Raw genomic sequence first — 45,715 nt, forward strand, 5'->3', positions numbered from 1 at the left:
TCCCATGTCGTGTCAGATCGTGCCCAGCTTCAGGATCGACACCAGCGCGATCAGCTGGATCGCACTCGCGCCCAGCGCCTTCGGCCACGGCAGGTCGTGGGACTTGCTCACCATTGATGTGAGCAGGCCCGCCGCGGCCAGCCAGGTGATCCAGCCGAGGATCTGGACCAGGGAGTTCTCGCCGCCCAGGAACAGTGCGAAGACCAGGCGGGGGGCGTCCGTGACCGACATGATCAGCATGGAGAGGCCCACCGTCGGCTGCCAGGCGCCGTCGCCGCCCAGCTGACGGGCGAGCGTGTGGGTGACCGCGCCCAGCACCAGGCCGCCGATCACGAAGCCGACGCCCGTGATGATCACGTACGGGATGGCGTTGCCGACCGGCGCGTGGATCGCGTCGTCGCGGGCCTGGTCGAAGCCGAACAGTGCCAGCAGGCCGTAGAGGAAGGTGACGATGAGCGCCGGGCCCCAGACGGGGTAGTCGCGCATCTGCCAGAACGTCGGTGCCGGGCGCGTCACGATGCCGCTCAGCAGCTGCTTCCAGTGCAGGCGCGGGCCCGCGGGCTGGACGGGGGCCTGGCCGGCGCGGTAGGTGTTCCCGTCGCCGTAGGGGTCCTCGTTGATGCTGAAGGCCTGTGTGTGGCCGGGGTTGTTGGCGTACGGGTCGCCCTGGTGCGGTTGCTGGGGGTGGTGCGGTTGCTGACCTTGCTGGGGGTGCGGGTACGGGTCGGCGAAGTACTCCGGCTCGTCGGCTCCGCCGTTGTAACCGCCGCCCGGTTGGTAGCCGCCGTTGTTGTAGCCGCCCCCGTTGTGCGGGGCGGTGTTCTGCGGGGCGCCGTTACCTCCTGCCGGCGGCCATGGCTGCTGTCCGTACGGCGGTGGTGCCTGATTGCCGTACGGCTGCTGCCGCGGTTGCTGCTGCGCTTGCTGCGGGGTGCGGTTGTCCCGGCCGCGTCCGATCCTGAATCCAGCCACTGATCGAACGTACCTGGTCCACCCGGGTCGGGTGGGAGGGGCGGGGGAACTGGGCCGCCTTTGCGGCCTACCTGTGACATCCCCTAAGGGAACCCCGGGGGGTTGTCCACAGGGTCCCGGGCGGGTCCCGGGCAGGTGTCGGCCGGCGCTCAGTCCGTCAGGAACAGCGCACTGGTGAACGTGATCAGCGGGCGGTCCGGCGCGGCCGCCGGGTACAGCGCGATCAGGTCCTCCGTCTCACCGCGGTGCGTACGGACCACCGTGTCCGGCTTCTTGTCGCCGTCGAAGTCCGCGTTGCGGATGAGCAGGGTCGTTTCCGTGGAGGTGGAGGTGGATGTGGATGTGGGCGTGGACGGGGACGGGGACGTGGATGTGGCCTCGGCTTTGGGGGGCGAGGTGGGCTGCCTGCGCAGGGGGGCCGCGGGGAGCGTGCCGGGCGGGGCCTTGAAGCGGTACGGGCCGCCGGGGCGTCCCGGTCCGTCCGGGCCGCCGAGCAGCAGCGTGCCCTTGGCCGCCGTGCCGGGCCCGTGCGGGCGGGCGGAGTACACCAGGTCGTCGTAGCCGTCGCCGTTCACGTCCGGCCGGGGCTCCGGGGCGGAGAGGGCGGGGCCCGCGCCCGGGATCGTGCCGCCGGCGGCGTGCGGGCGGCCGTCGCGGGTGAACGGGCCGCGCAGGAAGCTGAACCGGCCCGAGCTCGCCGTGACGGCCAGATCCGGTTTCCTGTCGCCGTCGAAGTCGCCGCAGACGGGGTGGTCGGGCCACTCGTTGCCGAAGCGGGCGCGGTCCGGGATGCGGAGCGCTACCGCCTTGCCGGTGAGGCCCGCGGGGGAGCCGAACAGGATCTGCAGCGGTACGGGCGGGCGGCCGATGCCGTTGTACGGGGGGTCGGTGGCCACGATCAGATCGGTGAAGCCGTCCTGGTCAAGGTCGCAGGAGGCCTCTGCGTCGAACGCCGAGGGGAGGGTGTCGCCGATCTTGGCGGCGTTCGCGTGCGCGCTGAGCAGCTGGCGCACCGACGGGTCCAGGCCCCGGGAGGCGGAGCCGTACACGATGCCGATGCCGGCGTCGTCGCCGTGGCTGTCGGCCGGGGGCTTCACCAGGTTGTTCAGGACGAGGTCGCGGTGGCCGTCGCCGTTGAAGTCGTCCGGGGTGTGGCTGCCGGTGCCGCGCGGGACGGGATGTCGCTCCGCGCCCGCCAGTCCGGAGAGCGCCGTGGGCGGGGCGTCGCCGTTCTTGGCGGAGTCCGATGAGCCGGAGGCGGGGGAGCCCGTGCAGGCCGTCAGCAGGAGTGCGCAGAGGCCCGTGACCGCCGCGGCGGTCACCGCCGCTCGGGCGGTGGTCCGCATCGGCGGCGCTGTTGCGGCCGAGGCCGTTGCCCGGGGCTCCGCACTGCGGGTTGCCCTTGCGATACGTATCCGCACAGGAGTACCTCGTCCGTCCATCGATGCGCACCCGTCACGGGGCCGCCCCACATGATGCGTCACCCGGGCGGGAAAGCAGAAGCGGCCGGTCCTGCCCCCGAGGCAGGTCCGGCCGCTCGTGCAACGCGGCTTCCGCGACGCGGCGACGCGTTACCGGTCTACTTCACCGGTTCCGGCTCCGGCGCGTCCGCCGTTTCCGGTTCGCCCGCCGGATCGGCGGGGGTCTTCACGGAGTCGAGCAGCAGCTGCGAGACGTCGACCACCTGGATCGACTCCTTCGCCTTGCCGTCGTTCTTCTTGCCGTTGACCGAGTCGGTCAGCATGACCAGGCAGAACGGGCAGGCCGTGGAGACGATGTCGGGGTTGAGGGAGAGGGCCTCGTCGACGCGCTCGTTGTTGACGCGCTTGCCGATCCGCTCCTCCATCCACATCCGGGCACCGCCGGCGCCGCAGCAGAAGCCACGCTCCTTGTGGCGGTGCATCTCCTCGTTGCGCAGACCCGGGACCTTGGCGATGATCTCGCGCGGAGGCGTGTAGATCTTGTTGTGCCGGCCCAGGTAGCAGGGGTCGTGGTACGTGATCAGACCCTCGACCGGCGTCACCGGGATCAGCTTGCCCTCGTCGACGAGGTGCTGGAGCAGCTGCGTGTGGTGGATGACCTCGTACTCGCCGCCGAGCTGCGGGTACTCGTTCGCGATGGTGTTGAAGCAGTGCGGGCAGGTCGCGACGATCTTCTTCGTCGCCTTCGCCTTCTTGGTCGAGTCGTCCTCGTCGTCCTCACCGAACGCCATGTTCAGCATCGCGACGTTCTCCTGGCCGAGCTGCTGGAACAGCGGCTCGTTGCCCAGGCGGCGGGCCGAGTCGCCCGTGCACTTCTCGTCGCCGCCCATGATCGCGAACTTGACGCCGGCGATGTGCAGCAGCTCCGCGAAGGCCTTCGTGGTCTTCTTGGCGCGGTCCTCCAGGGCTCCGGCGCAGCCGACCCAGTAGAGGTAGTCGACCTCCGTGAGGTCCTCGACGTCCTTGCCGACGATCGGGACCTCGAAGTCGACCTCCTTGGTCCACTCGACGCGCTGCTTCTTGGCGAGACCCCAGGGGTTGCCCTTCTTCTCCAGGTTCTTGAGCATCGTGCCCGCCTCGGACGGGAACGCGGACTCGATCATCACCTGGTAGCGGCGCATGTCGACGATGTGGTCGATGTGCTCGATGTCGACCGGGCACTGTTCCACGCAGGCACCGCAGGTGGTGCAGGACCAGAGGACGTCCGGGTCGATGACGCCGTTCTCCTCGACCGTGCCGATCAGCGGGCGCTCGGCCTCCGCGAGGGCGGCTGCCGGGACGTCCTTGAGCTGCTCCTCGGTGGCCTTCTCGTTGCCCTCCATGTCCTTGCCGCCGCCGGCCAGCAGGTACGGGGCCTTGGCGTGCGCGTGATCGCGCAGGGACATGATCAGGAGCTTCGGGGAGAGTGGCTTGCCCGTGTTCCAGGCGGGGCACTGCGACTGGCAGCGGCCGCACTCGGTGCAGGTGGAGAAGTCGAGGATGCCCTTCCAGGAGAACTGTTCGACCTGTGAGACACCGAAGGTGTCGTCCTCGCCCGGGTCCTCCCAGTCGATCTCCTTGCCACCGCTGGTCATCGGCTGGAGGGCGCCCAGCGCCGTCGAGCCGTCAGCGTTCCGCTTGAACCAGATGTTCGGGAAGCCGAGGAAGCGGTGCCAGGCGACACCCATGTTGGTGTTGAGCGAGACCGTGATCATCCAGATCAGCGAGGTGCCGATCTTGATCATCGCGACGAAGTAGATGAGGTTCTGCAGCGTGCCGAGCGCGAGGCCCTTGAAGGCGAGGACCAGCGGGTACGAGACGAAGTACGCGGCCTCGTAGCCCCCGACGTGGTGGATCGCGCCCTCGAGACCGCGCAGGGTCAGGATCGCCAGGCCGATGACGAGGATGACGTACTCGACGAAGTACGCCTGCCAGGCCTTGGAGCCCGCGAAGCGCGACTTGCGGCCGGCCCGGGAGGGCAGGTTCAGCAGCCGGATGGCGATCAGCACGAGGATGCCGACCGTCGTCATCAGGCCGATGAACTCGATGTACAGCTCGAACGGCAGCCATTCACCGATGATCGGGAGAACCCAGTCGGCCTTGAAGAGCTGCCCGTACGCCTGGAGCAGCGTCGGCGGCAGTGTCAGGAAGCCGATGGCGACGAACCAGTGCGCGAAGCCGACGATCCCCCACCGGTTCATCCGGGTGTGGCCGAGGAACTCCTTGACCAGGGTGATCGTGCGCTGCTTCGGGTTGTCGGTGCGACTGCCGGCCGGGACCGGCTGTCCGAGCGTGACGAACCGGTAGATCTGCGCGACGGCTCGGGCGATGAGCGCAACGCCGACCACGGTCAGCACCAGCGACACGATGATCGCGGCGAGTTGCATTTGGGGGCTCCTCGGGCCTGCGAGGGTGGGTTCCAGCGCTACTGAGGTTGAGCTACAGCGCTACTGGCGAGTACTCGGAATTACTAAGCAGTAACTTAATCAGTCTGTGCTGACACTATCCACTTATTCCGCGGCGCTGTAGCCGGGCAGGCGGTGATCTGTGTCGCTCAGGCAAGCCTGGCCCCGCCGCACTAGGCCGCGCACCGCACCGCGCAGCGGTGTGTACACGGCCTCCGCCAGGATCGTCAGGTCCAGGGCGATCCGGTGGTGCTCGGCGTAGTGCTGGTCCAGGAGCGCCGCCTCGTCCCACGGCATCGCGGAGCGGTGGCGTACCTGCGCCAGACCGGTGAGACCGGGCTTGAGTTCCTGCCGCCAGTGTCGCGCACCGGCGAGGCTGTTCCGTTCGTCGCCCGGCGCGAGCGGTGCGGGTCCGACCAGGGAGAGTTCGCCCCGTACGACGTGGGGGAGCCGGGAGATCACGTTCAGCCGCAGCCGTCGGGTGCGCAGCGACCGCAGTACGAAGGGCCTGCCCGCGAGTCCCGCGCGGGGGGAACGGGTCAGTACGCCGCCGGGGCGCCGCTGTACGGCGAGTGCGAGGGCCGCCGCCGCGAGGAGCGGGGCGGCGAGTAGCAGCAGCAGTGAGCCGAGGATCAGGTCCAGGACGCGCTTGGCGGTGGGGCGGGGCGGGGACGTGGGGGTCAGGGTCCTCAGGGCTTCGAGGGCGCGCGCCGTGAGGGGTGTCCTCGGGGGCTGCCACGGACGGCGCGCAGATCCGAATCCGGGTCCGAATCCCGGTCCGGGCCCCGGCCCGAACCCCGATCCGAACCCCGGTCCGAAGCCGGGTCCGGACCGCGGCCGGGGGCGCGATCCCTGCGCCCGTCTCTGCCACTGCGTCCGCCACCGCGCCCGCCGCTGTCGCTGCCTCTGTTTCTGTGTCTGCATCGTTCGCCCCTGCCTGGGTCGGCCGCCTGGAGTCACGGACCGAGTGCCGGTTTTGTGGCGGCTCACGGCATTTTGTGACAGAACGATCCCATGGCGCGATGATGGGGAGGGGTTGCGTGGCTAGTGGGGCGGGCAGGTGTCGCCGCGCAGCCGGTTCGGATCCGTCCCTGTGTGACCCGTATGCGGCAGATGTTCACCATCACGAAACGGACAATGCGCTGGTGGCGCGTGGTGTGTGCACGATAGTTGAGTCGCCTCGACTCAGGTCTGTTGACTCCGGGAGCGATGTCATGCATCCTTGAGCCAGATCCACTCAAGTAGTCAGTTGGAGGAATTGAAATGGCACGTGCGGTCGGCATCGACCTGGGCACGACTAACTCCGTCGTCAGCGTTCTCGAAGGCGGCGAGCCCACCGTCATCACCAACGCCGAAGGCGCCAGGACCACGCCGTCCGTCGTCGCCTTCGCGAAGAACGGCGAGGTACTGGTAGGCGAGGTCGCCAAGCGCCAGGCAGTGACGAACGTCGACAGGACGATCCGTTCGGTCAAGCGCCACATGGGCACTGACTGGAAGATCGAGATCGACGGCAAGGGCTTCAACCCGCAGCAGATGAGCGCCTTCATCCTGCAGAAGCTGAAGCGCGACGCGGAGTCCTACCTGGGCGAGAAGGTGGCCGACGCGGTCATCACCGTCCCGGCGTACTTCAACGACTCCGAGCGTCAGGCGACGAAGGAGGCCGGCGAGATCGCGGGCCTGAACGTCCTGCGTATCGTCAACGAGCCGACGGCCGCCGCACTGGCGTACGGGCTCGACAAGGACGACCAGACGATCCTCGTCTTCGACCTCGGTGGCGGCACCTTCGACGTGTCCCTCCTGGAGATCGGCGACGGCGTCGTCGAGGTGAAGGCCACCAACGGTGACAACCACCTCGGTGGTGACGACTGGGACCAGCGCGTCGTCGACTACCTGGTGAAGCAGTTCGCCAACGGGCACGGCGTGGACCTGTCCAAGGACAAGATGGCTCTCCAGCGTCTCCGCGAGGCCGCGGAGAAGGCGAAGATCGAGCTGTCGTCCTCGACGGAGACCTCGATCAACCTGCCGTACATCACGGCGTCGGCCGAGGGCCCGCTGCACCTGGACGAGAAGCTCACGCGCTCGCAGTTCCAGCAGCTCACCGCGGACCTCCTGGACCGCTGCAAGAACCCGTTCCACAACGTCATCAAGGACGCGGGCATCCAGCTCTCCGAGATCGACCACGTCGTTCTCGTCGGTGGCTCGACCCGTATGCCGGCCGTCGCCGAGCTCGTCAAGGAGCTCACGGGCGGCCAGGACGCCAACAAGGGTGTGAACCCGGACGAGGTCGTCGCCATCGGCGCCTCGCTCCAGGCCGGTGTCCTCAAGGGCGAGGTCAAGGACGTCCTGCTCCTCGACGTGACCCCGCTGTCCCTCGGTATCGAGACCAAGGGAGGGATCATGACGAAGCTCATCGAGCGCAACACCACGATCCCGACCAAGCGTTCCGAGATCTTCACGACGGCCGAGGACAACCAGCCGTCCGTGCAGATCCAGGTCTACCAGGGCGAGCGCGAGATCGCGGCGTACAACAAGAAGCTCGGAATGTTCGAGCTGACCGGTCTGCCGCCGGCCCCGCGCGGTGTGCCGCAGATCGAGGTCGCCTTCGACATCGACGCCAACGGCATCATGCACGTCGCTGCCAAGGACCTCGGCACCGGCAAGGAGCAGAAGATGACCGTCACCGGTGGCTCCTCGCTGCCGAAGGACGAGGTCAACCGGATGCGTGAAGAGGCCGAGCAGTACGCGGACGAGGACCACCGTCGCCGCGAGGCCGCCGAGTCGCGCAACCAGGGCGAGCAGCTCGTCTACCAGACGGAGAAGTTCCTCAAGGACAACGAGGACAAGGTCCCCGGTGACGTGAAGACGGAGGTGGAGACCGCGCTCACCGAGCTGAAGGAGAAGCTCAAGGGCGAGGACACCGCCGAGATCCGTACGGCCACCGAGAAGGTCGCGGCCGTCTCCCAGAAGCTGGGCCAGGCGATGTACGCCAACGCCCAGGCCGAGGGTGGCCCGCAGGCCGACGGCCAGCCGGGCGCCGAGGGTGCGGAGCAGGCCCAGGGCGATGGTCAGGACGATGTCGTCGACGCCGAGATCGTCGACGACGAGAAGGACACCAAGGGCGGTGCGGCGTGACCGAGGAGACTCCGGGCTTCGAGGAGAAGCCCGACGTCCCCTCCGGCGCCACCTCTGACGACGCCGGGACGGAGGCCGCTGCCACCCCCTCTGCCGAGGAGGAGGCGGCGGCCCCCGCCGGGGACGCGAACCAGACAGCAGGTCTGACGGCTCAGCTGGACCAGGTCCGTACCGCGCTCTCGGAGCGCACGGGCGACCTCCAGCGGCTCCAGGCCGAGTACCAGAACTACCGCCGCCGCGTGGAGCGCGACCGGGTCACGGTCAAGGAGATCGCGGTCGCGGGTCTTCTGTCCGAGCTCCTGCCCGTGCTCGACGACGTCGGCCGGGCCCGGGAGCACGGCGAGCTCGTGGGCGGGTTCAAGTCGGTGGCCGAATCGCTGGAGACGGTCGTCGCCAAGCTCGGCCTCCAGCAGTTCGGCAAGGAGGGCGAGCCCTTCGACCCGACGATCCACGAGGCCCTGATGCACTCGTACGCACCGGACGTCACCGAGACGACCTGCGTGGCGATCCTGCAGCCTGGGTACCGGATCGGTGAGCGCACCATCCGTCCCGCACGGGTGGCGGTGGCCGAACCCCAGCCGGGGGCGACCCCGGCGGCCGCGAAGGACGCTGACGAAGAGCAGGCAGGCGACGAGGAGAGCGGTGGCGGCGAGGAGGTCTGACATTCTGTCCGACCACTCGGTTGCACACCGCCCGGCCGACGGGGCCGATCGTCTGGATCATGCCGGACTCCATGAGTCCGGCATGATCCGATCGAGAGGCCCCGGGCCGGTCGTCCGGAAGGAGGGACGTCGATGAGTACGAAGGACTTCGTCGAGAAGGACTACTACAAGGTTCTCGGCGTCCCCAAGGACGCCACGGACGCCGAGATCAAGAAGGCGTACCGGAAGCTCGCGCGCGAGTTCCACCCGGACGCCAACAAGGGTGACAACAAGGCGGAGGAGCGCTTCAAGGAGGTCTCCGAGGCCAACGACATCCTCGGTGACACCAAGAAGCGCAAGGAGTACGACGAGGCCCGCGCCCTCTTCGGCAACGGCGGCTTCCGCCCCGGACCCGGCAGCGGCGGCGGCAACTTCAACTTCGACCTGGGGGACCTCTTCGGAGGGGCCCCGGGTGGCGGCCAGGGCGGCGGAGCCGGTGGCTTCGGCGGCGGTGGCGGTGGCGGCGGTCTGGGCGACGTGTTCGGCGGCCTCTTCAACCGCGGTGGCGGCGGCGCCGGCACCAGGGTGCAGCCGCGCCGCGGCCAGGACATCGAGTCCGAGGTGACGCTCAGCTTCACCGAGGCGGTCGACGGGGCCACGGTCCCGCTGCGGATGTCCAGCCAGGCGCCCTGCAAGGCGTGCTCGGGCACCGGCGACAAGAACGGCACCCCCAGGGTCTGCCCGACCTGCGTCGGCACCGGACAGGTCTCGCGCGGTACCGGCGGCGGCTTCTCGCTCACCGATCCCTGCGTGGACTGCAAGGGCCGGGGCCTCATCGCCCAGGACCCGTGCGACGTCTGCAAGGGCAGTGGCCGGGCGAAGTCCTCGCGGACCATGCAGGTGCGGATCCCGGCGGGCGTCTCCGACGGCCAGCGGATCCGGCTGCGCGGCAAGGGCAGTCCGGGCGAGCGCGGCGGACCGGCCGGCGACCTCTACGTCGTCGTCCACGTCGACGCCCACCCCGTCTTCGGCCGCAAGGGCGACAACCTCACGGTCACCGTGCCCGTCAGCTTCACGGAGGCGGCGCTCGGCGGCGAGGTGAAGGTGCCCACGCTCGGCGGGCCCCCGGTCACGCTGAAGCTTCCGGCCGGCACGCCCAACGGGCGCACGATGCGCGCCCGCGGCAAGGGCGCCGTGCGCAAGGACGGCAGCCGGGGCGACCTGCTCGTCACCGTGGAAGTGGCGGTCCCCAAGGACCTGGGCACGGACGCCCGGGACGCCCTGGAGGCCTATCGCAAGGCCACCGCGGACCAGGACCCGCGGGCGGAGCTGTTCCAGGCAGCGAAGGGAGCTTGAGATGGACGGCCGCCGCCGTAATCCGTACCAGCTGACCGACGAATCCCCGGTGTACGTGATCTCGATCGCGGCCCAGCTCTCGGGTCTGCATCCCCAGACGCTGCGCCAGTACGACCGCCTCGGCCTGGTCTCTCCCGACCGCTCGGCCGGGCGCGGACGGCGCTATTCGGCCCGCGACATCGAGCTGCTGCGTACCGTGCAGCAGCTGTCGCAGGACGAGGGCATCAACCTCGCCGGCATCAAGCGCATCATCGAGCTGGAGAACCAGGTCGCCGCGCTCCAGCAGCGGATCGCCGAGCTCTCGGCGGCCGTGGACGGGGCGGATGCGGCGCTGCAACAGCGCGAGGCGCAGGTGCACGCCTCGTACCGGCGCGATCTGGTGCCGTACCAGGACGTGCAGCAGACCAGCGCACTGGTCGTCTGGCGGCCCAAGCGGCCGAAGGACTGAGGGGGCCGAACCCCTGCGCAGGAGCCCGTCACCCCGGAACGCCGGGGGTGGCGGGCTCCTGCGGTGTCCCGGGCGGCACGGCAGGCTCGACGATGCCGGAGCGGACGAGGAGTGCGCCGAGGTGGGTGCGGCTGGTGGCGCCGAGGGTCTGCATGAGTTTGGAGATGTGGGCGCGGCAGGTGCGGACGCTGATGCCGAGCTTCTCGCCCACGGCCCGGTCGGCGTATCCCTCGACCAGGAGGCGCGCGATGCTGTGCTGGACGGCGGTGACGGGGGCGCCGGGGACGGCGGTCGGCAGGTTCTGGGTGAAGGGTGTCGCGCCGGCCCAGAGCGTTTCGTAGACCTGGACCAGGTAGCGGACCAGGGCGGGGTGGCGGATCTCCAGGGCCACGCTGCCGTCGGGGTCGGCGGGGATGTAGGCGATCTCGCGGTCGAAGATGAGGAGGCGTCCCACGGTCTGCTCCATCGTGCGGATCCGGAGAAGATCGGAGGGGATCTCCGTCAGGTACTCCTTGAGACGGGGGCTGTAGCGCGCCGGGTGTTGGTAGAGGTGCCTGAGCCGTCCCCCTGCCGCGATGACGAATCCGGCGTTCTCCAGTCCCTGCCGCATGTTGTGGGCCATGCGGTTGCCGCCGGGCTGGGCGGTCAGGACTTCCTCTCTGGCGGACTTCGACGCGTTCCGGATCGCCGCGCGGATCCGGTCGTTCCCTTCGAGCACGGTGATCGAGAGATTGGGGTCCGTACCGGCCGGCGCCGCCAGCGGCACCAGTGAGCTGGTCAGCGCGGTGACGAGCCGGACACGTTCGTCGATCTCCCGGCTGAGGGGCTGGAGCAGTTGGCCCAGGGCCGCGGGCGGGGGGACGGGACGCAGCCAGGTGTCGTCCTGCGGATCGGGGAGGAGCAGCGCGAGGTCGACGAGGCAGGGTGCGGGGCCGAGCGCGCTCCGGGCGATGCGTCCTGAGCGGAGGGCCTCCGTGTAGAGGGTGACGGCCGCTTCGCACAGTTGCCGCTCGCTGTGGGGGTGCACCGCCGGTCCGGTCATTTCTGGGTGCGTTCCGCGATGCCGGACTGGACGAGGAGTGCGCCGAGGTGGGTGCGGCTGGTGGCGCCGAGGGTCTGCATGAGTTTGGAGATGTGGGCGCGGCAGGTGCGGACGCTGATGCCGAGCTTGCGGGCCACGACCTGGTCGACGTGTCCCTCGGCCAGGAGGCGGGCGATGCTGAGTTGGGCCGGGGTGACCGAGGCGCTGGGCGGGGCCGGCTGGAGGGGTTCGGTGAGCGGGGTGGCCTGGGCCCACAGGACCTCGTACACCTGGATCAGATAGCGGACCAGCGCGGGGTGACGGATCTCCAGGGCGACATCCCGCTCGGCGTTGGCGGGGATGAAGGCCACGGTCCGGTCGAAGACGAACAGCCGCTCGACCGTCTGCTCTATGGTGCGGACCTGGATGTGGCCGGGCGGCACCTCGTCCAGATACGCCTTGATGGCGGGGCTGTATCGGGCCGGGTGCTGGTAGATGTGGCGGAGCGTGGCGCCCCGCTCCACCGTCGACAGGGCGCGGGACAGCGCCTTCTTGAGCTGCTCGACCGGACGGGTGCTGCCCGGTTGCAGGGTCAGGATCTCGTCCTGCGCGCTGTCCAGGGCGTTCTGGATGGTCCCCTCGATCAGCGGGATGCCTTCGAGGACGGTGATCGCGAGGTTGGGATCGGTACTGGCGACGGAGGCCAGGGGAGCCAGCGAGTCGGCCAGCGCGGCGGACAGCCTGATGCGTTCGTGGATCTCCCGGATGACGGGTTGCAGCAGGTGCGTCAGAGCGGCCGACGGCGGGACCGGACGGAGCCAGGCGCTGTCCTGCGGATCGGGGTGAACGAGCGCCAACTCCATGAGGCAGGGAGCGGCTTCGAGTGCGGTCCGCTCGATTCGCCCTGCGCTCAGTGCCTCCGTGTAGAGCCTGACGCCTGCTTCGCACAGTTCGCGCTCTCCGTGCGAGTGTGTCGTTATGTCCGCGTCTCTGCCCATTCATGCCCCCCCACTTTTGGCAGTGCAGCAAGATGACGGTGGTGGCAGCGTATCGGCCGAGGCAGTGTGGGGGTGTCGGGGGAGCCGGGAACTCTCCCGGCTTTCATCAGGGCGCGGCCACACCTCTCCCCCGTCGTGTGGTCAGGCCTTGGCCCGAGGGGTGGGGAATCCTGCGGGTGCCGCTCAGTCAGGAATCCTGATCCAGGATTCCTGACTGAGCGATCAGGTAACCGAGCTGGGCGCGGCTGGTGCTGCCGAGGGCGACGGCGAGCTTGGCGACGTGCGCCCGGCAGGTACGGACGTTCATGCCCAGTCGGCGGGCGATGGAGTCGTCGACATGGCCCTCGATGAGGAGCTGAGCGATGGAGCGCTGGACCCCGCTGATGCCCAAGGGGGACGGTTCGTACTTGAGGTCCTCACGCAACGGGGCGGCCCGGGTCCAGAGTTGCTCGAACACGTTGGCCAGGTACTCGACCAGACCGGGGTGGCGGAGTTCCAGGGCGACCTGGCGGTCGTCCTGAGCGGGAATGAAGGCCACGGTCCGGTCGAACACGATCAGACGCTCGATGAGCTCTTCGAGCGTCCGGATCTCCACGTTGCCGTCGGCCATGCGGTCCGCGTACGCGAGCGTGCTGGGGCTGTGGCGCACGGTGTGCTGGTAGAGCGTGCGGATGCTCACCCCGCGGTCGACCACGGACAGTCCGCGTTCGAGGGACTTGCTGAGGCGGTCCTCGATCCGGCCGCCGCCGGGCTGGACGGTGAGGACTTCGGTGCGGCACTCTGCGGTGGCCAGGTCGAGGGCGGCGTTGATCCTGTTGACCCCCTCCAGCACGGTGATCGCGTGGGTGCTCGGCGGACCCTGGGTGCTGATGTCCATGAATGGCTCGAACGACTCGGTGAGCTGGATCGAGTGCCGGCGGCGTTCCAGGATCTCGCGCTCCACGGGGTGCAGATGCTGCGCGAGCGCGGCCGACGGCGGAACGGGGCGGAGCCAGGCCGGGTCGTCCGGATCGGGATGGAGCAGGGCGAATTCGATGAGGCAGGGTGCGGGCTCGACTTCGGCGCGCGTGATGCGTCCCATGCGCAATGCGCTGGCGTAAAGACGGCCTCCCGCCTCGCATAGTTCGGTGATCCCATGAGGATGTGCCGGATTTATGTTTCTTGTGGCCATATCTTCACCCCCCAGGTTCCTGAACATACAGGAACATGATGCATCTCCTCAGTGGTGCTCGCGTGCTCAGATGGGACATCGTCTTAGGTGCGGGGGAGAAGAATCCACAAGTGAGGACGAAGCCGACTATGTATAAGCGAATGCTTCGCTCGGCGCTTGCCGCCTCGTTCGTTGCGGCCCTGGGTGTGGGGCTGTTGGGCGTCAGCGACATCGGCGGGAGCGAGGGGGCTGCCGCCGGCGGTGACATCGGCTGGACCGTCAAGGCCGCGGCTTCCGATGACATCGGCTGGACCGTCAAGGCCGCGGCTTCCGACGACATCGGCTGGACCGTTCGGGCTGCGGCTTCCGACGACATCGGCTGGACCACCCCGCCCGGCAACGCGGGCGACATCGGCTGGACCACCGCGCCCGCGGACAGCAATTCGTCCACTCCGGCCCACACAGTCGCATGACCACCCCGCCGGACGACCGGACCTTCAGGCGTGAGATGGCGACCGCCTACCGCTCAGGGTGGCATTTCATCGACCTCGTCACGGCACTGCCCCACCGTGGTGATTCGTTGATGGTCACTCTGTTCGGCGACCCGGTCGTCGTGGCGCGCGAGGACGACGGAGAGGTTCGCGCCTACCGTTGCCTGCGCAAACCACGCGGCGCCCCGCAGCCCGTCCGCTGCGCCGTCCGGTACGACATGATTTTTGTGAACCTCGCACAGCGTGACCACCAGCTGTTCGAACCCGAAGCCATCGCCGCCACCCCCCGCAGTGCCTGAGCGATCCCCCGTCGTTCCACGTCGCTCAGACACTCCCCCACACAACGGCGCCACCGTGACCTGAACACGGTGGCGCCGTTGTGCTGTCCGCTCGCGGCCGGCCGCGGTCAGCCCCTGCCGAGCGCCCGGTCCAGGGTGATCTCGATGACGACCCGGTCCGGGTTGGGTGACGGCGTGCGCCCGTAGCGCTCCGTGTGGCGGCGTACCGCCTCCTCGACCCTGCCCTGCTCCGTACGCACCCTGGCGACGCCCTCCAGGGTCGCCCAGCGGCGTCCGTGCACCTGGCAGGCCGCGACGCGGGCGCCTTCCGGGCCCGCGGCCAGGATGTTGGCGACCTTGCGGCTCTTCCGGTTGGTGATGATGCGGGCGAGGCCGGCCTCTGGGTCGTACGTCACGCACACCGGGACCACGTGCGGGGTGCCGTCGGGGCGGGGTGTCGTGAGGGTGCACAGGTGGTGCTCGCGCCAGAAGGAGAGGTACTCGGGGTCCGGGCTGTGTACGTCGACTGCCATGGGGCCAGCGTAGGAGTGCGGGGGGCGCCCTGCGGTGGCGGGCGGCCGGAGCGGCCGGTTCACTCGGAACATCGCAACCTTGGCGGAGGGCCCGGAAAGGGCGCCGTTTTTGCCTTGAGTGGAATAGACTCAACTTTGTGCACGTTGATCGTGTCAGAAGTGAGTACGGGCCAGTCATCGCAAGGAGGAGAGAGCGCACGTGGACGCCGAGCTGACCAACAGGAGCCGGGACGCCATCAACGCGGCCACCAGCAGGGCCGTGAAGGACGGGCACCCCGATCTGACCCCGGGGCATCTGCTGCTCGCGCTGCTTGCGGGGGAGGACAACGAGAATCTCGTCGACCTGCTGGCCGCCGTCGAGGCGGACCAGATCGTCGTGCGGACCGAGACGGAACAGCTGCTTGCCGCGCAGCCCAGCGTGACCGGCTCGACCGTCGCACCGCCCCAGCCCAACCGCGAGCTGCTCGCCGTCATCTCCGACGCGGCGAGGCGGGCCAAGGAGCTCGGCGACGACTACATCTCCACCGAGCACCTCCTGATCGGCATCGCGGCCGAGGGGGGCCGTGCCGGTGAGATCCTCGACGGGCAGGGAGCCAGTGCGAAGAGGCTGCTGGACGCATTCGAGAAGAGCAGGGGAGGGCGCCGGGTGACCACACCGGACCCGGAGGGCCAGTACAAGGCCCTGGAGAAATTCGGTACGGACTTCACCGCGGCGGCACGCGAGGGGAAGCTCGACCCGGTCATCGGCCGCGACCAGGAGATCCGTCGCGTCGTCCAGGTGCTCTCGCGCCGCACCAAGAACAACCCCGTGCTCATCGGTGAGCCCGGCGTCGGCAAGACGGCCGTCGTCGAGGGCCTCGCCCAGCGCATCGTCAAGGGGGACGTCCCCGAGTCCCTCAAGAACAAGCGGCTCGTCTCGCTGGACCTGGGCGCCATGGTCGCGGGCGCGAAGTACCGCGGCGAGTTCGAGGAGCGGCTGAAGACCGTCCTCTCCGAGATCAAGGAGAGCGACGGCCAGATCATCACGTTCATCGACGAGCTCCACACCGTCGTCGGAGCGGGCGCCGGAGGCGACTCCGCCATGGACGCGGGCAACATGCTCAAGCCCATGCTGGCCCGCGGCGAGCTGCGGATGGTCGGTGCCACCACGCTCGACGAGTACCGCGAGCGGATCGAGAAGGACCCGGCGCTGGAGCGCCGGTTCCAGCAGGTGCTGGTGGCGGAGCCGTCCGTCGAGGACACCATCGCGATCCTGCGCGGGCTCAAGGGCCGGTACGAGGCCCACCACAAGGTGCAGATCGCGGACTCATCGCTGGTCGCCGCCGCGACCCTGTCCGACCGCTACATCACCTCCCGCTTCCTTCCCGACAAGGCCATCGACCTCGTCGACGAGGCGGCCTCCCGGCTGCGCATGGAGATCGACTCCTCACCCGTCGAGATCGACGAACTCCAGCGCGCCGTCGACCGGTTGCACATGGAGGAGCTGGCACTCAAGAACGAGTCCGACCCCGCCTCCAAGCAGCGTCTGGAGAAGCTCCGCCGCGACCTCGCCGACAAGGAGGAGGAGCTGCGCGGCCTCAACGCCCGCTGGGAGAAGGAGAAGCAGGGACTCAACCGGGTCGGTGAGCTCAAGGAGCGCCTCGACGACCTGCGCGGACAGGCCGAACGCGCCCAGCGCGACGGCGACTTCGACAGCGCGTCCAAGCTGCTGTACGGGGAGATCCCCGGCCTTGAGCGGGAGCTGGCCGAGGCCGCCGAGGCCGAGGAGGAAGCCGCGAAGGAGCCGAAGGAGACCCTGGTCAAGGAGGAGGTCGGCCCGGACGACATCGCCGATGTCGTCGGTGCCTGGACCGGCATCCCGGCCGGACGGCTGCTGGAGGGCGAGACCCAGAAGCTGCTGCGCATGGAGGAGGAGCTGGGCAGGCGCCTGGTCGGGCAGACCGAGGCCGTGCAGGCCGTCTCGGACGCGGTACGCCGTACCCGGGCCGGTATCGCCGACCCCGACCGGCCCACCGGATCGTTCCTCTTCCTCGGCCCGACCGGCGTCGGCAAGACCGAACTGGCGAAGGCCCTGGCGGACTTCCTCTTCGACGACGAGCGGGCCATGGTCCGCATCGACATGAGCGAGTACAGCGAGAAGCACAGCGTGGCCCGGCTGGTCGGCGCCCCGCCCGGCTACGTCGGCTACGAGGAGGGCGGCCAGCTCACGGAGGCGGTCCGCCGCCGCCCGTACAGCGTCGTCCTGCTGGACGAGGTGGAGAAGGCCCACCCCGAGGTCTTCGACATCCTGCTCCAGGTCCTCGACGACGGCCGGCTCACCGACGGGCAGGGCCGGACGGTGGATTTCCGCAACACGATCCTGATCCTGACGTCCAACCTCGGCAGCCAGTACCTGACCGACCGGCTGACCAAGCCCGAGGAGAAGAAGCGCCTGGTCATGGATGTCGTACGGGCGTCCTTCAAGCCGGAGTTCCTCAACCGGCTGGACGACCTGGTGGTCTTCTCCGCACTGTCCGGCGACGAGCTCGCCCACATCGCGGGGCTCCAGATCGACCGGCTCGCCCAGCGGCTGGCGGAGCGCCGCCTCACCCTCGACGTCACCCCCGCCGCCCTGGCCTGGCTGGCCGAGGAGGGCAACGACCCGGCCTACGGGGCCCGGCCGCTGCGCCGCCTCATCCAGACGGCGATCGGCGACCGGCTCGCGAAGGAGATCCTCGCGGGCGAGATCACGGACGGCGACACGGTCCGGGTGGACCGGGTCGGCGACGGCCTGATCGTCGGCGCCGCGACATGAGCGGCGTCCACCCGGCGTAACCCGGACCGCCGCGGCCCCGGTCCCCACCGGCTGGATATCAGCTTGTGGCGGATCGGGGCCGTTCCGGCTTGCCATGCCCCGCCCGGCATGGGAGAGGATGGCAGCCAACCGCACGAAGGGAAATTACGGTGAGCATCGATCCGTCCTCGATTCCTAACTTCGGGGGCCAGCCCGAACCGCAGGCGGCAGGACCGGAGGGCCCCGTCGTCCCTGACCAGGACCTCGTCAAGCAGCTTCTGGAGCAGATGGAGCTGAAGTACGTCGTCGACGACGAGGGCGACCTCGCCGCGCCGTGGGAGGACTTCCGCACGTACTTCATGTTCCGTGGCGAGGGCGAGCAGCAGGTCTTCTCGGTCCGCACGTTCTACGACCGCCCGCACGACACGGACCAGCGCCCGGTCCTGCTCGACGCGATCGACGACTGGAACCGCCGCACCCTGTGGCCCAAGGTCTACACCCACACGCACGAGCCCGAGGAGGGCTCCGAGGACACCGCCACCTCGGTCCGGCTGATCGGTGAGGCGCAGATGCTCATCGGCACCGGCGTCAGCCTGGAGCACTTCGTCTCCTCGACGGTCAGCTGGGTGCGGGCCTCGATCGAGTTCGACAAGTGGCTGCTCGAGCGCCTCGGCCTGGCCCCGGCCGAGGCGGAGACGGACGGCGAGAAGCCGGCCGACGGCACGGAGCAGACCGCTCCGGACGCCTGAGCCCCGTTCGGCGCACGAAGGCGACGGGCGAGAGCCCGGCCCGCAGAAAGCCCGGTCCTCCGGCGGTCTCAACGACCGCCTCAGGACCGGGCTTTCTGCGAACCGGAACACGGCACTTCGTGCACCGGACACGGGTCAGGAACGACGGCCCCATACCTGACGTCGAGTCAACGCAGGTGTGCGGGGCTCGTCGGAGCAGGTAGCACCGCCATGGCGGTGCTACCTCGGGCGTTACTCCGGTGGCCACACGGAGATGCCGCCGCCGAAGCCGGCCGGGACCGCGACGGCCGCCGTCCAGCCGTCCGGCACCGGGGCGTCGTCCACGCGCCAGGTGGTCGGCCTGGAGAGGACGTCGGTGGTCATCTCGGCCGGGCCCCGCTCCCACGCACGGGTCTCCAGCCGGGACAGGTCGGTGACGATCCCGACCCCGGTGGCCTTGAGGACCGCTTCCTTGCGGGTCCAGCAGCGCAGGAACGCCCTGGAGCGGAGCAGTCCAGCCGGTGCGGCGAGGACGGATTCCCGCTCGCGGGGGGTCAGCACGTTGCGCGCGAGCTCGTCGACAGGGAGCTCCCTGATCGCCTCGGCGTCCACCCCGACGGGGAAGGGGGCGGCGGCAAGCATGCCGAGTCCGGACGAATGGGAAAGACTGATTTGAAAATTAGTTCTTGGATAAACAATCGAGGGGGGCCCGTGGTCCTTACTCCCGCACCCGGGGCATGGGTGGCGGCCAAATGAAATGTCTGCGGCTGACTCGTGAAAACGCCGGGCCAATATGCGCTTAGCGGCCGCACGGCAAGAGACGTATTCGGCTGCCGCGTCGGCCGACCGGAGCCGCTTAAGCCGGGTGCGCTCGGTGGTGTCGAGAAGGGCGCTGTCCGCCGGGTCGCATGTGCCCGGCGGTACCTTCCACCACCACACCTCAGCGTCGGCCCGGGGGCGGGCGGCCTTGACGGGAGGGGGGATTGATGCGCGGTGCGTGGTCACTCGGTGACCGTATGCATGAAATCAGGGGCGGGAAGACAGGGTGGCAGCAATGGGACATCGATCTCACGCTCGGTGAGGGGTTGGTTGTCGACCGTGGTCAAAACCGTGGATTCGGCCTCCGTCTCTGGTGCGCGTGGGCAACTTGTTGACAGGGAGGCCTGAGGGGCGCCCGATCAGGAACCGCGGCCGGGGGGTGGGGCTTCTTCTCCAGTCCGGCTCCGAGCCGACTGCCGCAAGGGGCCGTCAGGCACGGGAGCGGACGGTGCGGGGCGGTTGGCCGCACCCATGGCCCGAGTGTCTGTGAACGGCGTTGAGCTGGGAGAACCCCGGAGGTCGCGGCGTAGGCGCGGCGGCCGGTGCGGCAGTCCGCTCCGGCCGGAAAAGTCATCAGCCGTGGACTTGCGGAAGGGGGAGGAATTCATGGGAGGAGGGTCGTGGGGGGAGGCGTGACGGGCGTTCTGGGGTGGCCGATTCTTCTTGACTGATTCTTGGTGCGCGAACTAGTGTCCGCGATGGAAAACAGGCCTTTTTTAAATCATGTTCTTGGCGCGAAAGTGCCGAATTGGTCAGATGCTTCGAGCAGTCATCCACCGGCGACCCCGGGGGGACGGCGATGCTGAGAGTCGGCGCGGACGGGTGAAGAGAATCCTGAGTGGTCGAAGTGGGGTCAAGTGATGCATACGGTGACCGATCCGCCGGCGGAGAGAGCTGAGCGGACCGTGCCCGAGGAGTACGCGGCGCACCTTGAGCGGGCGCTGCTGCAGGCCCAGGCGTTGATCGAGTCCTCCATGTCGCTATGTCGCAGGCAGCCGGTCACGGCTCTCACGGCGGGGTCGGCTGACAAGGCCGTGCTCGACAGTGCGCTGTGTCATCTCGTCGGAGGGGTCCGCCATACCCTGAGCGTGGCGCTGACGCAGGCGGGCGACTTCACCAACATCGTCCTGCGGCTGCTTGCGGGAATCGACCCTTCAGTGATGGTAAGGGTGTTGAGCAGCGCGGAGTTGGCGGATGCCCCCCTTGCCGTTCTGCGCGGACTCCCCCATGCCCGGCTGGAGATCCGGGTCATCGAACGTGAGCTGCGCGAGATCGTGGTCGTCGACGGCGCGGGTGCCCTCGTGGGGGGCGCCCCGACCGAGCACGTCTCGCGGGCGACCGTGGTCAACGACATAGCGGTCATACGTGCGTTGGAGCTTCTGTTCGCCGGTGCGTGGTCCCGGGGGCGGAGGCTCACCGACCACCTCGACCTCGGACCGCGGCTGCGTACGACGCTCGCCCGAAGCATCCTGGAGCGGATGCGGTGCGGCCATACGGACGACGTCGCCGCGCGTGAGCTGAACGTGTCACTGCGTACCTACCGCCGTCATGTCGCGGAGATCATGCGGGAACTCGATGCCAACTCCCGCTTCCAGGCCGGCGCGCGCGCCGTGGAGTTGGGTCTGCTCGCGGTGTAGCGGCAGTACGGGCGAGTGAGTGGACGACGCGGCCCGTCAGGGGGCCGGCGTCGGCAGAACACCAACGGGGATGGTGGAACAGCAACATGTCCAGAGAACCAGGGGACGAGCTCGAACATGCCCTGCTGGAGGTCCGGGCGCTGATCGAGTCGACCGTGGCCCTCCATCGTGGGCGTAGTGCCCGCAAGCAGGGGATCGTCACCGTCGAAGGGGGCTACGGCAGCACTGTCGAGGAGCTCATCACGACGGCGACCGAGACGATCGACATCGTGCACGCCCGGGTGCCGGGCTGCGATGAGCAGAGCGTCCGGGCGAGGCGTACCGAGCAGGAACTGATCCACGAGGCAAGCGAAACGGTCGCCGTCCGGCAGCTGTCCAGCCCGCTCCTGCTCGACGAGTCCTTCGTCCGGGAGCAGATCGGCAGGGAACGGCCGGTGGAGATCAGGGTGGCGCGGGTGCCACCGCTACAGGCGCTGATCGTCGACGGCGCGGTCGGCCTCGTGGTGGCCGAGTCGGCGGCCGGGCTCCGGGCCTCGCTGATCAGGACGCCCGACGTGTTACACACACTCCATATCCTCTTCGAGAGCGTGTGGAGCAACGCGGTGCCCGCCGGTGAGCGCATCGTCTTCGGGGGCCGCGACCGTGCCACGCTCGCCCGGCAGATACTGAGCGCCCTGCGGGCCGGCGTCACCGACGAGGTCGCCGCTCGTGAGCTCACCGTCTCGGTCCGCACGTATCGGCGCTACGTCGCCGAGGTAATGGCGCTGCTCGGTGCGAGTTCCCGCTTTCAGGCCGGAGTCAGAGCCGCCGAGCTGGGACTGCTCCCCTCTGCGTCCGGTTCGGCTCTGGGAGGCCTGGGCCCGCGCAACTGACACGCAACGGAGCGGGAGCGAAGAGGCGGCGGCTGGACGGGCGGCGTTCGGGGAGAGTGGCCTCGACCGCGCCGGGCGCGCCCGTCCGTGACGCGGAAGCGCCTCTGGGGCCAACCCTGCCGGAGGCGCTTCGCCCGAACCGGGCATATGTGATCCGGTCTGCGGCTCCTGGCGCACGGAATTCTTCCGGAACGCCTTACTGGCAGCTTCCTGAAAGGAATGTTGCCGCTCCGGCCATCGGGCAGTTGTATAGCTCCGAGGCGCGGAGTCCCGACTCTGACAGGGAGCCGTGCCAGGCGGTCGTACAATCCCCCGTGTGCGTCGTCGCCGCGTGAGGGTCCGTGACAAAGCGGACCCTCATGCCGACCTCCGGTTGATACCGCACGGAAGGCCATTCATGGAGCAATTGCCGATCGGTCTTGTGTTTCCCGGCCAGGGAACCCAGAAACAAGAAATGGGTGTGTCCTGGCAGGAATGCCCGTCCTGGCAGCTGACTGCCGATATCTCGGAAGTCACCGGCGAGGACGTGCCGGAACTTCTGTTGCGAACCGGCGCCGAGAACCTCCGCCGTACCGACCTCGCGCAGATCGCGGTCTTCTCGGTCGCCGTCATCGCCCACGCGGAGGCCGTACGGCGCGGGGCGCTCGGCGGGCGGGTGGTCGCCTGCGCCGGCCACAGTCTCGGGGAGTACGCGGCCCTCACCGCGGCCGGGGCCCTGTCGGTCCGTGACGGCGCCGCACTGGTCGCCACCCGCGGGCGGGCCATGCGCGACGCCGCGGAGGGACGCGCGGGCACTATGGGTGTCGTCGTCGCCGCGCCTTCGTCCGAGGTCGAAGCCCTCGTGAGTGAGGTGCGCGCGTCCGGCCACGAGGTGTGGACGGCCAACTTCAACGGCCCCGGTCAGACCGTGGTGTCGGGTTCCGCCGAGGGTATCGACCAACTCGGCGAGCAGGCCCCGTCCATCGGGGCCAAGATGATCCGGCTCCAGGTCGGCGGCGCCTTTCACAGCCCGTACATGGCTCCTGCCGCCGACGCGCTGCGCCGGGCCTGGAAGGACACCGCCTGCGCCCCCTCCCACCTGCCAGTGGTCGCCAACGTCGATGCCGTGCCGTACACCGGCGACTGCGACTGGCCCGAGATCGGGACCCGCCAGCTCACGTCGCCCGTGCGGTGGGAAGAGAGCGTACGGACCCTCACCGGCCCGCTCGGCTGCCGTCGGCTGGTCGAGCTCGGACCGGGGCGGACCCTCGCCGGGCTGATCCGCCGTATCGACCCTGATGTCGAGGTCGTGTCCGTCGACACTCCCGACGCCCTCAACTGACGTATTCATGTGAGCGAGGAGACCGCCCCACCATGGCACTTGGCACCGACAGCAGCTGGCTGCGCAGAATCGCCCCCCGCGAGGATCCGCGGCTGCGGCTGGTCTGCCTGCCGCACGCCGGCGGCTCGGCCGGCTTCTTCCACAGCTGGGGGAGCGGCTTCGACGCCGACGTGGAGGTCATGGCCGTCCGCTATCCCGGCCGCCAGGAGCGCATCGCTGAGCGTCCCCTCACCGACATGGAGGCACTCGCCGACGCCGTCACGGAGGAGCTGCTGCCGTACACGAGTACCCCGCTGGCCCTCTTCGGGCACAGCATGGGAGCCTCGCTCGGCTACGAAGTAGCCCTGCGGCTCCAGCAGCGGCACGGCGTCGTCCCCGCGGTGCTGATGGTCTCCTGCCGCAAGGCCCCGCACCTGCTGACCCCTCGCACGGCCGCCCTCGGCAGCGACGACGAGCTCGTCGCGGAGGTGAAGCGGCTGGGCGGCACCGATACCGCGCTCCTGGACGACATGGATCTGCGCGAGCTGATCCTTCCCGCCATCCGGGCCGACTTCTCGATCGTCGCGCGGTACCGGGCCCGGCAGGGGACTCCGCTTGCCTGTCCCGTGGTCGGTTACGTGGGCGACAGCGACCAGGACGTCGATGTCGAAGGCCTCAAGGGGTGGGCCGATGTGGCACCCGCGGGCTTCAGCCTGAAGGTCCTGTCCGGTGGCCACTTCTACCTGGTGGAACGCCGCGACGAGCTCATCGAGGACATCCGGGCACGGCTCGCGCCCCGGTGGTGAGCCCGACGCCTCGGCCGTAGCCCGCGAGCGCGGGCGGGCGGCAGGCGCGTGCCGTGGTCGCGGGCGGACCGGACGACATCCGCGCCGACGGTGTCGCGCCCACCGGCTCACGTCCGCTCGCCGTGCACCCGCTGCCGCGCGCCAGCCGTTTCCGCTGTCGCGCCGGGTGCCGCATCGGCGTGCCCTCACGATTTCGTCCCGGCGGTCCGTCCGGACATGAAACGACTCCGCGATGGCAGCTTTTTGCAGACGCCGTTGTGACTGAAAGAGACCAACGCCAGTATTCGGTACGAGTCCCGCCGCGAGTTATGGAGCGGCATACCCACAAAGGAGTAGACGCGTGACCACTGCAACGCGCGACGAGCGTCTCGTCACCCTCAAGGAAATCGTCTGCGACATTCTTGAGATCGAAGAGGACGAGGTCTCGGAGGTCAGCCTTTTCAAGGAGGACCACAATGCTGACTCCCTGCGTGCCATCGAAATTCTGGCGGCGCTTGAGAAGGAGTTCAAGGTCGTCATCAACCAGAGCGAACTGCCGCGCATGGTGAACCTCAAGGGTGTCTACGAGGTCGTCTCCGAGTCTGCCGGCTGGTAGTCGGTCCGACGGCGTCGATTGGGAGGTTGGCATGACGGCTGTGCAAGGCACCGGCCAGGCCGGACCGGAACGGCACCGGGTCGTCCTCACGGGGCTCGGTGTGGTGTCCAGCATCGGGCTGGGTGCGAAGGAGTTCCTCCAGGGGCTCAGGGAAGGGCGCAGCGGGGCACGCCCCATATCGGTGTTCGACACCGAGGGCTTCGCCCACGCGAACGGGTGCGAGATCACCGATTTCGAACCACGCGACTGGATCAGCGCGCTCGACGTGGAACAGCTCGGCAGGGCCGCGCAGTTCTCGGCGGCGGCGGCCCGGATGGCTCTGGAGGACTCGGGACTGGACCTGACGGAGCTGCGCAGCCGTCGTGGACTGGTCTCCATCGGTACCACCGATGGGGAGAGCTACGATCTCGATCAGATGGTCGCTTCGGAACTGGCCGACGGGACGGGTGCGTTCGACCCCGTTGCCGCACGACGAGTTCCGGCCGGCCGGCTCTCGGTGGCCGTCGCCCAGGAGCTCGGCCTCACCGACGTGGAGGCGCTCACCATTCCGACGGCCTGCTCCGCGGGCAACTACGCCATCGGCTACGGCTTCGACGTGGTCAGTTCGGGAGAGGCCGAGTTCGCCTTCTGCGGCGGCGCGGACGCGATGTGCCGCAAGACCTTCACCGGCTTCTACCGGCTCGGCACCATAGCCCCGGACCGCTGCCAGCCCTTCGACGTGGACCGCAAGGGCATCCTCACCGGCGAGGGCGCCGGGATCCTCGTGCTGGAACGCCTCGACTCGGCGCTGGAACGCGGCGCCACCATCTATGCCGAGGTGCTGGGTTACGGCCTCAACTGCGACGCCCACCACCAGGTCGCGCCCGACCGGGACAGCGTCGCGGAACTGATGCGCCTCGCCCTGGAGAACGCCGGCGTCAAACCGCACGAGGTGGACCTCATCTCCGCGCACGGCACCGGTACCAAGGCCAACGACATCACGGAGGCCGGCGCCATTCGCCAGGTCTTCGGGGACTCACCACCGCGCACCGTCTCCATGAAGTCGATGCTCGGGCACTCCATGGGCGCCGCCAGCGCCCTGGGTGCCATCGGCTGTGCCCTGGCCATCCAGAACCGGTTCATACCGCCCACCATCAACCACGTCACCACCGATCCCGAGTGCGACGTCGACTGTGTCCCGAACGAGGCGGTCGAGGCCGACCTGAGGATCGTGCAGAACAACGGTCTCGCGTTCGGCGGCAACAACGCGGCGGTCCTCCTCGGCCGGTACGACGCAACCAGGGAGGCGTCATGACGATCCGCCCCATCGTCGGGATGGGCGTCGTGGCCGCTACCGGCTCCGGCGTCGACGAACTCTTCGAGAGCCTGTGCCAGGGCCGCACCGGCCGGGCCGAGCTCCGCGGGTTCGACCGCACCCGGTTTCGTGCGCAACACGCGTACGAGGTCGACAACAGACCCGTCCCCGGCCAGGACGTACCCCACAGAGCCGGCGAACTCCTGCTGGACGCCGTAGGCCAGGCCGCCGCGGACGCGGGGCTCGGTGAGGACCTCAGCGGCATCCCCGTGCTGATCGGGACCGGTCTGCGGGAGCTGCGCTCCCTCGAGCTCTGGTGGCGTGAGGGCACCCCGTTCGCCGACGCCGGTCTCCACTTCGGCACCGCTCTTCGCGAACGCTTCAACGCCGATGTCACCCACACCTTCTCCAACGCGTGTTCCGCCTCGCTGTACGCCCTGGCGCTCGCTTCGGACCTGCTGGACCAGGAGGGCGACGACGCGCCCGAGACCGTGATCGTCGCGGGCGTCGACGTGCTGACGGAGTCCATGTACGGGCTCCTGGAGCGCGTGCACCCGCAGCCACCGGAACGGGTGCGGCCCTTCGACCGCAACCGCACCGGCGTGCTGATGGGCGACGGTGCCGCGGCGATAGTGCTGCGCCGCGACGGGGCAGGCGCGCCCCGGGTGTACGGCGGGCTGCGTGGGGTCGCCGTCAACTGCGACGCCTACCACGTCACGGCTCCCTCCCCCGAGGGCATCGCCGAAGCCATGCGCGCCGCGCACCGGCTCGCCGGCACCAAGCCGTCCGACGTCGACCTGGTGATGCTGCATGGCACCGGCACTCTGCTCAACGACGAGGCGGAGGCCGCCGCGCTCGCCGACGTGCTGGGCGAATACGCCGCCGGGCCCCTGATGACCGCGGTGAAGTCCATGACCGGGCACACCTCGGGGGCGTCCGGTCTGATCAACCTGATCGTGGGCATCCGGGCACTCAACGAGGGACGGGTACCACCGACCGTCGGCCTGGAGGACCCGGTCGACGAGGCCGCACGCTTCCGCTTCGTCACCGGGGAGCCGGCCGTCTCCCGGCAGTTGAACGTGGCGCAGCTGAACGCCTTCGGATTCGGCGGTATCAACGCCGTCGCCATAGTGGAAGGTCCCTGATGACCGCGCAGAGCACCGAGACCACCGTGGTGGTCTCCGGCGCCGCCGTGCTGCTGCCCGGAGCCGACACCGTACGGGCGCTCGCCGACGGTCCGGCCGCGGGCGGCACGCCGGTCGAGCCGGCCGAGCTCGTCGGCCGCAAGGGGCTCCGCTACAAGGACCGGGCGACCCAGCTGGGCTACTGCCTGACCGCGGCGGCCCTGAAGGACGCCGGTCTGCTCGGCGTCGACGGGCTCACCTGCGAGCCCTCCGGCGTGGCTGTGATCGTCAGCTCCAACTTCGGCAATCTCGACACCGTGGTCCGGGCCCTGGACACCATCCGGGAGGAGACCGTCACGGCGACCAGCCCGATGGACCTCCCCAACGCGTCCAGCAACGTCATCGCCTCGTCCGCGGCCATCCGTTACGGGTTGCGCGGACCCAACCTGATGGTCTGCAACGGCGAGACGTCCGGTCTGGACGCCGTTCACTGGGCTGTCACGATGATCCGGGCCGGACGGGCCGAGCGGGCCCTGGTGATCGGTGTCGAGCCCGACAACGACGTGGTGCGCAGACTCCTCGGCGGTGCCAGGGCCGTGGATGGTGGTGCGGCAGTCGTGCTGGAGTCCCGGAAGGCCGCTGAGGAACGGTCGGCGACCGTACGCGCGGTCCTCGGCCCGTACACCAGAAGGGGTGGCCCGGTCAGGCCGGCCCGCGGACGACGCTGGGAGCTGCCCGAGCACCTCGGGCGCGCCTCGGGCGCACACGGAGTCATCCAGTGCGCCGCGGCCGTCGGCTGGTTCGACTCGGGCGAGCAGGGGCCGGTCCACGCCTTCGCCGGCACCGCCGCGGACGACGCGTGCGCCGATCTGCTGCTCATGGCGCCCGAGCCGGCGTGATGTCCACCGGTGACGATCCACGGCCCGTGTCCGTGCAGCAGCACACCGAGGGCCCCGGCCCCCGGGTGCTGCTGCTGCACGGCCTCGCCGCCAACGACAGCGTCTGGGAACGCACCCTGCCACTGCTCGCGGACGACTGCGAGCTGTGGACCGCCCGGATGCCGTGGCGCACGGAGGCCATCGCCGACTGGGGTGAAAAGCCCGACCTCATGGGATGGCTCGCCGAGGCACTGGAAGCGGTGCCCGGCGGGCCCGCGGTCGTCGTGGCGCACTCGATGGCCGCGAACGTGCTGCTGGACCTGCTCGACCAGAAGTACCGGGGCGGCGTCGACGCACCGCGCCGGTTCGGCATCCGGTCGCTCGTCCTCGTCTCGCCGTTCTACCGCGGCCGCGCCGAAGCGTTCGACTGGGACACCATCAGTTACTACCTCAACGACTTCCACCTGATCATGGAAGAAGGGATCCGGGTCCACTCGGGCGGCCGGTTCCCCGCCGACCTGCAGGAAGCCATGGGCCGGCGCGTACGCGACCGGGTCGGGCCCTACGGCTGGTTCAGCTTCTTCGATCTCTATCTGCGCACGCCGACGCTGCGGACCGACCGCATCACCCTCCCCACTCTGGTCCTCGGCGGCGAACGGGACTTCGCTGCTCCTCCACAGGAGGGCGTGGCTCTCGCCGGCGCACTACCGGACGCGGTCTCCCGCGTCCTGCCCGACTGCGGGCACTTCCCGATGTTCGAGGCCGCCGAGCAGTTCGCGGCCGCGGTAAGGGACTTCGTCAACCCGACCGAGGGCGCCGCCCCACAGGGCGGGACCGTCCCTCTCAACGCCATGGAGCTCCAGCGATGACTCTCGTCACCGACACCGCCGTCAAGGCGCTTCTCGACACCACTACGAACACCCCGGTGCGCCCTCGCTACGAGGGCTCCAACATCTGCACCTGGATCGGCTTCAAGCACGTCAACTACCTCGTCGAAGAAGCCGTGCTGGACCACTTCCGGCAGGCCGGGCTGCCCGCGCGCGCTCTCTACGAGCAGCACGGCCTCGGCCTCGACATCGTCTCCATCGACAGCCGGATCCTGCATGCCTTCCACATGGACGACATCGCCGACGCCGAGGTCGTCCCGTGGACGAAGGACGACGACGCCACCATCGGCTTCAAGGTCGTCATCCAGTTCGAGCGCGATGGTGAGATCCAGAAGGCCGTGACCTCCAAGGTCCGTGTCTCGCTGCGCGTCGACACCTACCTCGAGGCGGCCGGTGAGGTCCCCGAGCAGCTCGCCCGGTTCGCCGTCGAGACCCTGGGCGACGACCTGGAACGCGGTACGGCCGCCGCTGCCCCCGCCGAGGAGGAGATCCTCGCCTCGCTCACCGCCGGGCAGAACGCGTACGCCTGGAAGTGGAACATCCCTTACCCGTACTGCCACTTCACCGAGCGCATCCAGATGTCCGGTTACCTGCGGCTGATGGAGGAGGGCAAGGACCGCTTCGTCGCCGACCGGGGGATCTCCATCAAGACCCTGCTCGACGACCGTCGCTGGATCCCGGTCGTGCCCCGCTCCGACATCCGCATCCTCGACGAGGCACTGATGGAGGAGGACCTCTACACGGTCTACACCGTCGAGGAGGTCTTCAAGGACTTCACCTACACCTCGCGCATGGACTTCTACGTCCTGCGCGAGGGCAAGCTGGTCAAGACGGCCACCGGCCGGATCGTGCACGGCTACGCGGCCATCGCCAACCGCCTCGACTGGAGCCTGGTCAACTTCGACCAGCGTGTACTCGACGCGATCAACGGCACCGCTGCGCAGGCATGACACAGCGGCCTGGGCAGTCGGCGGCCTGCCCAGGCCGTTCCTCCCGGACTTCGCGGGGAGAGCCAAGCCCCGGTTTCGCGCCAACAGCGTCCACACGGACGTGACTTCGCGAGCTCGTCGAGCTCGGCAAGCTTGAACAGCGGAAGGAAACGACGGACATGCCCACACTCACCACCTGCGTCGGACGCCCGGTGATCACCGCATGGTCGGCGGTGTCGTCGTACGGCATCGGCAGGGAGGCGTTCGCCGAGGGCCTGCGCGACCGGCGTCCTACCGTGGCGGATCTCGGCACGGAGTACGGCGAGCTCCCCGACGGCACCGGATGCGTGGTGCCCGGGTTCGATGTTCGTCAGGTGCTGGGCAAGAAGGGGACCCGGTCCATGGACCGGGTCACCGGTCTGACCGTCACGGCCGTCGGCGCCCTGCTCGACGACGACGACCGCAACCGTGCGGTCGGCACCGGCGAGGGCGCCGCGTTCGCACTCGGCACCACCACCGGCAGCGCCCAGTCCATGATGGACTTCACCAGGGAGTCGCTCACCGGCGACCAGCCGTTCTTCGTCGACCCGGCACGCTTCCCCAACACCGTGATGAACTGCGCCGCGGGTCAGAGCGCCATCTGGTACCAGCTCAAGGGCCCCAACGCGACCATCGCGGGCGGCCGCACCGCCGGCCTGCACGCCCTCAACTACTCGCGCAGGCTGCTCGCCTCCGGCCGCGCCCGTACCGTGCTGTGCGGAGCGGCCGAGGAGTTCTCGCAGGCCCGTGCGTGGCTGGAGCGCCGGTCCGGTGATGAGGGCGACAGCGCCACGGGCGCCCCGCTCGGCGAGGGCTGCGCCATGCTCCTGGTCGAGCCGCAGGCCCCTGCCGGTACCGAGCAGCCGGTACTGGCCGAGGTCCTCGCCGTCGAACTCGGCGTCGTTCAGGGCGGCGACACCCGCTCAGCCCTGGTGTCCTGCCTGCGCTCCGCGCTGCGCCGGGCCGGCGTCGAGACCGGTCAGGTGGTGGCGGTCGCCCGCTCCGGAGCCCCCGGGCGCGCGGGCCGCGGGGAGACCGACGCCGTGGCCGAGGTCTTCGGCGCGGCCGAGCACGCCGACCTCATGCCCACCGGGCTGATCGGCGACACCGGCGCGGCCGCGGCGGCGTTCCAGGCCGCGGCGCTGCTGTCGTACGCGTCGGACCACCCCGGCACGGCGGCCGGCCGGGTCGGCGTGCTCACCTCCGTGGACCGCACCGGCACCGTCGGCTGCGCCCTGCTCGGCCTGCGCTGACCCCCTCATTCACAGCTGATGGAAGGAACGACACCCGTGTTGGACAAGGAAGAACTGCGTGCTCTCGTGGCGCAGGTGCTGGACGTCGACGTCTCCGAGATCACCGATGACGCCAAGTTCGTCGACGACCTCGAGGTCGACTCGCTCATGGCGCTAGAGGTCGTGGTCGTGCTGGAGAAGAAGTACGGCATCAAGCTGCCGGAGTCCGAGCTCAAGCGGATCGTCACCCTGCAGAGCGCCTACGACCTGCTGCTCGGCAAACTCGACGCGGCCGGGCGGCCGGCCTGATGCCCGCCGCCTCCCCGCTCGCGGGACTGGTCGAGGTGCTCCCCGCCACTGACGAGTCCCACACCGCCGCCCGCTTCACCGTCGAGGACGGCGAGCGGGTGCTGCCCGGCCACTACCCGGGGTTTCCGATCTTCCCCGGCGTCTGCCTGGTCGAGTGCACCCACCTCGCGGCTCTCGCCACGGCACCCGGGGACTCGAAGGACAGCGAGCTGGCGGCTGTGGAGTCCACCCGGTTCACCGGGCCGGTCTTCCCCGGCGACCAGGTGGACATCTCCATGGGCTGGAAGCGGACCCCCGCCGGTGAGTGGCAGTGCCGGGCGAAGCTCGCCACCTCGCGCGGTGAAGCGGCGTCGGTACGACTGCGCTACCGCCCGCGCGTCCCGGCACCGGAGGTGGCCGCGTGATCGGCCAGCGGGATATCCGGGCACGGCTTCCGCACCGGTTCCCGATGCTCCTCGTCGACCGGGTCGTCGATGTCGTACCCGGTGAGCGGCTGACCGCGCTCAAGGCGGTCACCTGCAACGAGCCCTGGTACGAGAAGCTCGGCCCGGACTCCCCGGAGGAGGACTTCGCCTACCCGAAGTCGCTTCTGGTGGAGTCCTGGTGCCAGTCGGCGGGAGCGCTCGCCACCTGGGACGACCCCAACCCCGACGTCCTGGACGGGCAGGTGATGCTCTTCGGGTCCATGACCGGTGTCGAGTTCCACCGGCCCGTGCTGCCGGGCGAGGTACTGGAACACCGGGTCCTGCTCAGCCGCCGGATCGACGACACCGTTCTGTTCGAGGGCGAGACCCGATCCGCCGGCGAGACGGTGATGACCGTCGGCCGGATCGCCATGGCCTTCCGCCCTGCCGAGGCCCTGCGCCCCGGTGCCCTGGCCACCTGATGCGCACACTCACGGAGAACAACATGGCAGACACCACGAACCGGGCGGCACTGGTCACCGGTGGCTCGCGCGGCATCGGCCGAGCCACGGTTCACGCGCTGGCCCGCGACGGATTCGACATCGCCTTCTGCTACCGCTCGGACGAGGAGTCGGCCCGCACGCTGGAGAAGGAGCTGGCCGACTCCGGTGTGCGCGTGCGGGGAAGCCGGGTCGACGTCGCCGACGCCGGGGCCGTCCGGGCCTGGATCGCCTCCACCGAGGAGGAGTTCGGGCAGATCGACGCGGCCGTCACGGCCGCCGGCATCACGCGTGACAACCCGCTGGTCCTGATGGAGGACGAGCAGTGGCACCAGGTCATCGACACCAACCTGGACGGCGTCTACCACGTCTGCCGGTCCGTCGCCTTCGGCATGATGAAGCGCCGCGCCGGAGCGATCGTGAACATCTCCTCCGTCGCGGGCGTGTACGGGCACGCGAGCCAGACCAACTACTCCGCCTCCAAGGCCGGGATCATCGGTTTCTCCCGGGCCCTGGCCAAGGAGACGGGCCGGTCCAACATCAGGGTCAACGCGGTCGCCCCCGGTTTCATCGAGACCGACATGGTGGCCGCGATGAACGACAAGGCCCGCAAGGAGGCGCTCTCCTCCATTCCGCTCCGCCGCATGGGCACGGCGGAAGAGGTGGCCGACCTCGTCGCCTACCTCGTCTCGGACCGGGCCGCCTACATCACCGGAGCAGTGCTCCAGATCGACGGCGGAATCACCATCTGAGGCCGCCCGGCACCCGGACCCGCGATGCCGCGTCCTGTGTGCCGGCCGGTCCGGACCACCCACGACCCCCTTTGGAGCGGTGATGGCACGACGCGGACCACGCTGGTACTTCTCCTTCCGCAGCCCGTACTCCTGGATGGCCTACCGGGATCTGACCAGCGACCATGCGGACGTTGCGGACCGGATCGAATGGCTGCCCTTCTGGGAACCGGACGAGGACGCCCGCATCCACCTGGAACGCAACGACATCACCCTTCCCTACGTGGCGATGTCCAAGGAGAAGCACCTCTACATCCTTCAGGACGTCCGGAGGCTGGCCAGGTCCCGGGGCCTGCAGATGGTGTGGCCCCAGGACCCCGATCCGCGCTGGGAGGTGGCACACCTCGCCTACCTGGCGGCGGACGAGCTCGGAGCGGGGCGGGAGTTCATCGCCGAGACCTACCGCGCGCGGTGGGAGCTGGGCGACGACATCAGCGACCTCGACACGATGCACCGCATCGGCAAGACGCTCGGCATCGACCCCGACGCGCTCACCGGTGCGCACGAGAACCCGCGCATCCGCGAGCGCGGCCTCGCGGCCCTGGGCTCACTGGACCGCGACGGAGTCTTCGGGGTGCCGTTCTTCATCAGTGGATTCGACAAGTTCTGGGGCGTGGACCGGCTTTCCGACTTCGTCGGTACGGCCCGTGCCCACTTCGACCGACAGACAGTGAAGGAAGACTGAATCATGGCCACGAACCCCTTCGAGAACGACGACGCCCGCTACTTCGTCCTCGTCAACGAGGAGAACCAGCACTCGCTGTGGCCGGCCTTCGCCGAGGTTCCGGCGGGCTGGACCGTGGTACACGGGGAGGACAGCCGTCAGGCCTGCCTGGACCACATCAACGAGAACTGGACGGACATGCGGCCCAGGTCGCTGGCTGTCGCCATGGACGCCGCCTGACCGTCCCTCTCGTGCGGGTCGGCAACGGGCGTTGGCAACTATGTGCAACGCCCGTTGCCCGATTACCCCGCCGGTGTGACGGTGGCACTGACGCCGCCGCGGCCGTGGCTACCACGCCGCACCGAGGGAAGCGGCACCCTTTCAGAAAGCGATTGCGCTCATGACCCATGCACTGGTGTGCCTCCCCTTCGCCGGAGGCGGCGCCGGTTTCTACCGCGCCTGGAAAGACCTGCCCGACCACGCTCCGCGCATCGTGCCCCTTCAGCTCCCGGGCCGCGAGGAACGGTTCATCGAGGAGCCGTTCCTGGACGTGGTCGTGGCCGCCGACACGCTGGCACCCCGGATCGCCGGGCTGGCCGGCGACGGCCCGATCGCCCTGTTCGGACACAGCCTCGGGGCCGTACTCGCCTATGAGCTCGCCCGTCGGCTGGAGCGGGACCCCGCCGTCGAGCTGACCCACCTCTTCGTCAGCGGTTCTCCGGGGCCCTGGACCGGTCGCAGCGCGCGGGCGACCGGGCTGCCGGAGGAGGAGTTCCTCGCCCGGGTCCAGGAGTTCGCCGGATACGAGCACGAGGCGCTGGCCGACCCGGACATGCGGGAACTGCTGCTGCCGATCCTGCGCGCCGACGTGGAGATGCACGAGAACTACAAGCCCGTCTCCGAGGAGCGGCTGAGTATCCCCGTCACCTCCCTCCGCGCCACCGGGGACGCGCTGGTCACCCGTGAGCAGGCCGAGGAGTGGCGGCACGCCACCACCGGCGCCTTTCACCTGGTGGAGCCGGACGGCGGACACATGTACCTGATCGGCTCACCGCTCCCGATCGTCGACGCCGTGGCCGCGGCGCGGCAGTCGTGACGGCCTTCGGCCCTCCCCACGGTCTTTCGGCCCTGACAGACACCGGCGACCAGGAACGGCGCGCGCTGCTGCAGGGCAAGACCGCTGTCGTCACGGGGGCGGCACGCGGGCTCGGCAGGGCCTGCGCGGTGCGGTTCGCGCAGGAGGGCGCCGACCTGGTCCTCGTCGACGTCGGCGCGGACCTGCCCGGGGTCCCGTACCCGCTGGGCTCCCGGGCCCAGCTGGAGCACACGGCGCAGCTCTGCCGGCGGCAGGGCGCCGCCGTCGTCACCGTCCTCGCCGATGTGCGGCGGCCGAAGGACGTCGAGGGGGCGGTCCGGCAGGCGCTGGAGCGGTTCGCGACGGTGGACGTCCTGCTCAACAACGCAGGTATCGCGGCTCCTTCGGGCAAGGCCGTGCACGAGATCGCCGAGGACGAGTGGGAGCTGATGGTGGGCATCGACCTCACCGGTGCCTGGCGGATGATGAAGGCCGTGGTGCCGTCCATGGTGGAGCAGCGGTCCGGCAGCGTCATCAACGTGGCCTCCACCGCGGGTCTCGTCGGTTACCGCCACTTCGCCGGCTACGTCGCCGCGAAGCACGGGCTGGTCGGCCTGACCAAGGCCGCCGCTCTCGACTACGCGCCGTTCCGGGTCCGGGTCAACGCCCTGTGTCCGGGTTCCGTACGCGACGACCCGCTCAACGAGGGCCGGATGCTCGCCGAGATCGCGCGCTCTCTCGAAGTCGACGTCGACGAGCACGAGGAGATCTTCGTGCAGTCCCAGCCGATGAACTCCCTCATCGAGCCCCAGGACATCGCGGGTGCGGCCGTCTGGCTCGCCGGGGACGACTCCCGGCAGGTCACCGGGTCCGCGCTCACCGTCGACGGCGGCTTCAGCGCCCGCTGACCGCACCCACACACCATGCACTGCTTCAGGAGCCCCGCCATGTCGAGAAGTCAGGCCAAGGCCTGCCACAGCCTGGTGGTCCGGGTGCCGGCCCCGGTCGATGCCGCAGAGATCCTGCGCCGACTGTGTGCCGGGGCGGCCGGATCCTGGCCGCAGACGGCTGACCGCATCCGGCTGTGGGAGGAGACGCTCCCCTTCGACGCCGGTCACCCGGCCGCCAGGCACCGCATCGCCGTGGAGGCCCGACGGCCGGTGCGCGCCGGGGGCCCGCCGATGCGTGCCGTACTCGTGCGCTACGCGGGCGGAGACGCCGACCTCGTCCTGGTGGCCCGGCACGAACTCACCTTCGACGAACCCCGCTTCACCTTCGGCCGGAACGACAGCGCCACGCTGCCGCGCGAGGACCCGACACCTGTGGAGTGGGGCCTGGGCGACCCGGCCCGAGCGGGCCGGGTCGCGGAGGTGCCCGTGCCGCTGTCCCGCGCCGTGGTCGCCGACGAGGCGCTGCTCACCGGGGCGGTCCAGCTGGTCCTTGCCCGCATCGGCACCGGCCGGCCGGTGGACGAGGCCCGGAGCGCCGGAGACTTCCTCGCCCGGCTGCGAGGAGCGGAAGCCGTGGCCCTGCCGGGTGTTGGTCTGCACGTCGACGCCGCGAGGACGGGTGAGCGGCGGCTGCCGTCCCTCGCCCCGACGGAACCCGCCGAGCTCCACTTCCTGCTGCACGAGGACGGCAGCGCCGAGGGAGTGCTGCGCCATGACCTCGGCGCGCTCGCCCCGGTCGTCGCTGAACGCTTCGCGGGCCATGTCGCCCATGTCGCAGCCCAGTTGGCGGCCGATCCCGGGCGCACCCTGGATGCCGTGGAACTCATGCCGCAGGACGAGGCACGGTCCGTGCTGCGGCTCGGTGCCACCCCTTCCACGGGCAGCGCCGAGGCAGCCGGCCGCACACTGCACGGACTCTTCGCCGACGTCGTCCGCTCATGCCCGGACGCGATCGCGGTCACGGCGGGCAGCACCGCCCTCACCTACGCGGAGCTCGACGCGCTGGGCGAGCGGACGGCGGCCGGCCTCACCGCCCTCGGTGTCGTGCCCGGCAGCCTGATCGGCGTCGCCCTGGAGCGCAACGCCGACCTGGTGGTCACCCTGCTCGGCATCCTCAAGGCGGGCTGCGCCTACGTGCCCATGGACCTGCGTTACCCGCAGGAGAGGCTGCGCAACACGGTGGCGGACGCCGGTACACGTCTCGTCGTCGTCGACGGCGCCGACGAGTCGTTCCCCGACATCGACGGAGTACGGGTCGTCACCCCCGGCGAAATACGCGCCCTGGGCGACGGCGGCAGTGCTCCGCTCGTTCAGGAGGACGGTTCGTCCGCCGCCTACGTCATCTACACCTCCGGGTCGACCGGTCGGCCCAAGGGCGTCGTGGTGCCCCACCGCAACGTCGCCGCCCTGCTGGAGGCGACGCGCGACGACTTCGGACTCGGCGCGGACGACGTGTGGACGCTGTTCCACTCGAGCGCCTTCGACTTCTCGGTCTGGGAGATCTGGGGCTGCCTGCTCACCGGCGGCCGTCTGGTAGTCGTCGACTACTGGGTGACCCGTGACACCGACCTCTTTCACGATCTGCTCGTCCGGGAGCACGTCACGGTGCTGAACCAGACGCCGTCCGCGTTTGCCCAGGTCGTCGAGGTGGACCGGCAGCGGCGCACCGAACTCGCCCTGCGCCTGGTCATCTTCGGCGGCGAACCGCTGGACGTGCGCATGCTGGCTCCGTGGTTCACCCGGCATTCCCACACGGAGTGCCGGCTGGTGAACATGTTCGGCATCACGGAGACCACCGTCCACGTGACCGCGCACACCGTGACCCCCGCCGACGTCCTCGCCGTCGGCCGCAAGGTCGGCACGGCGCTGCCCGGCTGGTCCCTCTCGGTGCGCGACCCCCATGGCAGGCTCCTGCCGATCGGTGTCCCGGGGGAGATCTGCGTCGGTGGCGCCGGGGTGGCCACCTGCTACCTCGGCCGGCCCGACCTCACCGCGGAGCGCTTCGTCGCCGATCCGCACGGCGGCGGCCGGATCTACCGAAGCGGTGACCGCGGAAGACTGCGCACCGACGGGAGCCTGGACCACCTCGGCCGGCTCGACAGCCAGGTCAAGGTGCGCGGTCACCGCATCGAACTGGACGAGATCCGCAACGTGCTGCTCAGCCACCCCGCGGTAGCGGGCGCGGCGGCCGTGCTCAACCACGACATCCCCGGTGACCCGGCCACCGCCCGTATCGACGCCTATGTGACGCTGCGCACGGCCGCCCCCACCACCGATGTGCTGGCCCACGCGCGGGGAGTCCTGCCCGTGTACATGGTCCCGGCCTCGGTGACCGAACTCGATTCGATCCCGCTGACCATCAACGGCAAGGTGGACACGGCTGCTCTGCCCGAGCCCGTGGCCGTGAAGCCGGGGCGGCAGGGAGCGGCGGCCGGGGCCGGGCGCGCCGGGGCGAAGGAGCGGCCGGGGGCGGTCGACGGCGATTCCGGCGGGCTCACGGAACAGGTCCTGGGGCTCTGGGGACACGCGCTCAGCTGCGAGGTCACCCTGAAGGATAATTTCTTCGAACTCGGAGGAAACTCTTTGCTGGTCATCCGGGTTCTCCGTGAAATGCGTGAACAAGGCTTGCCGAAGGTGACGACCCAGGACTTCTACCGCAACTCGACCGCAGGTCTCTTCATTGATCTGGTCCGGGAAGCTCAGGCCTGATCCTTGCTGTCTGCGGGCCGCTCGTCCGAGCGGCCCGCGGATTCTTTTCGATCGCCGTCGACGCGACGCTTGATTGCGGACAGGAGAGCAATCCTGATGGCGCCACTGGGGATTCGTATCACGGTCCAGTACCGCCCGAAGCTGCGACGGGTCTTCTCATCCGTTGCGAGGATCCGCGTCTCGGTCATCAATTTTCCGTCGCAATACAACATATTGAAACCGACCTTGGTGCAACCTGGTTCCGCATAGTCCCGGAACACCTCGTGCATGGGCTGCTCGGGGGTCACGGGGCCGGCCTGCGAACCGATTCCGCCGTAGAGGAACTCGTTGTCGTTCAGGGCGAGTACGGTGTCACCGCCCATGGCGAAGTCTTCGAGTACCCGGCCGTCCGGGCGCAGCCGGTTCCGCGTGAAGAGCAACAGGAATCGGGCTACCGGAGCCTCTCGCCAGGTAATCTCCTGGGCCGCTCGCAGCACTTCGTCGCGCGGTGCGTCAACCGCAACCCAGTGATGTTCACGGAAATGCCATTCAGGCATGTGGTGATCGAGCAGCGTGGTCTCTGATTTCCTGTCTCCGGTCATGCTGGCGACGCTAGCATGCGCGCCCGCGAGGGGACTTGGGCGCGGATGGCAACTTTCTGCAACTGCCGTTGTCCCGGCCGAATGCGGACTGTTAGACATGGGCAAGTTGTCATGTTTGGAAGTTTCGATTTTCATCACTGCATCGAGGGTGAGTGGTTGTGTCTGACGTACGGGGCGCTCTTCTTCCGCTGACCGCTGCCCAGTCGGGTGTGTGGTACGCGCAGCAGCTCAATCCGCAGAACACAACCTTCAACATCGGTGAATTCCTCGAAATCGCGGGACCGGTGGACGCGGGCCTGTTCGAGGAGGCTGTGCGCCAGGTCGTGGTCGAGGCCGAGACCCTGCGGCTGCGCTTCTCGGAGGCGGACGGCGGCCCCGTGGCCCGAATCCTTCCGGCAGAGAGCTTTGACCAGTACCTGCACGTGGTGGACGTCAGCACCGAGCCCGACCCGTCCGGCGCGGCCCGCGCCTGGATGGCGGCGGACGCCGCGAGGCCCCTGGACCCCGCACACGACCAGCTCTTCCTCTTCGCTCTCTTCAAGCTCTCCGACAACCACTACTTCTGGCTGTACCGCTACCACCACCTGCTGGTCGACGGTTTCACCGTGAACAGGATCACCCGGCGGACGGCGGAGGTGTACTCCGCGCTGGCGGCGGGCGAGACCGTGCCCCCGACCCCCTTCGCCCCGCTGGCGATCCTCCTCGACGAGAAGGCCGCCTACCAGGGGTCCGAGCTCTTCGAGCGGGACCGCGCCTACTGGATCGACCGGCTCGAGGGCTGCCCGGAGCCGGTCAGCCTCTCGGGCGAGCGGCCCGCCCCGGCAGGTGCGCCGGCCAGGCTCACCGCCCAGCTGTCCCCCGTGGCCACCGACCGGCTGCGCGAACTGGCCTCCGACGCCTCCGTCACCTGGCCGCCCGCGTTGATCGCGGCTGTGGCCGCATGGCTCCGGAACCTGACCGGCGCACCGGAGATCGTGCTCGGCCTGCCGGTGTCCAACCGTCTGGGCCGCAACGGCCGGAGTGTCCCCGGCATGGTCTCCAACGTGGTGCCGTTGCGCGTCGAGGTCCGTCCCGACATCACGGTGGGCGAGCTGCTGAACCGGGTGTCCGTCCAGACGCGCGGGGCGATGAAGCACCAGCGCTATCAGTTCGAGGACCTGCGGCACGACCTCGGGATGCTCGCCGACGAACGGCGGCTGGTCGGTCCGCACGTCAACATCATGATGTTCGACTACGACGTCACCTTCGGCGGACACCGGGCCGAGGCGCACAGTCTCTCCACCGGGCCCGTGGACGACATCTCCTTCAACGTCTACGACCGCGGTACGGGCGCCGGGCTGCAGATCGACTTCGACGCCAACCCGGACCTGTACGAGGACGACGCGCTCCGCGCCTACCAGGAGACCTTCCTCGACTTCCTGCACCGGTTCGGCTCGGCCGGCCCGGACGCCCGGGTGGACTCGGTCACGCTCGATGCCGGGCAGATCATGGCTCTGCCCGTGCGCACCGCTGAGCCGAAGGAGCCGGAGCTCCCCAGCGCGTCCGCGAACCGCGCGCCGCGCACCGTGCACGAGGTGGCCCTGTGCCGGCTGTTCTCCGAGGTGCTGGACAAGGACGTCGTCTCCGTTGATGACAACTTCTTCCTCCTGGGCGGCAGTTCGCTCCAGGTGACCCGGTTGGTAGGACAGATCCGCCGCGAACTCAACGCGGAACTGACCCTGCGCACGGTGTTCGAGAACGCCACCGTCGCCACACTCGCGGCGGCGCTCGGCCTCGCCCCCGACGCACGGCCCGCGCTGACGGCCCGGCCCAGGCCGCAGGTGCTGCCGCTTTCGGCGGCCCAGAACCGGCTCTGGTTCCTGAACCAGATGGAGACCGGTGGTGCCGCTGCCTACAACGACGGCCTGACGGTGGAGCTGGCCGGGCGCCCGGACGTCGAATCGCTGCGCGCGGCGCTGGCCGACGTGGTGGCGCGGCACGAGAGCCTGCGGACCGTGTTTCCCGTACGCGACGGCGAACCGCACCAGCTGGTCCTCGCGCCGCACGACGCCCGGCCCGAACTTGTCACCGCGGACACGGCCGACAGCGAGATCGAGCACGAACTGGCCGCCGCGGCACGCCGGGGATTCGACCTCGCGACCGAAGTCCCCGTGCGGGCACACCTGTTCTCGCTGAGCGCCGAACGCCACGTGCTGCTCATCGTGGTGCACCACATCGCGGGCGACGGCTGGTCGGTGGCACCGTTCACCCGCGACCTGTCCACGGCCTACACCGCCCGGCTGGGCGGTGCGGCGCCGCGGTTCACTCCGCTGCCCGTGCAGTACGCCGACTACACGCTCTGGCAGCGCGAACTGCTCGGCGACGAGCAGGACGCGAAGAGCCTTCTCGCCCAGCAGATCGCGCACTGGCGCACCGCGCTGACCGGTCTCCCGGAGGAGCTCGCGCTGCCGGTGGACCGGCAGCGCCCCGCGGTGGCGACCCACGAGGGCGGCAGGGCGGAGCTGCGGCTCGGAGCGGACGTCCACGCACGGCTGCGGGCCATCGCCCAGGAGAGCGGCGCGAGCGTGTTCATGGTGGCGCAGGCGGCCCTCGCCGCGCTGCTGAACCGGATCGGCGCCGGTGACGACATCCCGGTCGGCACCGTCATCGCCGGCCGGACCGACGAAGCGCTCGGCGACCTGGTCGGCTTCTTCGTGAACACGCTGGTGCTGCGGACGGACGTGTCGGGTGACCCGTCCTTCCGTGAGCTGGTGGAGCGGGTGCGGACGGCGAACCTCGCGGCGTACGCGAACCAGGACGTGCCGTTCGAGCGGCTGGTGGAGATCCTCAACCCGGTCCGCTCGCTCGCCCGGCACCCGCTGGCCCAGGTCACCCTTGCCCTGGAGGACAACGAGGCACCGGTACTGGACCTTCCGGGGACCGTCGCGTCCTCGCGCGGGATGGAGACGGACACCGCCAAGTTCGACCTGGCGTTCCGGCTCGGTGAGCGCTTCACCGGCACCGGAGAACCGGCCGGCGTCGACGTTCGTATCGAGTACGCCCGCGACCTCTTCGACGAGTCGACCGCGACCGGTATCGGCCGGCGCTTCCTGCGGCTCCTCGACGCGGTCACGGCGGACCCGGACGGCCGGGTCGCGGCCGTCGGCATCCTGTCCCGAGCCGAGCGCGAGGCCCTGCTCACCGGCTGGAACGACACCGCTCGGGACGTTCCGTACGCCGCCGTGCCCGAGCTGTTCGCCGGGCAGGTCCGCACCGCACCGGACGCGACCGCACTCGTCGCCGACGATGTGTCCTACAGCTACCGCGAACTCGACGCACGGGCCGCCCGCCTGGCCGGGCTCCTGCACGCTCGAGGGGTCCGCCGCGGCAGTGCGGTGGCGGTAGCGCTGGGACGCTCCGCCGACACGGTCGTCTCCCTGCTGGCCGTCATGAAGGCCGGCGCCGCGTACGTGCCCGTGGACCCCGCGTACCCCGCGGACCGCATCGCCTACATCCTCGGCGACGCGCGCCCCGCCCTCGTCATCACCACGAGCGCTCTGCGTGGCGCGCTCCCCGGTGACGGACCCGAGCAGCTGCTGCTCGACGAGACCGAACTGCCCGCCGACGGCTACGGCGTGAGCGGGCTCGTGCCACTGGACGCCGCGTACGTCATCTACACCTCCGGCTCCACCGGGCTGCCCAAGGGCGTCGTCGTCAGCCACTCCGGGGTCGCCAGCATGGCCGCCGCCCACCGCCGCTGGTTCGGCGGCGGCGATGGCCACCGGGTGCTCCAGTTCTCTTCACCCAGCTTCGACGCGTCGATGTGGGAGATCCTGAGCACGCTGCTGAACGGCTCCACGCTGGTCGTGGCGGCCGCCGAGCGGCTGGCCGCCGGGCGGCCGCTGGCAGACCTGCTCGCCGAGCGGCGGATCACGTGCGCCACCCTTCCCCCCGTCGTGCTCTCCGCCATGGGCGAGGCGCGGCTGCCCGCGTCGATGACCCTGGTCACCGCCGGAGAAGCCTGCTCGGCGGAGCTCGTCGACCGGTGGGCCCCCGGCCGCACGATGGTCAACGCCTACGGCCCCACCGAGTCGACCGTCTGCGCCACCATGAGCGCGCCCCTGAGCCCCGGCGCGGGGGCTCCCACCATCGGCCGGCCCATCACCAACACCCGGGTCTACGTGCTCGACGCCGGTCTGAGCCCCGTCCCCGCGGGCGTCCCGGGAGAGCTCTACCTCACCGGCGCCGGACTCGCCCGCGGCTACCACGACCGTGCCGCCCTCACCGCGGAACGCTTCGTGGCCGACCCGTACGGCGCTCCGGGCTCCCGCATGTACCGCACCGGTGACCTCGTGAGCTGGAGCGCGGACGGCGAGCTGGAGTACCTCGGCCGTGCGGACGACCAGGTCAAGATCCGTGGCTTCCGCATTGAGCTCGGCGAGGTCGAGACACGGCTGCTCACGCACGACGACGTCGCGCAGGCTGCCGTGATCGTGCGTGAGGACCGTCCCGGTGACAGGCGGCTCGTCGCCTACACCGTCGCGGCCGACCCGTCCCGCCCCACGGCCGATCCTGCCGAGCTGCGCGGGCACGTCGCCGCGGCCCTGCCGGACTACATGGTGCCCGTCGCCGTCCTGACGCTGGACCGGCTGCCGGTGACCGTCAACGGCAAGCTGGACCGCAGGGCGCTGCCCGCCCCCGATTTCACCCGGCTCAGCTCCGGCCGCGCGCCGCGCACCCACCGGGAGAACGTGCTGTGCGAGCTGTTCGCCGATGTGCTCGGCCTCGAAACGGTCACCATCGACGACGGTTTCTTCGACCTCGGCGGCCATTCCCTCCTCGCCACCCGTCTCATCAGTCGCATTAGGACCGCCCTCGGTGTCGAGCTGACCGTCCGCAGTCTGTTCGAGGCACCGACCGTCGCCGCCCTCGCCGGATGCCTCGGCGATGCGGAGCAGGCACGGCAGGCGCTGACCGTACGCGAGCGCCCGGCCGAGATCCCCCTCTCGCACGCCCAGCGACGCCTGTGGTTCCTCAGCCACCTCGAGGGGCCGAGCGGCACCTACAACCTGGGACTGTGCCTGCGGCTCGACGGCCACGTGGATACCGGCGCCCTGGCGGACGCGCTCGCCGACGTGACCGCGCGCCACGAGGCGCTGCGCACCCTGTTCCCCGACGTCGACGGCCGGCCGCGGCAGCTGATCCTCGACGTGGACGACCCGGCGGCCCGCCCCCGGCTGCATCTCGCCGGAACCGACCCCGACGCGCTCGACGAGGCGCTGAGCGCCGCGGCGGGCGTGGGGTTCGACGTGGTGGGCGAGATCCCGTTGCGCGCCCACCTGTTCACCCTGGCGCCCGACGACCACGTCCTGCTGGTCGTCGTGCACCACATCGCGAGCGACGGGTGGTCGCTCGCACCGCTGGCCGATGACCTGTCCGGGGCGTACGCGGCCCGGCTCGGCGGTGGCGTGCCCGAGTTCGCCGCGCTGCCGGTGCAGTACGCGGACTACACGTTGTGGCAGCGGGACGTGCTCGGTGACGAGGACGACCCGGCGAGTGAGCTCTCACGTCAGGTGGACTACTGGCGGGGACAGCTGGCCGACCTGCCCGAGGCACTGGCCCTGCCGACGGACCGGCCGCGCCCCGCCGAGATGAGCTATCGCGGTGACACCCTCGACTTCACCGTCCCCCCCGAGCTCCACACCCGCCTGTCCCAGGTCGCCCGGGAGTCCGGCGCCAGCCTGTTCATGGTCTTCCAGGCCGCGCTCGCGACGCTGCTGCACAGCCTGGGAGCGGGCGAGGACATTCCGATCGGTTCGCCGGTCGCTGGGCGTACGGACGAGGCGCTGGACGATCTGGTCGGCTTCTTCGTGAACACGTTGGTGCTGCGCACGGACGTGTCGGGTGACCCGACGTTCCGTGAGCTCCTGGAGCGGGTGCGGGAGACGGACCTGGCGGCCTACGCCAATCAGGACGTGCCCTTCGAGCGGCTGGTCGAGGCGCTCAACCCCGAGCGTTCCATGGCCCGCCACCCGCTCTTCCAGGTCTCCCTCCAGCTCCAGAACATCCCGGCGTCCGACCTCGCTCTCCCCGGTGTCGAAGCCCGCCGCCAGCCCGTGCGTCTGGACGCGGCGAAGTTCGATCTGTCGTTCACGTTGGCGGAGTCGGTGGCTGGTGTGGTGGGGAGTGTGGAGTTCTCGGTTGATTTGTTTGACCGGGGGTCGGTTGAGGTGTTGGTGGGGCGTTTGGTGTCGGTGCTGGATGTGGTGGCTGCTGATCCGGGTGTGCGGGTGGGTGCGGTGGATGTGCTGGGTGTGGTGGAGCGTGGGCGGGTTTTGGGGGAGTGGGCTGGTGGTGAGTGTGCGGTGGTGCCGGTGACGTTCCATGGGTTGTTCGAGGCTTCGGTGGCGCGTTGTCCTGGGGCGCCTGCTGTGGTGGGTGTGGATGGGTCGGTGTTGTCGTATGGGGAGGTTGAGGAGTGGGCGAATCGGTTGGCTTGGTGGTTGATCGGTCGGGGTGTGGGTCCTGAGTGTGTGGTGGCGTTGGTGTTGCCGCGGTCTGTGGAGATTGTGGTGGCGCAGTTGGCGGTGTTGAAGGCGGGGGCGGCGTATTTGCCGGTGGATCCGGATTATCCGGAGGACCGGGTTGCTTTCATGCTTGAGGATGCGTCTCCGGTGGTGGTGTTGCGTGAGTTGCCTGTGTTGGGTGGGGAGTTGCCGGTGGTGGCTCCGGGGGTGGTTGTTTCGGGGTTGAGTCCGGCGTATGTGATTTATACGTCGGGTTCGACGGGGCGGCCCAAGGGTGTGGTGGTGGGTCATGGGGGGTTGGCGTCGTTTGCGTTGGCTGAGGTGGAGCGTTTTGCGGTGGGTGCGGGTAGTCGGGTGTTGCAGTTTGCGTCGCCGAGTTTTGATGCGTCGGTGTTGGAGTTGGTGATGACGTTCGCGGCGGGTGCGGC

39 protein-coding genes are annotated in these 45,715 nt (G+C 69.7%); 29 read left to right on the top strand and 10 right to left on the bottom strand.

The features are described 5' to 3' along the window. Positions 1 to 12 precede the first annotated feature (12 nt). The 4 genes from ACFVJX_RS30005 to ACFVJX_RS30020 form a co-directional block, all read right to left on the bottom strand. Positions 13 to 972, bottom strand: a complete 960-nt coding sequence (locus ACFVJX_RS30005) for a Yip1 family protein (protein WP_384195689.1) — start codon at positions 970 to 972, stop codon at positions 13 to 15. Between the two features lie 149 nt (positions 973 to 1,121). After that, a complete protein-coding gene (locus tag ACFVJX_RS30010) occupies positions 1,122 to 2,318 on the bottom strand; it encodes an FG-GAP repeat domain-containing protein (RefSeq protein WP_384122971.1) in 1,197 nt (398 codons plus the stop codon). A gap of 233 nt (positions 2,319 to 2,551) precedes the next feature. After that, positions 2,552 to 4,819 (bottom strand): (Fe-S)-binding protein, encoded by a 2,268-nt coding sequence (locus tag ACFVJX_RS30015; protein WP_384122973.1) that lies wholly within the window; start codon positions 4,817 to 4,819, stop codon positions 2,552 to 2,554. A 123-nt stretch (positions 4,820 to 4,942) separates the two neighbouring features. Next, positions 4,943 to 5,530 (bottom strand): sugar transferase, encoded by a 588-nt coding sequence (locus tag ACFVJX_RS30020; protein WP_384123060.1) that lies wholly within the window; start codon positions 5,528 to 5,530, stop codon positions 4,943 to 4,945. A 570-nt stretch (positions 5,531 to 6,100) separates the two neighbouring features. Between ACFVJX_RS30020 and dnaK the strand changes: the two genes are divergently transcribed. The 4 genes from dnaK to ACFVJX_RS30040 all read left to right on the top strand — a co-directional run bounded on the left by dnaK (position 6,101) and on the right by ACFVJX_RS30040 (position 10,414). Next, positions 6,101 to 7,969: a molecular chaperone DnaK gene (gene dnaK / locus ACFVJX_RS30025; protein ID WP_384122975.1), complete on the top strand. Its 1,869-nt coding sequence runs from the start codon at positions 6,101 to 6,103 to the stop codon at positions 7,967 to 7,969. Continuing rightward, entirely contained in the window at positions 7,966 to 8,631 is a 666-nt protein-coding gene (gene grpE / locus ACFVJX_RS30030; RefSeq protein ID WP_384122977.1) for a nucleotide exchange factor GrpE, read from the top strand. Before dnaK ends, grpE begins: the two co-directional genes overlap by 4 nt. 132 nt (positions 8,632 to 8,763) lie before the next feature. Then, positions 8,764 to 9,966, top strand: coding sequence for a molecular chaperone DnaJ (gene dnaJ, locus ACFVJX_RS30035; RefSeq protein ID WP_384122979.1), 1,203 nt, complete (start codon positions 8,764 to 8,766; stop codon positions 9,964 to 9,966). A 1-nt stretch (position 9,967) separates the two neighbouring features. Next, the gene (locus tag ACFVJX_RS30040) at positions 9,968 to 10,414 is read left to right on the top strand and encodes a heat shock protein transcriptional repressor HspR (RefSeq protein WP_384122981.1); all 447 of its coding nucleotides are present in this window, start codon (positions 9,968 to 9,970) and stop codon (positions 10,412 to 10,414) included. Between the two features lie 28 nt (positions 10,415 to 10,442). Here ACFVJX_RS30040 and ACFVJX_RS30045 read toward each other — a convergent pair whose 3' ends face one another. The 3 genes from ACFVJX_RS30045 to ACFVJX_RS30055 all read right to left on the bottom strand — a co-directional run bounded on the left by ACFVJX_RS30045 (position 10,443) and on the right by ACFVJX_RS30055 (position 13,631). Next, on the bottom strand, positions 10,443 to 11,456 hold the full coding sequence (locus ACFVJX_RS30045; protein ID WP_384122983.1) for a LuxR C-terminal-related transcriptional regulator: 1,014 nt from the start codon (positions 11,454 to 11,456) through the stop codon (positions 10,443 to 10,445). After that, positions 11,453 to 12,433: a LuxR C-terminal-related transcriptional regulator gene (locus ACFVJX_RS30050; protein WP_384122985.1), complete on the bottom strand. Its 981-nt coding sequence runs from the start codon at positions 12,431 to 12,433 to the stop codon at positions 11,453 to 11,455. The genes ACFVJX_RS30045 and ACFVJX_RS30050 overlap by 4 nt, the downstream gene beginning before the upstream one ends. 187 nt (positions 12,434 to 12,620) lie before the next feature. Beyond that, positions 12,621 to 13,631 carry a helix-turn-helix transcriptional regulator gene (locus ACFVJX_RS30055; RefSeq protein ID WP_384122987.1) on the bottom strand — a complete coding sequence of 337 codons (1,011 nt, stop codon included), beginning with the start codon at positions 13,629 to 13,631 and terminating at the stop codon, positions 12,621 to 12,623. Between the two features lie 113 nt (positions 13,632 to 13,744). On the opposite strand from ACFVJX_RS30055, the gene ACFVJX_RS30060 reads away from it, so the two are divergent. Next, positions 13,745 to 14,056, top strand: a complete 312-nt coding sequence (locus ACFVJX_RS30060) for a hypothetical protein (protein ID WP_384122989.1) — start codon at positions 13,745 to 13,747, stop codon at positions 14,054 to 14,056. After that, positions 14,053 to 14,373 (top strand): (2Fe-2S)-binding protein, encoded by a 321-nt coding sequence (locus ACFVJX_RS30065; protein WP_123460200.1) that lies wholly within the window; start codon positions 14,053 to 14,055, stop codon positions 14,371 to 14,373. The genes ACFVJX_RS30060 and ACFVJX_RS30065 overlap by 4 nt, the downstream gene beginning before the upstream one ends. Before the next feature lie 107 nt (positions 14,374 to 14,480). Here ACFVJX_RS30065 and ACFVJX_RS30070 read toward each other — a convergent pair whose 3' ends face one another. Then, positions 14,481 to 14,885, bottom strand: coding sequence for a pyridoxamine 5'-phosphate oxidase family protein (locus tag ACFVJX_RS30070; RefSeq protein ID WP_384122991.1), 405 nt, complete (start codon positions 14,883 to 14,885; stop codon positions 14,481 to 14,483). 199 nt (positions 14,886 to 15,084) lie between these two features. On the opposite strand from ACFVJX_RS30070, the gene clpB reads away from it, so the two are divergent. Continuing rightward, entirely contained in the window at positions 15,085 to 17,679 is a 2,595-nt protein-coding gene (clpB, locus tag ACFVJX_RS30075) for an ATP-dependent chaperone ClpB (RefSeq protein ID WP_384122993.1), read from the top strand. A gap of 149 nt (positions 17,680 to 17,828) precedes the next feature. Further along, positions 17,829 to 18,407 (top strand): YbjN domain-containing protein, encoded by a 579-nt coding sequence (locus ACFVJX_RS30080; protein WP_384122995.1) that lies wholly within the window; start codon positions 17,829 to 17,831, stop codon positions 18,405 to 18,407. Positions 18,408 to 18,638: 231 nt separating this feature from the next. Here the strand turns inward: ACFVJX_RS30080 and ACFVJX_RS30085 are convergent, their stop codons facing one another. Beyond that, entirely contained in the window at positions 18,639 to 19,028 is a 390-nt protein-coding gene (locus ACFVJX_RS30085) for a 4'-phosphopantetheinyl transferase family protein (RefSeq protein WP_384122997.1), read from the bottom strand. Positions 19,029 to 20,074: 1,046 nt separating this feature from the next. Between ACFVJX_RS30085 and ACFVJX_RS30090 the strand changes: the two genes are divergently transcribed. The 20 genes from ACFVJX_RS30090 (at position 20,075) to ACFVJX_RS30185 (ending at position 38,200) form a co-directional block, all read left to right on the top strand. Next, on the top strand, positions 20,075 to 20,842 hold the full coding sequence (locus ACFVJX_RS30090) for a DNA-binding response regulator (RefSeq protein WP_384122998.1): 768 nt from the start codon (positions 20,075 to 20,077) through the stop codon (positions 20,840 to 20,842). Positions 20,843 to 20,928: 86 nt separating this feature from the next. Then, complete coding sequence (locus tag ACFVJX_RS30095) at positions 20,929 to 21,714, top strand: LuxR family transcriptional regulator (protein WP_384123000.1); 786 nt, start codon at positions 20,929 to 20,931, stop codon at positions 21,712 to 21,714. Between the two features lie 397 nt (positions 21,715 to 22,111). Then, positions 22,112 to 23,035: an ACP S-malonyltransferase gene (locus ACFVJX_RS30100; RefSeq protein WP_384123001.1), complete on the top strand. Its 924-nt coding sequence runs from the start codon at positions 22,112 to 22,114 to the stop codon at positions 23,033 to 23,035. A 32-nt stretch (positions 23,036 to 23,067) separates the two neighbouring features. Continuing rightward, entirely contained in the window at positions 23,068 to 23,820 is a 753-nt protein-coding gene (locus ACFVJX_RS30105) for a thioesterase II family protein (RefSeq protein ID WP_384123003.1), read from the top strand. 340 nt (positions 23,821 to 24,160) lie between these two features. Further along, the gene (locus tag ACFVJX_RS30110) at positions 24,161 to 24,415 is read left to right on the top strand and encodes an acyl carrier protein (RefSeq protein ID WP_384123005.1); all 255 of its coding nucleotides are present in this window, start codon (positions 24,161 to 24,163) and stop codon (positions 24,413 to 24,415) included. Between the two features lie 31 nt (positions 24,416 to 24,446). After that, positions 24,447 to 25,709, top strand: a complete 1,263-nt coding sequence (locus tag ACFVJX_RS30115; protein ID WP_384123007.1) for a beta-ketoacyl-[acyl-carrier-protein] synthase family protein — start codon at positions 24,447 to 24,449, stop codon at positions 25,707 to 25,709. Then, entirely contained in the window at positions 25,706 to 26,854 is a 1,149-nt protein-coding gene (locus tag ACFVJX_RS30120; protein WP_384123009.1) for a beta-ketoacyl-[acyl-carrier-protein] synthase family protein, read from the top strand. Before ACFVJX_RS30115 ends, ACFVJX_RS30120 begins: the two co-directional genes overlap by 4 nt. Beyond that, complete coding sequence (locus tag ACFVJX_RS30125; protein WP_384123011.1) at positions 26,854 to 27,732, top strand: beta-ketoacyl synthase N-terminal-like domain-containing protein; 879 nt, start codon at positions 26,854 to 26,856, stop codon at positions 27,730 to 27,732. Before ACFVJX_RS30120 ends, ACFVJX_RS30125 begins: the two co-directional genes overlap by 1 nt. Positions 27,733 to 27,758: 26 nt before the next feature. After that, on the top strand, positions 27,759 to 28,580 hold the full coding sequence (locus tag ACFVJX_RS30130; RefSeq protein WP_384123013.1) for an alpha/beta fold hydrolase: 822 nt from the start codon (positions 27,759 to 27,761) through the stop codon (positions 28,578 to 28,580). After that, positions 28,577 to 29,548: a hypothetical protein gene (locus ACFVJX_RS30135; protein ID WP_384123015.1), complete on the top strand. Its 972-nt coding sequence runs from the start codon at positions 28,577 to 28,579 to the stop codon at positions 29,546 to 29,548. Before ACFVJX_RS30130 ends, ACFVJX_RS30135 begins: the two co-directional genes overlap by 4 nt. 158 nt (positions 29,549 to 29,706) lie before the next feature. Beyond that, on the top strand, positions 29,707 to 30,819 hold the full coding sequence (locus tag ACFVJX_RS30140; RefSeq protein WP_384123017.1) for a beta-ketoacyl synthase N-terminal-like domain-containing protein: 1,113 nt from the start codon (positions 29,707 to 29,709) through the stop codon (positions 30,817 to 30,819). A 36-nt stretch (positions 30,820 to 30,855) separates the two neighbouring features. Further along, the gene (locus tag ACFVJX_RS30145) at positions 30,856 to 31,107 is read left to right on the top strand and encodes an acyl carrier protein (RefSeq protein ID WP_384123018.1); all 252 of its coding nucleotides are present in this window, start codon (positions 30,856 to 30,858) and stop codon (positions 31,105 to 31,107) included. Beyond that, the gene (locus ACFVJX_RS30150; RefSeq protein ID WP_384123020.1) at positions 31,107 to 31,511 is read left to right on the top strand and encodes a 3-hydroxyacyl-ACP dehydratase FabZ family protein; all 405 of its coding nucleotides are present in this window, start codon (positions 31,107 to 31,109) and stop codon (positions 31,509 to 31,511) included. Before ACFVJX_RS30145 ends, ACFVJX_RS30150 begins: the two co-directional genes overlap by 1 nt. Continuing rightward, a complete protein-coding gene (locus tag ACFVJX_RS30155; RefSeq protein ID WP_384123022.1) occupies positions 31,508 to 31,993 on the top strand; it encodes a 3-hydroxyacyl-ACP dehydratase FabZ family protein in 486 nt (161 codons plus the stop codon). The genes ACFVJX_RS30150 and ACFVJX_RS30155 overlap by 4 nt, the downstream gene beginning before the upstream one ends. 23 nt (positions 31,994 to 32,016) lie before the next feature. Then, a complete protein-coding gene (fabG, locus tag ACFVJX_RS30160) occupies positions 32,017 to 32,763 on the top strand; it encodes a 3-oxoacyl-[acyl-carrier-protein] reductase (RefSeq protein ID WP_384123024.1) in 747 nt (248 codons plus the stop codon). 82 nt (positions 32,764 to 32,845) lie between these two features. Beyond that, a complete protein-coding gene (locus tag ACFVJX_RS30165; protein WP_384123026.1) occupies positions 32,846 to 33,487 on the top strand; it encodes a 2-hydroxychromene-2-carboxylate isomerase in 642 nt (213 codons plus the stop codon). 3 nt (positions 33,488 to 33,490) lie between these two features. Further along, positions 33,491 to 33,706, top strand: coding sequence for an MbtH family protein (locus ACFVJX_RS30170; protein ID WP_384123028.1), 216 nt, complete (start codon positions 33,491 to 33,493; stop codon positions 33,704 to 33,706). Between the two features lie 160 nt (positions 33,707 to 33,866). Further along, positions 33,867 to 34,562, top strand: a complete 696-nt coding sequence (locus ACFVJX_RS30175; RefSeq protein WP_384123030.1) for a thioesterase II family protein — start codon at positions 33,867 to 33,869, stop codon at positions 34,560 to 34,562. A 32-nt stretch (positions 34,563 to 34,594) separates the two neighbouring features. After that, positions 34,595 to 35,449 carry an SDR family oxidoreductase gene (locus tag ACFVJX_RS30180; protein ID WP_384123062.1) on the top strand — a complete coding sequence of 285 codons (855 nt, stop codon included), beginning with the start codon at positions 34,595 to 34,597 and terminating at the stop codon, positions 35,447 to 35,449. 39 nt (positions 35,450 to 35,488) lie between these two features. Then, positions 35,489 to 38,200, top strand: coding sequence for an amino acid adenylation domain-containing protein (locus tag ACFVJX_RS30185; protein WP_384123031.1), 2,712 nt, complete (start codon positions 35,489 to 35,491; stop codon positions 38,198 to 38,200). Here ACFVJX_RS30185 and ACFVJX_RS30190 read toward each other — a convergent pair. Next, complete coding sequence (locus ACFVJX_RS30190) at positions 38,191 to 38,781, bottom strand: hypothetical protein (RefSeq protein ID WP_384123033.1); 591 nt, start codon at positions 38,779 to 38,781, stop codon at positions 38,191 to 38,193. The genes ACFVJX_RS30185 and ACFVJX_RS30190 overlap by 10 nt on opposite strands. A 158-nt stretch (positions 38,782 to 38,939) precedes the next feature. Between ACFVJX_RS30190 and ACFVJX_RS30195 the strand changes: the two genes are divergently transcribed. Beyond that, positions 38,940 to 45,715: amino acid adenylation domain-containing protein (locus ACFVJX_RS30195; protein ID WP_385746223.1), on the top strand; the 6,776-nt coding region annotated here is incomplete at its 3' end.

Source organism: Streptomyces sp. NPDC127177 (genome assembly GCF_042672475.1).
GTDB lineage: Bacteria > Actinomycetota > Actinomycetes > Streptomycetales > Streptomycetaceae > Streptomyces.

What these genes read in the sequence shown, in the direction of transcription:
- ACFVJX_RS30010 (WP_384122971.1), bottom strand. Translation starts at nt 2,318, where the DNA reads ATGCGGACCACCGCCCGAGCGGCGGTGACCGCCGCGGCGGTCACGGGC.
- ACFVJX_RS30015 (WP_384122973.1), bottom strand. Translation starts at nt 4,819, where the DNA reads ATGCAACTCGCCGCGATCATCGTGTCGCTGGTGCTGACCGTGGTCGGC.
- dnaK (WP_384122975.1), top strand. Translation starts at nt 6,101, where the DNA reads ATGGCACGTGCGGTCGGCATCGACCTGGGCACGACTAACTCCGTCGTC.
- dnaJ (WP_384122979.1), top strand. Translation starts at nt 8,764, where the DNA reads ATGAGTACGAAGGACTTCGTCGAGAAGGACTACTACAAGGTTCTCGGC.
- ACFVJX_RS30040 (WP_384122981.1), top strand. Translation starts at nt 9,968, where the DNA reads ATGGACGGCCGCCGCCGTAATCCGTACCAGCTGACCGACGAATCCCCG.
- ACFVJX_RS30045 (WP_384122983.1), bottom strand. Translation starts at nt 11,456, where the DNA reads ATGACCGGACCGGCGGTGCACCCCCACAGCGAGCGGCAACTGTGCGAA.
- ACFVJX_RS30050 (WP_384122985.1), bottom strand. Translation starts at nt 12,433, where the DNA reads ATGGGCAGAGACGCGGACATAACGACACACTCGCACGGAGAGCGCGAA.
- ACFVJX_RS30055 (WP_384122987.1), bottom strand. Translation starts at nt 13,631, where the DNA reads ATGTTCAGGAACCTGGGGGGTGAAGATATGGCCACAAGAAACATAAAT.
- ACFVJX_RS30060 (WP_384122989.1), top strand. Translation starts at nt 13,745, where the DNA reads ATGCTTCGCTCGGCGCTTGCCGCCTCGTTCGTTGCGGCCCTGGGTGTG.
- ACFVJX_RS30065 (WP_123460200.1), top strand. Translation starts at nt 14,053, where the DNA reads ATGACCACCCCGCCGGACGACCGGACCTTCAGGCGTGAGATGGCGACC.
- ACFVJX_RS30070 (WP_384122991.1), bottom strand. Translation starts at nt 14,885, where the DNA reads ATGGCAGTCGACGTACACAGCCCGGACCCCGAGTACCTCTCCTTCTGG.
- ACFVJX_RS30085 (WP_384122997.1), bottom strand. Translation starts at nt 19,028, where the DNA reads ATGCTTGCCGCCGCCCCCTTCCCCGTCGGGGTGGACGCCGAGGCGATC.
- ACFVJX_RS30095 (WP_384123000.1), top strand. Translation starts at nt 20,929, where the DNA reads ATGTCCAGAGAACCAGGGGACGAGCTCGAACATGCCCTGCTGGAGGTC.
- ACFVJX_RS30100 (WP_384123001.1), top strand. Translation starts at nt 22,112, where the DNA reads ATGGAGCAATTGCCGATCGGTCTTGTGTTTCCCGGCCAGGGAACCCAG.
- ACFVJX_RS30105 (WP_384123003.1), top strand. Translation starts at nt 23,068, where the DNA reads ATGGCACTTGGCACCGACAGCAGCTGGCTGCGCAGAATCGCCCCCCGC.
- ACFVJX_RS30115 (WP_384123007.1), top strand. Translation starts at nt 24,447, where the DNA reads ATGACGGCTGTGCAAGGCACCGGCCAGGCCGGACCGGAACGGCACCGG.
- ACFVJX_RS30120 (WP_384123009.1), top strand. Translation starts at nt 25,706, where the DNA reads ATGACGATCCGCCCCATCGTCGGGATGGGCGTCGTGGCCGCTACCGGC.
- ACFVJX_RS30125 (WP_384123011.1), top strand. Translation starts at nt 26,854, where the DNA reads ATGACCGCGCAGAGCACCGAGACCACCGTGGTGGTCTCCGGCGCCGCC.
- ACFVJX_RS30135 (WP_384123015.1), top strand. Translation starts at nt 28,577, where the DNA reads ATGACTCTCGTCACCGACACCGCCGTCAAGGCGCTTCTCGACACCACT.
- ACFVJX_RS30140 (WP_384123017.1), top strand. Translation starts at nt 29,707, where the DNA reads ATGCCCACACTCACCACCTGCGTCGGACGCCCGGTGATCACCGCATGG.
- ACFVJX_RS30150 (WP_384123020.1), top strand. Translation starts at nt 31,107, where the DNA reads ATGCCCGCCGCCTCCCCGCTCGCGGGACTGGTCGAGGTGCTCCCCGCC.
- fabG (WP_384123024.1), top strand. Translation starts at nt 32,017, where the DNA reads ATGGCAGACACCACGAACCGGGCGGCACTGGTCACCGGTGGCTCGCGC.
- ACFVJX_RS30165 (WP_384123026.1), top strand. Translation starts at nt 32,846, where the DNA reads ATGGCACGACGCGGACCACGCTGGTACTTCTCCTTCCGCAGCCCGTAC.
- ACFVJX_RS30170 (WP_384123028.1), top strand. Translation starts at nt 33,491, where the DNA reads ATGGCCACGAACCCCTTCGAGAACGACGACGCCCGCTACTTCGTCCTC.
- ACFVJX_RS30175 (WP_384123030.1), top strand. Translation starts at nt 33,867, where the DNA reads ATGACCCATGCACTGGTGTGCCTCCCCTTCGCCGGAGGCGGCGCCGGT.
- ACFVJX_RS30185 (WP_384123031.1), top strand. Translation starts at nt 35,489, where the DNA reads ATGTCGAGAAGTCAGGCCAAGGCCTGCCACAGCCTGGTGGTCCGGGTG.
- ACFVJX_RS30190 (WP_384123033.1), bottom strand. Translation starts at nt 38,781, where the DNA reads ATGACCGGAGACAGGAAATCAGAGACCACGCTGCTCGATCACCACATG.